Annotated in this window: 59 protein-coding genes, 1 pseudogene, 1 riboswitch and 1 other annotated feature (1 of these 62 running past the window's edge); of the genes and pseudogenes, 48 read left to right on the top strand and 12 right to left on the bottom strand. The window is 42.3% G+C overall.

What is annotated here, in order from left to right; all coding sequences use genetic code 11:
• Positions 1 to 828: the 5' end (the start) of an arsenical pump-driving ATPase gene (gene arsA, locus BLT18_RS12420; protein WP_091274540.1), read on the bottom strand. It extends 933 nt beyond the left edge of the window; 828 of the gene's 1,761 nt are visible here — the first part of the coding sequence; it begins with the start codon at positions 826 to 828; its stop codon lies off the left edge, out of view.
• 15 nt (positions 829 to 843) lie between these two features.
• Positions 844 to 1,200, bottom strand: coding sequence for an arsenite efflux transporter metallochaperone ArsD (gene arsD, locus BLT18_RS12415; protein ID WP_091274537.1), 357 nt, complete (start codon positions 1,198 to 1,200; stop codon positions 844 to 846).
• A gap of 122 nt (positions 1,201 to 1,322) precedes the next feature.
• Here arsD and BLT18_RS12410 point away from each other — a divergent pair, with 122 nt between their 5' ends.
• The 20 genes from BLT18_RS12410 (at position 1,323) to BLT18_RS12310 (ending at position 20,766) form a co-directional block, all read left to right on the top strand.
• Entirely contained in the window at positions 1,323 to 1,685 is a 363-nt protein-coding gene (locus BLT18_RS12410; protein WP_091274534.1) for an ArsR/SmtB family transcription factor, read from the top strand.
• A gap of 44 nt (positions 1,686 to 1,729) precedes the next feature.
• Complete coding sequence (locus tag BLT18_RS12405) at positions 1,730 to 3,061, top strand: arsenic transporter (protein WP_091274530.1); 1,332 nt, start codon at positions 1,730 to 1,732, stop codon at positions 3,059 to 3,061.
• Positions 3,062 to 3,077: 16 nt separating this feature from the next.
• Entirely contained in the window at positions 3,078 to 3,494 is a 417-nt protein-coding gene (gene arsC / locus BLT18_RS12400) for an arsenate reductase (thioredoxin) (protein WP_091274527.1), read from the top strand.
• A gap of 313 nt (positions 3,495 to 3,807) precedes the next feature.
• On the top strand, positions 3,808 to 4,599 hold the full coding sequence (locus BLT18_RS12395; protein ID WP_091274524.1) for a peptidoglycan DD-metalloendopeptidase family protein: 792 nt from the start codon (positions 3,808 to 3,810) through the stop codon (positions 4,597 to 4,599).
• Entirely contained in the window at positions 4,592 to 5,458 is an 867-nt protein-coding gene (locus tag BLT18_RS12390) for a M50 family metallopeptidase (protein ID WP_091274521.1), read from the top strand. Before BLT18_RS12395 ends, BLT18_RS12390 begins: the two co-directional genes overlap by 8 nt.
• A 52-nt stretch (positions 5,459 to 5,510) precedes the next feature.
• On the top strand, positions 5,511 to 7,007 hold the full coding sequence (locus BLT18_RS12385; RefSeq protein WP_091274519.1) for an Rne/Rng family ribonuclease: 1,497 nt from the start codon (positions 5,511 to 5,513) through the stop codon (positions 7,005 to 7,007).
• A 72-nt stretch (positions 7,008 to 7,079) separates the two neighbouring features.
• Positions 7,080 to 7,154: a sequence feature (ribosomal protein L21 leader region), on the top strand.
• 13 nt (positions 7,155 to 7,167) lie between these two features.
• A complete protein-coding gene (rplU, locus tag BLT18_RS12380) occupies positions 7,168 to 7,476 on the top strand; it encodes a 50S ribosomal protein L21 (protein WP_091274516.1) in 309 nt (102 codons plus the stop codon).
• Positions 7,477 to 7,491: 15 nt separating this feature from the next.
• The gene (locus BLT18_RS12375) at positions 7,492 to 7,824 is read left to right on the top strand and encodes a ribosomal-processing cysteine protease Prp (RefSeq protein WP_091274515.1); all 333 of its coding nucleotides are present in this window, start codon (positions 7,492 to 7,494) and stop codon (positions 7,822 to 7,824) included.
• 12 nt (positions 7,825 to 7,836) lie between these two features.
• Positions 7,837 to 8,121 (top strand): 50S ribosomal protein L27, encoded by a 285-nt coding sequence (gene rpmA / locus BLT18_RS12370; protein ID WP_091274513.1) that lies wholly within the window; start codon positions 7,837 to 7,839, stop codon positions 8,119 to 8,121.
• A gap of 483 nt (positions 8,122 to 8,604) precedes the next feature.
• Positions 8,605 to 10,581 carry an acetoacetate--CoA ligase gene (locus BLT18_RS12365; protein ID WP_245705264.1) on the top strand — a complete coding sequence of 659 codons (1,977 nt, stop codon included), beginning with the start codon at positions 8,605 to 8,607 and terminating at the stop codon, positions 10,579 to 10,581.
• A gap of 426 nt (positions 10,582 to 11,007) precedes the next feature.
• Positions 11,008 to 11,754 (top strand): MBL fold metallo-hydrolase, encoded by a 747-nt coding sequence (locus BLT18_RS12360; RefSeq protein WP_091274510.1) that lies wholly within the window; start codon positions 11,008 to 11,010, stop codon positions 11,752 to 11,754.
• Between the two features lie 777 nt (positions 11,755 to 12,531).
• Positions 12,532 to 13,521, top strand: coding sequence for a PstS family phosphate ABC transporter substrate-binding protein (locus tag BLT18_RS12350; protein WP_091274601.1), 990 nt, complete (start codon positions 12,532 to 12,534; stop codon positions 13,519 to 13,521).
• 152 nt (positions 13,522 to 13,673) lie between these two features.
• Positions 13,674 to 14,579 (top strand): phosphate ABC transporter permease subunit PstC, encoded by a 906-nt coding sequence (pstC, locus tag BLT18_RS12345; RefSeq protein ID WP_407639931.1) that lies wholly within the window; start codon positions 13,674 to 13,676, stop codon positions 14,577 to 14,579.
• On the top strand, positions 14,579 to 15,478 hold the full coding sequence (pstA, locus tag BLT18_RS12340) for a phosphate ABC transporter permease PstA (protein WP_091274502.1): 900 nt from the start codon (positions 14,579 to 14,581) through the stop codon (positions 15,476 to 15,478). The genes pstC and pstA overlap by 1 nt, the downstream gene beginning before the upstream one ends.
• A 17-nt stretch (positions 15,479 to 15,495) precedes the next feature.
• Entirely contained in the window at positions 15,496 to 16,320 is an 825-nt protein-coding gene (gene pstB / locus BLT18_RS12335) for a phosphate ABC transporter ATP-binding protein PstB (protein ID WP_091274499.1), read from the top strand.
• Between the two features lie 28 nt (positions 16,321 to 16,348).
• Entirely contained in the window at positions 16,349 to 16,999 is a 651-nt protein-coding gene (gene phoU / locus BLT18_RS12330; RefSeq protein ID WP_091274497.1) for a phosphate signaling complex protein PhoU, read from the top strand.
• A 366-nt stretch (positions 17,000 to 17,365) separates the two neighbouring features.
• Positions 17,366 to 19,390 carry a chemotaxis protein CheA gene (locus BLT18_RS12325; RefSeq protein WP_091274495.1) on the top strand — a complete coding sequence of 675 codons (2,025 nt, stop codon included), beginning with the start codon at positions 17,366 to 17,368 and terminating at the stop codon, positions 19,388 to 19,390.
• Positions 19,391 to 19,407: 17 nt separating this feature from the next.
• A complete protein-coding gene (locus tag BLT18_RS12320) occupies positions 19,408 to 19,881 on the top strand; it encodes a chemotaxis protein CheW (RefSeq protein WP_245705262.1) in 474 nt (157 codons plus the stop codon).
• Positions 19,882 to 19,908: 27 nt separating this feature from the next.
• Positions 19,909 to 20,268 (top strand): response regulator, encoded by a 360-nt coding sequence (locus BLT18_RS12315; RefSeq protein WP_091274493.1) that lies wholly within the window; start codon positions 19,909 to 19,911, stop codon positions 20,266 to 20,268.
• Positions 20,269 to 20,283: 15 nt separating this feature from the next.
• Positions 20,284 to 20,766 carry a chemotaxis protein CheX gene (locus tag BLT18_RS12310; RefSeq protein WP_245705261.1) on the top strand — a complete coding sequence of 161 codons (483 nt, stop codon included), beginning with the start codon at positions 20,284 to 20,286 and terminating at the stop codon, positions 20,764 to 20,766.
• 245 nt (positions 20,767 to 21,011) lie between these two features.
• On the opposite strand, the gene BLT18_RS12305 is transcribed toward BLT18_RS12310, so the two are convergent.
• From BLT18_RS12305 to BLT18_RS12290, 4 genes are all read right to left on the bottom strand, one after another.
• Entirely contained in the window at positions 21,012 to 22,220 is a 1,209-nt protein-coding gene (locus BLT18_RS12305; RefSeq protein ID WP_175487496.1) for a DUF418 domain-containing protein, read from the bottom strand.
• Between the two features lie 162 nt (positions 22,221 to 22,382).
• On the bottom strand, positions 22,383 to 22,577 hold the full coding sequence (locus BLT18_RS12300) for a YvrJ family protein (protein ID WP_091274489.1): 195 nt from the start codon (positions 22,575 to 22,577) through the stop codon (positions 22,383 to 22,385).
• A gap of 227 nt (positions 22,578 to 22,804) precedes the next feature.
• The gene (locus tag BLT18_RS12295; protein WP_091274485.1) at positions 22,805 to 23,023 is read right to left on the bottom strand and encodes a DUF2922 domain-containing protein; all 219 of its coding nucleotides are present in this window, start codon (positions 23,021 to 23,023) and stop codon (positions 22,805 to 22,807) included.
• An 18-nt stretch (positions 23,024 to 23,041) separates the two neighbouring features.
• Positions 23,042 to 23,272, bottom strand: coding sequence for a DUF1659 domain-containing protein (locus BLT18_RS12290; protein ID WP_091274482.1), 231 nt, complete (start codon positions 23,270 to 23,272; stop codon positions 23,042 to 23,044).
• A gap of 152 nt (positions 23,273 to 23,424) precedes the next feature.
• On the opposite strand from BLT18_RS12290, the gene BLT18_RS12285 reads away from it, so the two are divergent.
• From BLT18_RS12285 to BLT18_RS12265, 4 genes are all read left to right on the top strand, one after another.
• Complete coding sequence (locus BLT18_RS12285) at positions 23,425 to 24,066, top strand: SDR family oxidoreductase (protein ID WP_091274479.1); 642 nt, start codon at positions 23,425 to 23,427, stop codon at positions 24,064 to 24,066.
• Positions 24,067 to 24,781: 715 nt separating this feature from the next.
• Positions 24,782 to 25,315 carry a thiol-disulfide oxidoreductase ResA gene (gene resA, locus BLT18_RS12275; RefSeq protein ID WP_091274474.1) on the top strand — a complete coding sequence of 178 codons (534 nt, stop codon included), beginning with the start codon at positions 24,782 to 24,784 and terminating at the stop codon, positions 25,313 to 25,315.
• A gap of 165 nt (positions 25,316 to 25,480) precedes the next feature.
• Complete coding sequence (locus tag BLT18_RS12270) at positions 25,481 to 26,743, top strand: D-alanyl-D-alanine carboxypeptidase family protein (protein ID WP_091274471.1); 1,263 nt, start codon at positions 25,481 to 25,483, stop codon at positions 26,741 to 26,743.
• A gap of 23 nt (positions 26,744 to 26,766) precedes the next feature.
• Positions 26,767 to 27,399, top strand: a complete 633-nt coding sequence (locus BLT18_RS12265; RefSeq protein ID WP_245705265.1) for a CPBP family intramembrane glutamic endopeptidase — start codon at positions 26,767 to 26,769, stop codon at positions 27,397 to 27,399.
• 146 nt (positions 27,400 to 27,545) lie between these two features.
• Here the strand turns inward: BLT18_RS12265 and BLT18_RS12260 are convergent, their stop codons facing one another.
• Together BLT18_RS12260 and BLT18_RS12255 are read right to left on the bottom strand one after the other, a co-directional pair.
• The gene (locus BLT18_RS12260) at positions 27,546 to 28,475 is read right to left on the bottom strand and encodes an LCP family protein (RefSeq protein WP_091274466.1); all 930 of its coding nucleotides are present in this window, start codon (positions 28,473 to 28,475) and stop codon (positions 27,546 to 27,548) included.
• 27 nt (positions 28,476 to 28,502) lie between these two features.
• The gene (locus BLT18_RS12255) at positions 28,503 to 29,165 is read right to left on the bottom strand and encodes a DUF4328 domain-containing protein (RefSeq protein WP_091274464.1); all 663 of its coding nucleotides are present in this window, start codon (positions 29,163 to 29,165) and stop codon (positions 28,503 to 28,505) included.
• A 191-nt stretch (positions 29,166 to 29,356) separates the two neighbouring features.
• On the opposite strand from BLT18_RS12255, the gene BLT18_RS12250 reads away from it, so the two are divergent.
• Together BLT18_RS12250 and BLT18_RS12245 are read left to right on the top strand one after the other, a co-directional pair.
• The gene (locus BLT18_RS12250; protein WP_091274461.1) at positions 29,357 to 29,848 is read left to right on the top strand and encodes a cation:proton antiporter regulatory subunit; all 492 of its coding nucleotides are present in this window, start codon (positions 29,357 to 29,359) and stop codon (positions 29,846 to 29,848) included.
• Positions 29,849 to 29,851: 3 nt separating this feature from the next.
• Positions 29,852 to 31,021, top strand: a complete 1,170-nt coding sequence (locus tag BLT18_RS12245) for a cation:proton antiporter (RefSeq protein WP_245705260.1) — start codon at positions 29,852 to 29,854, stop codon at positions 31,019 to 31,021.
• A 122-nt stretch (positions 31,022 to 31,143) separates the two neighbouring features.
• Here BLT18_RS12245 and BLT18_RS12240 read toward each other — a convergent pair whose 3' ends face one another.
• Positions 31,144 to 31,902, bottom strand: a complete 759-nt coding sequence (locus tag BLT18_RS12240) for a DeoR/GlpR family DNA-binding transcription regulator (protein ID WP_091274458.1) — start codon at positions 31,900 to 31,902, stop codon at positions 31,144 to 31,146.
• Positions 31,903 to 32,414: 512 nt separating this feature from the next.
• Here BLT18_RS12240 and BLT18_RS12235 point away from each other — a divergent pair.
• The 9 genes and pseudogenes from BLT18_RS12235 to BLT18_RS12195 all read left to right on the top strand — a co-directional run.
• Positions 32,415 to 32,711, top strand: a pseudogene (locus BLT18_RS12235) (sodium:solute symporter family transporter); the annotation flags it as partial.
• A gap of 150 nt (positions 32,712 to 32,861) precedes the next feature.
• Positions 32,862 to 34,175, top strand: a complete 1,314-nt coding sequence (locus BLT18_RS12230) for an extracellular solute-binding protein (protein WP_091274456.1) — start codon at positions 32,862 to 32,864, stop codon at positions 34,173 to 34,175.
• A 53-nt stretch (positions 34,176 to 34,228) separates the two neighbouring features.
• Positions 34,229 to 35,176 (top strand): carbohydrate ABC transporter permease, encoded by a 948-nt coding sequence (locus BLT18_RS12225; protein ID WP_091274454.1) that lies wholly within the window; start codon positions 34,229 to 34,231, stop codon positions 35,174 to 35,176.
• A gap of 1 nt (position 35,177) precedes the next feature.
• Positions 35,178 to 36,053 (top strand): carbohydrate ABC transporter permease, encoded by an 876-nt coding sequence (locus BLT18_RS12220; protein WP_091274451.1) that lies wholly within the window; start codon positions 35,178 to 35,180, stop codon positions 36,051 to 36,053.
• Between the two features lie 22 nt (positions 36,054 to 36,075).
• A complete protein-coding gene (locus BLT18_RS12215) occupies positions 36,076 to 37,158 on the top strand; it encodes an ABC transporter ATP-binding protein (protein WP_091274449.1) in 1,083 nt (360 codons plus the stop codon).
• Positions 37,159 to 37,507: 349 nt separating this feature from the next.
• A complete protein-coding gene (locus BLT18_RS12210; RefSeq protein WP_091274447.1) occupies positions 37,508 to 38,539 on the top strand; it encodes a LacI family DNA-binding transcriptional regulator in 1,032 nt (343 codons plus the stop codon).
• 106 nt (positions 38,540 to 38,645) lie between these two features.
• Positions 38,646 to 39,671, top strand: coding sequence for an inositol 2-dehydrogenase (iolG, locus tag BLT18_RS12205; protein ID WP_091274444.1), 1,026 nt, complete (start codon positions 38,646 to 38,648; stop codon positions 39,669 to 39,671).
• A gap of 207 nt (positions 39,672 to 39,878) precedes the next feature.
• Positions 39,879 to 40,045: riboswitch (M-box (ykoK) riboswitch) on the top strand.
• Between the two features lie 420 nt (positions 40,046 to 40,465).
• Positions 40,466 to 41,830: a magnesium transporter gene (gene mgtE / locus BLT18_RS12200; protein WP_322787572.1), complete on the top strand. Its 1,365-nt coding sequence runs from the start codon at positions 40,466 to 40,468 to the stop codon at positions 41,828 to 41,830.
• Between the two features lie 159 nt (positions 41,831 to 41,989).
• Positions 41,990 to 42,523 carry a hypothetical protein gene (locus tag BLT18_RS12195; protein WP_091274440.1) on the top strand — a complete coding sequence of 178 codons (534 nt, stop codon included), beginning with the start codon at positions 41,990 to 41,992 and terminating at the stop codon, positions 42,521 to 42,523.
• A 309-nt stretch (positions 42,524 to 42,832) separates the two neighbouring features.
• Here the strand turns inward: BLT18_RS12195 and BLT18_RS12190 are convergent, their stop codons facing one another.
• Positions 42,833 to 43,276: an RrF2 family transcriptional regulator gene (locus tag BLT18_RS12190; protein WP_091274592.1), complete on the bottom strand. Its 444-nt coding sequence runs from the start codon at positions 43,274 to 43,276 to the stop codon at positions 42,833 to 42,835.
• A gap of 167 nt (positions 43,277 to 43,443) precedes the next feature.
• Between BLT18_RS12190 and hmpA the strand changes: the two genes are divergently transcribed.
• From hmpA to BLT18_RS12165, 6 genes are all read left to right on the top strand, one after another.
• Entirely contained in the window at positions 43,444 to 44,673 is a 1,230-nt protein-coding gene (gene hmpA, locus BLT18_RS12185; protein ID WP_091274437.1) for an NO-inducible flavohemoprotein, read from the top strand.
• A gap of 112 nt (positions 44,674 to 44,785) precedes the next feature.
• Positions 44,786 to 44,944, top strand: coding sequence for a hypothetical protein (locus BLT18_RS18255; RefSeq protein ID WP_175487495.1), 159 nt, complete (start codon positions 44,786 to 44,788; stop codon positions 44,942 to 44,944).
• A 363-nt stretch (positions 44,945 to 45,307) separates the two neighbouring features.
• Complete coding sequence (locus BLT18_RS12180) at positions 45,308 to 45,601, top strand: hypothetical protein (RefSeq protein ID WP_091274434.1); 294 nt, start codon at positions 45,308 to 45,310, stop codon at positions 45,599 to 45,601.
• Between the two features lie 507 nt (positions 45,602 to 46,108).
• On the top strand, positions 46,109 to 47,125 hold the full coding sequence (locus BLT18_RS12175; protein ID WP_091274431.1) for an ABC transporter substrate-binding protein: 1,017 nt from the start codon (positions 46,109 to 46,111) through the stop codon (positions 47,123 to 47,125).
• A 16-nt stretch (positions 47,126 to 47,141) separates the two neighbouring features.
• Positions 47,142 to 48,875 carry an ABC transporter permease gene (locus tag BLT18_RS12170; RefSeq protein WP_091274428.1) on the top strand — a complete coding sequence of 578 codons (1,734 nt, stop codon included), beginning with the start codon at positions 47,142 to 47,144 and terminating at the stop codon, positions 48,873 to 48,875.
• On the top strand, positions 48,872 to 49,972 hold the full coding sequence (locus tag BLT18_RS12165) for an ABC transporter ATP-binding protein (RefSeq protein ID WP_091274425.1): 1,101 nt from the start codon (positions 48,872 to 48,874) through the stop codon (positions 49,970 to 49,972). The genes BLT18_RS12170 and BLT18_RS12165 overlap by 4 nt, the downstream gene beginning before the upstream one ends.
• Before the next feature lie 96 nt (positions 49,973 to 50,068).
• Here BLT18_RS12165 and BLT18_RS12160 read toward each other — a convergent pair whose 3' ends face one another.
• Complete coding sequence (locus BLT18_RS12160; RefSeq protein ID WP_091274422.1) at positions 50,069 to 50,722, bottom strand: potassium channel family protein; 654 nt, start codon at positions 50,720 to 50,722, stop codon at positions 50,069 to 50,071.
• 104 nt (positions 50,723 to 50,826) lie between these two features.
• Positions 50,827 to 51,210, bottom strand: a complete 384-nt coding sequence (locus tag BLT18_RS12155; protein ID WP_091274419.1) for a hypothetical protein — start codon at positions 51,208 to 51,210, stop codon at positions 50,827 to 50,829.
• Positions 51,211 to 52,135: 925 nt separating this feature from the next.
• Between BLT18_RS12155 and BLT18_RS12150 the strand changes: the two genes are divergently transcribed.
• The 7 genes from BLT18_RS12150 (at position 52,136) to queF (ending at position 57,268) form a co-directional block, all read left to right on the top strand.
• Positions 52,136 to 52,435: an IDEAL domain-containing protein gene (locus BLT18_RS12150; RefSeq protein ID WP_175487494.1), complete on the top strand. Its 300-nt coding sequence runs from the start codon at positions 52,136 to 52,138 to the stop codon at positions 52,433 to 52,435.
• Between the two features lie 176 nt (positions 52,436 to 52,611).
• Positions 52,612 to 53,952 carry an oligosaccharide flippase family protein gene (locus BLT18_RS12145; RefSeq protein ID WP_091274413.1) on the top strand — a complete coding sequence of 447 codons (1,341 nt, stop codon included), beginning with the start codon at positions 52,612 to 52,614 and terminating at the stop codon, positions 53,950 to 53,952.
• Between the two features lie 108 nt (positions 53,953 to 54,060).
• Positions 54,061 to 54,612 carry a dCTP deaminase gene (gene dcd / locus BLT18_RS12140; RefSeq protein WP_091274410.1) on the top strand — a complete coding sequence of 184 codons (552 nt, stop codon included), beginning with the start codon at positions 54,061 to 54,063 and terminating at the stop codon, positions 54,610 to 54,612.
• A gap of 328 nt (positions 54,613 to 54,940) precedes the next feature.
• Positions 54,941 to 55,609 (top strand): 7-cyano-7-deazaguanine synthase QueC, encoded by a 669-nt coding sequence (gene queC, locus BLT18_RS12135; protein WP_091274407.1) that lies wholly within the window; start codon positions 54,941 to 54,943, stop codon positions 55,607 to 55,609.
• Positions 55,609 to 56,061 carry a 6-carboxytetrahydropterin synthase QueD gene (gene queD, locus BLT18_RS12130; RefSeq protein WP_091274404.1) on the top strand — a complete coding sequence of 151 codons (453 nt, stop codon included), beginning with the start codon at positions 55,609 to 55,611 and terminating at the stop codon, positions 56,059 to 56,061. The genes queC and queD overlap by 1 nt, the downstream gene beginning before the upstream one ends.
• Entirely contained in the window at positions 56,051 to 56,773 is a 723-nt protein-coding gene (gene queE / locus BLT18_RS12125) for a 7-carboxy-7-deazaguanine synthase QueE (RefSeq protein ID WP_091274590.1), read from the top strand. The genes queD and queE overlap by 11 nt, the downstream gene beginning before the upstream one ends.
• Positions 56,774 to 56,776: 3 nt before the next feature.
• Positions 56,777 to 57,268, top strand: a complete 492-nt coding sequence (queF, locus tag BLT18_RS12120; protein ID WP_091274402.1) for a preQ(1) synthase — start codon at positions 56,777 to 56,779, stop codon at positions 57,266 to 57,268.
• Positions 57,269 to 57,671 lie beyond the last annotated feature (403 nt).

The following is a 57,671-nucleotide window of genomic DNA, read 5'->3' as shown; positions in this document are numbered from 1 at the left end:
GCGATACTGCTGCAGACCTTTCAATTCTTCTGGCATGTGGCGAATGGCTTCTTGCTGCTGATGGATATAGATTTCTGTGATAGAGTCAGTACTCATGGAACCAGGATGAACACCGTTTAACAGTAAAAATTGATTAGAAATGCCGAGTTCTTTTAGTTCTGCGCTGGCCCGTCCAGCCTCAGCCAGTGATGATTCCTCTGGCCTGGCTATTAAAAACAGTGATGTTAGCTGGCTGTCGGAGAGCGTACGGACGGTTTGCTGATACATTTTTTCTTTCTCTTGCAGTCCGCTGACCGGGCCGAGGCAGCTTGCACCGTGTGTACTTTGGTCTAAAAAGTCACTCCACGCGGTTGGCAGTTGCAGCAGCCGCAATGTATGCCCTGTCGGAGCTGTATCAAAAATAATAAAATCAAACATATTTTCTACATCAGGAGCAGCTAAGAGGCGAGTGAATTCATCAAATGCGGCGATTTCGACTGTACAAGCACCAGATAATTGTTCTTCCATGCTTTTGATAGCGGCATCCGGCAGTTTCCCGCGATACGGACCAACAACATTTTCTCTGTAAACGCGGGCGGCTTCTTCAGGATCAATATTTAACGCATATAATCCATTAATACCGGGAACCGGCGTTTGTTCGTTAGAAAGAGAGACATGAAAAACGTCTTGTAAGTTGGAAGCAGGGTCTGTACTGACGATAAGAACGCGACACCCACTCTCTGCAAGAGAAATCGCAGAAGCAGCTGCTGCCGATGTTTTTCCGGCTCCGCCTTTTCCGGTAAAGAATAAATGTTTTGTATGAGGAAGATGTTCTCGTTGAAATCGCATGTATATAAAGCTCCTTTAGCGTATCGTAATGTCTGCTTTTGACGGCTTGCTTCCTTTTTCTAATATATTAGAGGAGATATCAAGCCAATGGCTCAGCTCTTCTCTTGAAGGATAATCCCCTGATTTTACAACCTCTTCGTCTAGCAGCGTGACAGGAAGCACGTCAGTCCCTTGTTCATTCATCAAGCGTTCTACCTGTTTGTGCTGAATAAAAGGATCTGGCTCTTGTGCAAGATTGTAGCGTTCGACGGCAAATCCATTACTTTTTAACACGTGGAGGTCAGAAGCAATCCGGGTCAATTCAGGATCTACATCTGGACCGCATACGCCTGTTGGACAACAAAGCGCCGGATCAAAAATTTTTAAGGTCATGTATTCCCACCCTTTCTATGTTTATATTTAAAGATTGACATATAATTATTTGCTTATATTATAATAAGACAAGCGTTCTATTTTTTCAAGACAAGAACACGTAAGAAAGGAGGAAAAAACAGGTGAAAACGACAGCGGATATTTCCATTGAAAAGGCGGCACCAATCTTGAAACTGCTTGGTGATAAAACGAGGCTGACAATGGTTGCACTGCTTCACGAAGGAGAGTGTTGTGTGTGCGAGTTTACAGAAATTTTTAATATGAGCCAGCCTTCCATCAGCCAGCATTTGCGCAAGCTGCGTGATGCAGGGGTTGTGCATGAAGAGCGAAGGGGACAATGGGTGTTTTATTCGTTAAATACATCAAATGAGCTGTATCCATTAGTAGAACAAGTGGTTAAGCAGCTTCCTTCTCAAAAAAGCAAATTAGATGATTTAGAAAAAAACGGAAGCAGAGTCGTCTGGTGTGAACCGAAAAGAAAATAGCTAGAAAATGAGTGGAGAGATAACTTGCGAAGGAGACGAGAAAGATGACGGACGTTGTGATTGCCGTACTGATATTTCTTATTACACTGGTATTTGTCATCTGGCAGCCGCGAGGGCTTTCCATTGGCTGGTCTGCTTCAGCCGGAGCTGTGGCAGCGCTTATAGCCGGTGTGGTAAGCTTTTCCGATGTTGGAGATGTAACCAATATCGTTTGGAATGCAACACTGACTTTTGTTGCGGTAATTATTATATCGTTAATATTAGATGAAATTGGATTTTTTGAGTGGGCCGCCTTGCATATGGCACGCTTTGCCAATGGCAGCGGTATCCGAATGTTTATTTATGTTGCTTTGCTCGGTGCGGTGGTAGCAGCTTTGTTTGCAAACGATGGTGCTGCTTTAATTTTGACACCAATTGTGCTTGCTATGGTGCGCGCCCTGCGGTTTAAAGAAGCAATGATACTGCCATTTGTGATGGCAAGCGGTTTTATCGCCGACACGACGAGCTTGCCGTTTATCGTCAGTAACCTCGTTAATATTGTGTCGGCAGACTTTTTTGGAATTGGGTTTGTCGAATATGCATCACGAATGATTGTTCCAAACTTATTTGCGCTTGCAGCAAGCATAGTCGTACTTTACTTATATTTTCGAAAGGACATTCCAAAAGCGTACAAAGTAGAAGATTTAAAGAAGCCGAAAGACGCTATTCAGGACATGAAAATGTTCCGCTTATCATGGTTTGTGCTGGTGTTGCTTCTTATCGGTTATTTTGTCAGTGAATTTATCCCGTTTCAAAATCCTGTTACAGGTGACATGGAAGCCTTCCCTGTATCAATCATTGCCGGCATCATAGCTGTCTTTTTTATTCTCATGGCACGACGCAGTCCGGCAGTTGAAACATCCACAGTGATGAAGGGAGCACCTTGGGATATTGTCGTGTTTTCGATCGGGATGTATGTGGTCGTGTACGGCCTGAGAAACGTTGGATTGACTGATGTGCTTGCTTCTGGCCTAGAAGCAGCAGCAGATCAGGGGCTGTTTTCAGCTACGATGGCAACTGGATTTCTGGCAGCTTTTTTATCGTCAGTGATGAATAACATGCCGACCGTTATGATTAATGCATTGGCTATCTCAAACACGGAAACAATGGGAGCTTTGAAAGAAGCAATGATTTATGCCAACGTTATTGGTTCGGATTTAGGCCCAAAAATTACGCCAATTGGTTCTTTGGCGACATTGCTTTGGCTTCATGTGTTAAAAACAAAAGGTGTCCATATAAGCTGGGGATACTATTTTAAAGTTGGTATTGTCATCACCGTTCCGACATTATTTATTACGTTAACTGGACTGTACGTATGGCTGTTAATTATTGGATAAAAGGGAGAGACTCATTATGAAAGATAAAACGATTTATTTTCTCTGCACGGGAAATTCATGCCGCAGCCAAATGGCAGAGGGATTTGGCAAAAAATATTTAGACGGTTGGAGCGTGTATTCCGCCGGTATTGAAGCGCATGGTGTTAATCCAAAGGCGGTACAGGCGATGCATGAAAAAGGAGTAGATATTTCCAGCCAAACATCAGACAAGATTGATATGGAGCTGTTGAATAAAGCTGATATGGTCGTAACGCTTTGTGGACATGCAAATGATGTGTGCCCAGCGGCACCCCCGCATGTTACACGCGAACATTGGGGGTTCGATGATCCTGCCCAGGCAGAAGGAACAGAAGCAGAAAAATGGGCCGTGTTTCAGCGCGTTCGCGATGAAATTGAAGAGAAGATACAAACATTTGCTGTACAAAATAAATGACGCTGTAAACAATGATGGAAGCAGCAAGCACGTACCCGGCAGCGCCATCCCAAACAACATCTGTACAAAATTGTCACAGGCAGCTGGCTGTAAAAAGCCAGCTGTTTTTTGTGCTGATAGGAAAGGACAGAAAGCAGATGCCTTTTGTCTATAGATCAAGCGTTCAGCCGTAATTTTCTAGTTTTAGAAGCTTGTGCTTTTCTTCATATTACCGCCCGGTTTTTGTCATAGTTGTTTCCCTACAAATCATATACTTTCGAAAGGGACGGATGAAACAAGCCTCTCGTGTCAGGAATAAAAGGGGGAAGTAGACGTGGACAAAAAGATAGATAAAATACGACGGCAAGTACAAAATAAACGAAAAAAACGTGAGTGGATAAGAGAAAGAGACCGTTCCGCTTCTTATGAGTTTTATCCTCATCATAGTGACGCCCCTTACCACGAACCAGAATTTTATAAGTGGAAAGACCAGGAAAAAACGATGGAGCAGCCGGACAAGCGTAGTGGTACGTGGGTGATGCAAAGTTTATTTGCCGCTATTTTGTTTTTGTTAATTGGTATATTGTTTCAAACTTCTCATCCGGCATTTGAAGGGGCACGGCAGTTTATCGTGACTTCGTTTGAAGAAGAATTTCCATTTGCAGCTGCAACGGCGTGGTATGAAGAGCGTTTTGGCAGTCCGCTTGCATTTTTGCCATTTGAAAGTGATCTCAATCAACCAGTATCACAGCAGCCAGATGGTACGGCCGGCCAGTATGCTGTACCAGTATCAGGAACGACCGTAGCAGAAAGCTTTTCGGAAAATGGAAAAGGTATTGTATTAGAAACCGGCGAAAATGAAACGATTGAAGCAGTAAAAGGCGGACTCGTCATTCATACCGGCCCGCATGAAGAATGGGATCTCGCTGTTGCGGTTCAACACTATGAGGGTGGAGAAGCTTGGTACGGGTTAATGGAGACGGTAGAGGTGAAATTGTATGATCATGTGTCGGCAGGGACCGTGCTTGGGACAGTCGATACACAAGAAGGAGGCGGACGTTTTTCACTTGCCATCAAAGAAAACAATCAATACATTGACCCGATGGACGTGATTGCTGTTGATTAACCAACTGAAACTGGTACGGTGCCATCCATTATTTTGGCTGATGACAGCAGCAGCCGTTTTTACCGGTTTTTTTTATGAATGGCTGTTGTTAGTATGTATTGTGTTTTTACATGAATTAAGTCATGCCCAAGCTGCACTTTTTTATAAGTGGAGAATCAAAAAGCTGGAACTGCTTCCATTCGGCGGTGTCATGGAAACTGCTGAACACGGCAACCGGCCAGTGCACGAAGAAGCAATTGTAGCAGCAGCCGGGCCGTTCGTTCATCTGCCGCTCATTATTTGTTCATATCTTCTGCTTGAAACACCGTTTTGGCATACCGCAGATCATTCACTTTTCCTGCAATACAACCTGACGATTCTTCTCTTTAACTTGCTGCCGGTGTGGCCGCTTGATGGCGGAAAGTTGTTATTTTGCTGGCTCTCTTTTCGATATCCCTACTACCAGGCGCAAAAGAGGGGATGGATGATTTCACTATGTATTTTACTCATTGGTGCAGCCATCTTTTTTTGGTTTTTTCCTTTGCATATACAAGCATGGATACTGCTCGTTTTTTTTATTGTGGTGCATTATACGGAATGGAAGCAGCGGCCGTATGGATTTTTCCGGTTTCTGTTAGAGCGTGCAAACACAAATACACATACATCGCAGGTCGCACAAGAAATATCGTGGCATCTTAGGCCGATTGATGCGGCCAAAATGATACGAAAAAATCAGGCATCTCGTTTTTACATTACAGAGAATGGACAAACACTGTCAGAATCTTATATCCTTGAAGCAATTACAAAAAACAAAACGGGATTTCGAAAACTGCGGGATTTGTTTATCGAAGAGGATAAGAACCCTTCTATAAAAGGATAGCAGTGTTCAGGACATTTTCGTTATAAGACTTGAGTTGAATGAGGTGCCAGTGATGTACGAACTAATCTTCAATACGGCTACAACAGAAAAACGCGGAGCGGTTAAAAGGAACGGCAAGATCATCGAAATGATCGTTGAGCGGCCAGAAGAAGAGCGGATTGTTGGAAATATTTATAAAGGCCGCGTGACTGACGTTCTCCCAGGGATGGAAGCAGCTTTTGTGGATATCGGACGTAAAAAGAATGGATATCTGCACAAAAAGGAAATTATCGGATACAAGACGCTGAGAGAAGCAGAGGAACATAAAGAAAAACGAAACATTTCTGAGTTTATTACAGAAGGACAAGAAATCGTTGTCCAAGTGGCAAAAGAAGAATTTGGGGACAAAGGTGCTCGCTTAACGGAGAATGTTTCCCTTCCAGGAAAGTACACGGTGTACATGCCGCAAGGACAGTATATTGGTATTTCTAAGCGTATGTCTTCAGAGGAGATACGAGAAGAGTGGAGGAAGGCAGCAGGCAGCGTGCTGACAAATAATGAAGGCATTATCGTTCGAACTAGCGGAGAAACGTGCTCAAAGGATACAGTAGAAGCAGATATACGCTATCTTAGAGAAGACTGGGAAAAGGCATTGGCCTTTTCGAAGTCACAACGCCCTCCGGCGCTTATTTATCAAGATGCTGGAATGATAGAAAGACTGCTGCGTGATTATACGATGGATTATGTGGAACGGATTGTTATTGATCATATTGATGATGTGCGTCTAATAAAACGTCTGCTTCGGTTTGAGCCAAAAGACATAAACAAAGTGCATCATTACACTGGAAGAGAAAATGTTTTTGTTAGAGAAGGCGTAGAAAAAGAGCTGCACAAGGCTTTACAGCCAAAAGTTTGGTTAAGAAATGGCGGCTTTTTAATGATTGAAAAAACGGAAGCTTTAACTGTCATTGATGTGAATACTGGTCGTTTTACAGGGAAACAAGAACTAGAAGACACGATTGTAAAAACAAACGTGGAGGCAGCTTCTGAAATAGCGAAACAATTACGACTTCGAGATATATCGGGAATTATTGTGATCGATTTTATTGACATGAAACAGGAGAAACACAAAGAAAAAGTGGTACGAGCATTAAAAGAGGCGCTCTCTCATGATCGTACCACAACGAACGTCGCTGGCATGAGTGCTTTTGGCCTGGTGGAGATGACACGAAAGAAAATCAGACGGAGCTTAGAAGACTCGCTCTTTTCCCGCTGTACGGTTTGTCATGGAAGCGGCCGTGTATTATCGGATGAAGCGAGCGCGTATGAGCTGGAGCGGATAATCCATGAGTACCGGGAAACAGAGGAAGAAGCGCTTGTTTTCGAACTGCCAAGACGTGTGATGGGCTATCTTCATCAGCAAGGGAAAGTTTTATTAGACGATTGGACAAAAAATTATCCATTTAAACTGTATTTTATTCCTCATGAGAATGTAAGTGGTATGTATTGCCGGTATATTGGCAGTGAGAAGGAGGCGAAAAGGCGTTGGGAAGACCGTACAGGAACATGATTTAACCGTAGTATTTATTGACACAGCACAGGCTGTGTGGTAAGATTTCTTCTGTTAGTTGTTTGGTTCGCACCCAAACTACAACCGCTCAAATGCAGGTACTTAAGTCCTTATTAGGCACCTGGATTGGCGAGTCTTAGTCATAGGAGGTGCATTAGTTATGTACGCAATCATTGAAACTGGTGGTAAACAAGTAAAAGTAGAAGAAGGCCAGGAAATCTATGTAGAGAAACTGGACGCTTCTCAAGGTGATTCTGTTACATTTGAAAATGTTGTATTCGTCGGTGGCGATGACGTAAAAGTTGGTTCTCCATATGTAGATGGTGCCAAAGTCACTGCCAAGGTGGATAAGCACGGACGCCAAAAGAAGATTACGGTATGGAAGTTCAAGAGAAGAAAGAACTATCGTCGTAAAATCGGCCACCGTCAACCATACACCAAAGTAGTTATCGATAAAATCGAAGCATAAGGTCTTCTCGTTGCCATGATTGAAGTCAACGTAGACCGTAACAGAAACGGAGACATTGTCGCTTTTTCGATGAGTGGACACGCTGAGGCCGGCCCATACGGTTATGACATCGTCTGTGCTGGTGCTTCTGCGGTATCATTTGGTGCTGTCAATGCCGTTTCTGCACTTTGTGATGTAGAGTTAGACGTGGATATGCAAAACGACGGAGGTTATCTTCGCTGTGCGCTTAATGATGCGATACAAGGCCGCCGCCGCGAAGATGTACAGCTGTTGTTAGAAGGCATGGTTGTCTCTCTTGAATCGATTGCCGAAGAATACGGTGAGCATATAAACATTCTAGATGCATAGGAGGTGAGTTCAATGTTGAAAATGAACCTTCAATTTTTCGCTCAGAAAAAAGGTGTAGGTAGTACAAAGAACGGCCGTGATTCCATTTCTAAACGCCTTGGTGCGAAGCGCGGAGATGGTCAGTTCGTAACAGGCGGATCCATTCTTGTACGCCAGCGCGGTACACGCATTTATCCTGGTGAAAACGTAGGAAAAGGCGGAGACGACACGTTGTTCTCTAAAGTAGACGGCGTGGTAAAATTTGAACGTCTCGGTAAAAAGCGTAAACAAGTGAGCGTTTACCCTCAAGAGGCGTAAACAAGTAATTGCTAAAGGAAATCACGTGTGACTCTCATGAGAGTCACACGTGATTTTTTATTACATTTTAGATATGGTTTCCTTTGTGAAAGGATAAGAAACATACCGGCTTTCGCTGTAAAGACTCAGCGGCAGGTCGAACTTGTTAGGCAGCATGCTGCTGTCACCCTTTGTCATTATATTAATTGTTTCGCTGTTCTATATTGACGCAAGCGATACAATTCCCTGTATCGTCACCTGGCTGTGATTTATAATCGTTTGCTTCTTTTTAAATAGTTAGAGCGGAACGGGCTTTATCCAAGCGGAAGCCACCCCTTTTGACTGATATGCGAAAGATCGTGGGCATATGTGGTTTTACATACCTGGAAAGAGACAGTAAAATAAAAGCAGCAGGGGTTTGGCCATATCAGCAGCAGGGATTTCTGCAAATATTTCTCATACATTATCATAAGGAACAATGAAGAAGAAAGGATGGAGCGTTTGATGCAAGAAGGGACATTTTTATGGCAGCCGTCTCAAACGTCAAGAGAAACATCCCAACTCACGCGTTACATGAAGTGGCTCGAAAAAGAGAAAGGAGTAACGCACGATAATTATGAAGAATTATGGAATTGGTCAGTAACAGATATTGAGCATTTTTGGGAATCGTTGTGGGAATTTTTTGACATTAAAAGCAGTACTTCGTATACAGAGGTGCTTGATAAACGGGAAATGCCGGGGAATACGTGGTTTGAAGGGGCTGCATTAAATTATGCCGAGCAGGTGTTTCGTGATGTTACTCCGTCGGACACAGCAATTGTGTCAAAGTCAGAATTGCGGCCGCTTGCGTCGATGTCCTGGCAGGAGTTATATGAACTGACATCCTCCATTGCCAGTGCCTTAAAAGCAGAAGGGGTGACCCGCGGCGACCGGGTAGTGGCATACATGCCAAATATTCCAGAAACAGTAGCAGCATTTTTGGCTTGTGCGAGCATTGGAGCGATTTGGTCGAGCTGCTCCCCGGATTTTGGAAGCCCGACTGTGATTGACCGTTTTCAGCAAATCGAGCCGAAAGTACTTTTAGCAGTGGATGGATATCGTTATGGAGGGAAAAATTACCATCGTATTGATGCTGTCAAAGAGATTCAAAAGGCAATACCATCTTTGAAACAAACAGTCATACTTTCTTATTTATCCACCAACGTTGAAGACGCTTCATTAAAGCATGCCGTAAGCTGGCAGAAATTTTTGAACAAACATAAAGGTGCAGCATTAAACTACGAAGCACTTCCATTTCAACACCCGCTTTGGGTATTGTATTCATCGGGAACGACTGGACTGCCAAAGGCAATTGTACACAGCCAAGGCGGCATTGTTTTGGAACATTTAAAGCAGGTTGCGCTGCAGATGGACATTCAAAAGGGAGACCGTTTCTTTTGGTTTACCACGACGGGATGGATGATGTGGAATCTGCTCGTCGGCGGATTATTAAATCAAGCTGCTATTCTGCTGTATGACGGAAGCCCCGCCTATCCCAATCTCGACGTGTTGTGGAAATTTGCTGAAGAAACCGAGATGAATGTGTTTGGAACCAGTGCAAGCTATTTGTTGAGTTGTAAGAAAAGAGATGTGTCTCCAAAAGATCGTTTTTCTTTAGAAAAGCTGCGCAGTATTGGATCAACCGGCTCTCCGCTGCCTCCTGAAGGATTTCAATGGGTTTATGAAAACGTGAAATCAGATGTGTGGCTGTTTTCAACCAGTGGAGGCACAGATATATGTTCTTCGTTTGTGACAGGCTCTCCGCTGCATCCGGTTCATGCAGGCATGATTCAATGCCGGTCACTTGGAGCTAAGGTAGAAGCATTTGATGAAAAAAGCCGTCCGCTGACAGGAGAGGTGGGAGAATTAATTGTAGGGGAGCCGCTTCCGTCTATGCCGATTTATTTTTGGAACGATCCCGGCAACAAACGCTATTTGGACAGCTATTTTTCCACCTATTCTGGTGTGTGGCGTCACGGAGATTGGATTAAAATAAATAGGGATGGAAGCTGTCAAATTTACGGGCGCTCCGATTCGACCATTAACCGTGGCGGGATACGCATGGGAACAAGTGAAATTTACAGTGCGGTAGAGGACGTAGAAGGCATTCGTGATAGTATCATTGTCGATATCAGCCATCCTGACGGTCAAGACTTTATGCCGCTGTTTGTCGTGTTAGAAGAAGGCAGGGTATTGGATACATCATTGAAGAAAAAAGTTAATGACCAGATTAAATCATTTTGTTCGCCGCGCCACGTCCCAAATGCCATCTATGAAATCAATGAAGTGCCGCGCACATTAAACGGGAAAAAGCTAGAAGTACCATTGAAAAAAATCTTAATGGGAACACCAGTAGAAAAAGCTGTGAATATAGATTCTGTGACAAATAAAAAAGCATTGGATTACTTTGCCGCATTGGCAGAAAATATTACCATGAAATAGCAATCAGCATTGGAGGCTGTCTTAAAAAGGGGGTCCCTTTAGACAGCCCTTGTTTGTGAAAGGAGAAAGTATTAAGATTCGTTGCTTTTGCTGTCCAATGCAAATGCCTGCCCGCTTACAGATTCTTCGGTCTATCGTTAAAATGCAAAGGTAAGCTTTTCATAGATGGACTTCCAGGACGTATTACGGGCTCTCAACATGCAAGTTCGTTCAGCGTTGCCACAGGCTGTACTTCCACACGAGACAGTAGCTTTCTGGGCACGGAATAAGACATACTGGGGAGTAATGACTTTTATGCTATTCTTTATCTGGATGCGTCTGGTTGAATACAGACAGGAATGAAGGAACCTTATGAGACATCCCAATTTTGCATTTGTTATAAAATCTGCTTTAATAAAGGGAGGACAACATTGAGGAGGATGGTTTATGAAAGTAACGGTCATCGGTTATTGGCATGCTTTTCCAAAAAAGGGAGAAGCTGCATCCGGGTATTTAGTTGAACATGATAATTACCGGGTTTTAGTGGACTGCGGCAGTGGAGTGGTGTCACAACTACAGCATTATTGTGAATTAGAAGATTTAGACGCAGTGGTTATTTCACATTACCATAACGATCATATTGGTGATATTGGTGCGTTGCATTATTTTCGGCTGCTCACTCCATACATATCGCAAAAAGCAGCAAAGCCATTTGCGGTGTATGGTCATCAAGAAGATGTCCAAGGATTTCAACGCCTCTCCTATAAAGATGTTGTGAACGCCATACCGTATAACGAAAATCAAACACTCGATATCGGTCCCTTTCAATTTTCCTTTTACAAAACGTCTCATCCAGTACCGTGTTATGCTATGAAAATACAAACTAGTGCCTCAACTCTCTTTTATACAGCGGATACGGGATATATGCCGGAGTTAGCTGAAGCAGCAAAAGGAGCAGATCTGCTGATTGCCGAGTGCAGCTTATATAAAGGACAAGATGGCACACCAGCAGGTCATATGAATAGTGAAGAGGCTGGAAAGCTAGCAAATGCTGCTGATGTTCCCGCTTTACTGCTCACACACCTTCCGCACTTTGGTGATCACGGCCAATTAAAAAAGGAAGCGCAAGCACAATGTCCTAGTACTATTATCGATACGGCTTCCGCTGGCTGGAGCAAAACATTATCAACATAAAACGAAACGAGGTAACTTCATTATACTGAAAGCTGTGATGTTTGGTATGTTTGACATGAAAAAGACAATGGGGTGACGATCTGAAGTGTATGTTTGGCTAATCATCTTTGCAAGGTGATCAGGTGAAATACCTGCGGCCGTGATGAAAGCGAACTTCTACTAAAACCGCGCACGTCTTGTGCCGGGCGTAAAAGCCGCTGTCCTTATGGAACGGCATGAACATCCCGCAGGCAGCGCGCGGTAAGCGGACCTGAAGAACCGTCAGAATGAATGATGTAACTCACCTGTAGACTGAAAAAAGAGCTGTCAAAAGGTCTTTTTATGACCTTTTGACAGCTCTTTTTTTTAGAAGGCAGGAAAGTATATGTTTTGATTGTTATTTTAAAGATTTTTCATCCTATACGCTATCTGTAGCAGATGCGTTCTAAAGCAGCAGCTTCTACGGTGGCAAGGACGGCAGTTAAGCGGAAGTTCTCAACCACCGTTTTTTTACGTTCTAAGGAAAGGATGCCGGTGTATACAAGGTTTTCATCATAAAGAGGAAACGAATGGATGAAATTATCAATATCCTTACATACGTTATAGAATTGATAAATTTTCCAAACGAAATTAATAAACTTCAATATATATTTACGCAATCTTTACACAGGCACTACTTAGTCTTAATAATAATCTCCTATACTAGCAATTGTGAGTAGGAGAAATCATCTTTCACAGAAAACTCTATGAACCTAAGACAAAGAGGAGGAAGTGCTAGTGAGCTTGAAAAAAGTTTGGATGCTAATAGCATTAGCAGCATTTATGGTCGTTGCCGCAGCCTGTGGAGGGGGAGAAGAAACAGAATCTGAAGCAGAAGAAACCCCTGAAGAAAACGAAACAGACAACACAGAAGGTTCTGATGAAGAAGCTTCTGATGGGGAAGGAAATCTTTCTGGTGAAATCGCAATTGACGGATCCTCTACAGTATTTCCGATTATGGAAGCTGTATCGGAAGAATATACACAAGAGCAGCCTGATGTACGAGCTCCAGTAGGGGTATCCGGCTCAGGCGGCGGATTTGAAAAGTTTATTGCTGGTGAAACAGATTTAAGCAATGCTTCTCGTCCAATTAAAGAAGAAGAAGCAGAAATGCTTGAAGAAAACGGCATTGACTACATTGAGCTTCCATTAGCGTATGATGGTCTCTCCGTTGTAGTAAGCGAGGAAAATGACTTTGTCGATTACTTAACAGTAGAAGAACTTCAACAGATTTGGGTTGATGGAGAGGCTGAAACATGGAGTGACATTCGCGATGAGTGGCCGGACGAGCCAATTGAGCGCTTTAGTCCTGGTGCTGATTCCGGCACATTCGACTATTGGAGTGAAGTCATTTTGGAAGATGCCGACATTTCTAAAGATGCACAGTTATCTGAAGACGACAACGTGCTTGTTAACGGCGTCATGGGAAGCCCGAACGCAATTGCATACTTTGGCTATGCATATTATGCGGAAAACCAAGACACGTTGAAGATTGTACCAATTGACAATGGCGATGGCGCAGTTGAACCGACAGAAGAAACAATTAACAACGGAACATATGAACCTCTTTCACGCCCAATTTTCACATATGTGAAAGAATCTTCTCTTGAAGAACCGCATGTTCGTGACTATGTAGACTTCATGAATGAAATTGCTGGTGAAATGGCCTTAGAAGTGGGTTACATCAATCTGCCAGAGGAACAGTATGAAGAGAATGCTGAAAAAATTGCTGAAGCAGCTGGAGAATAAAAATTACAACATGAGTGTGTAACGATGAATAACAGAGGGAAAGCCCCTGCTTTTCAGGGGCTTGCTTCTTTGAATTATTCTTTTTCTATGAAATTAAGCATCAAGGGGGATGCGTCATGAATGAACGTTCAAATAAAACCTCAATTAGTAAAATGATTGAATCTAAATCATCTCAGCAAGGGATGAAAAAGGCAGCTGAAGGGTTGATGCCAAAATTTTTTCTTATTTGTGCTGTCATTTCCATTTTAACAACAGTAGGTATTGTGTTAACGCTGATTTTTGAAACTTTTTCTTTTCTTGAAGTTGTTGGTATTAGTGAGTTTTTACTGAGTACGGAATGGTATCCGCTGCACGGTGATCCGTCATATGGTGTATGGCCCTTAATTATGGGGACATTAATGATTGCTGTTATTGCAATGATTATTGCTATTCCTATCGGTTTAGCATGTGCCATTTTTTTGAGTGAATATGCGTCAGATAAAACCCGTCGAACGATAAAACCAGTTTTAGAAGTGTTAGCAGGGATTCCAACGATTGTGTATGGTTTTTTTGCATTAACGTTTGTCACGCCGCTGCTGCAAAATATTATTCCGGATTTATCGATTTATAACGCGCTAAGTCCTGGAATTGTTGTAGGGGTTATGATTATCCCTATGGTGGCTTCATTATCAGAAGATGCAATGAGTGCTGTGCCGCAATCTATGCGCGAAGGTGCTTTTGCACTAGGTTCTACTCGTTTTGAAGTAGCCATGAAAGTAGTGCTGCCTGCCGCATTGTCGGGGATTATTGCGTCCTTTGTTTTAGCTGTATCACGAGCGATAGGCGAAACAATGATTGTAACCGTCGCAGGTGGAGCAAATCCGACCATGGATTTTGATGTAACATCAGCGGTTCAAACAATGACGGCGTATATTGTGCAAGTGAGTCTTGGAGATGCGGGATATGGCACGACAGAATACTACAGCATTTATGCTGTAGGAATGACACTGTTTGTATTTACGTTATTAATGAATATTCTTGCTCAATTCATCTCTAAACGTTTTAGGGAGGCATACTAATGAAAGTCGTTGGAGACACAACAACAAATGTTCAAACAAACAAGAAAACTGCTAATATTTCCGGGCGTCAATTAAAAAACAAGTTATTTAAAGGGCTTTTCGTTGCAGCAACCGGTTTGAGCCTGCTTGTCCTGATCGTCCTGCTCGTACGGATTTTCACTCAAGGAATTGGCCATTTAAGCTGGGATTATTTAACGTCTTTTCCATCACGCAGGCCCGAAGACGCAGGGATTTATTCTGCATTTATCGGAACAATTTGGATGATGGCTGTAACGGCACCGGTAGCTTTTGTACTAGGGGTGGGAACGGCTATTTATTTAGAAGAATACGCACCGAAAAACAAGTTTACCGATCTCATTCAAATGAACATTTCGAATTTGGCAGGGGTTCCTTCCGTTGTATTTGGGTTATTAGGGTTAACCATCTTTGTACGGGAGTTATCACTTGGACGAAGTGTGTTAGCAGGTGGTTTAACGATGGCGCTTTTAATTCTGCCAATTATCGTTGTTGCTTCACAGGAAGCAATACGCTCTGTTCCGGCTGAGTTAAAGGAGGCATCTTTTGCAATGGGAGCAACGAAGTGGCAGACGACGTACCGCATCGTTCTTCCAGCAGCTATTCCGGGAATATTAACTGGAAATATCCTTGCTCTTTCCCGCGCCATTGGTGAAACGGCACCGCTTATTATGATCGGTGCACTGACATATGTTGCTTTTCTGCCGGAAAATATTATGTCACAGTTTACCGTGATGCCTATTCAAATTTTTAACTGGACGAGCCGGCCGCAGACTGAATTTCATGATGTAGCTGCAGCTGGAATTATTATTTTACTCGTTATGTTATTAGTGATGAACTCTATTGCCGTGTGGATACGAAATAAATTTCAAAAACAGCTTTAAGAAGAGGAGTGTAGGAAATGTTAGCAAACACAAAAAATGCACCTGCTGTCGAGAACAGTCCCGCACAAAATAAAGAAGCAGTGAACAAAAAGAATGTGTATAAAGTGGAACAGTTAAACCTTTGGTATGGAAAAGACCAAGCGCTGATTAATGTCAATATGGATATACCAGAAAATGAAGTTACAGCCATTATCGGACCATCTGGCTGCGGAAAGTCAACATTTATTAAAACGCTAAACCGCATGACTGAAATGATACCAATTGTTAAAACAAACGGATCGATTTATTACCGCAATGAAAATATTTTTAATAAGAAATATCAAGTAGAATATTTGCGGACAAAAGTTGGAATGGTGTTTCAAAAACCTAATCCATTTCCAAAATCAATCTATGAAAATGTTGTGTACGGCCCAAAAATTCATGGAATTAAAGATAAAAAGGTTTTGGATGAAGTGGTGGAAAAAAGTTTGAAAGGTGCGGCTCTGTGGGATGAAGTGAAAGACCGTTTAAAAGAAAATGCGATGGGCCTTTCCGGCGGGCAGCAGCAGCGTCTTTGTATCGCGAGATGTCTTGCTATTGAACCAGACGTGATTTTGATGGATGAACCAACGTCTGCGCTTGACCCTATTTCAACGTTGAAAATCGAAGAGCTCGTTCAAGATTTAAAAAAGGATTACAGCATTGTGATTGTAACCCATAATATGCAGCAAGCTGGACGTATTTCAGATAAAACGGCATTTTTCTTAAACGGAGAAGTTATTGAATATGACGACACAGCGACGATCTTTTCTTCGCCACAAGACAAGCGGACAGAAGATTATATTTCTGGACGCTTCGGATAAGCCGAGCAATTGTGAAGGAGTTGTTAAGATGGGAGTCCGTGGAATGTATGACCAGGAACTCTCCCGGTTAAAAGATGATATCTTTTCTATGGGTGAAGCAGTGGTAGAGGCTTTTCAAGAAGCGCTGCATTTGTTGAAACACCGAGATAAAGAGAAAATGAATGAAATGGTTTCTAGAGACGCGACAATTAATAAAAGAGAGTTAGAAATCCATGATCGTGCGACCTTAATGATAGCAAGACAACAACCGGTGGCAACTGATTTGCGGACAACCATCGTTGCCTTGAAAATTTCCAGTGATTTGGAACGAGTGGGTGATTTAGCTGTTGACATGGTGAAAGCAACGATGCGTTTGAATGAAGAAGACTATCAAATAGAAATTCATGAATTAGAATCCATGGCTGATGTTGCTGTTAAAATGCTTAATGAGGCGTTGACCGCTTATCAAAAACAGGACTTAATGCGTGCCCAGCATATTGCCCTGCTTGATGATAAAGTGGATAAAAAATATGCGCAGTATATAAAAGAACTATTTACTTCGTCTGACAAAAACAACATCGGCCAGGCTACACAGCTGGCCTTCATTGGCCGTTATATTGAGCGTATTGCCGATTATGCAACGAATCTCGCGGAATGGATTGTTTATGAAAGAAACGGAAAACATTTTGATCTAAATTAGTCTGATACAAGCTGTTAACGTTTGCTGCAAAATATGCAGCAAACGTTAACAGCTTTTTTGTAGTTTGATAAATATTATCGGCATTTATCAGTATTTTCACTGTTTCGGTACATAAAGGAAAACCGTCTACATATGGCGTGTCATTACCCGTATAAAAAGTTTGATACGGGCATATATGTCCGTTTTTTGTAGGTCTTTGAGTCTATTTGACCTATCTTCCAATGAATATATTACAGATGGAAGAAGGTTTTATAGTAAAATAGACTTATATGTGAATATATTGGCAAAATTGCCGATATAAAAGAAAACGGCTTCGTGCGCAAGCTGAAATGGCCGCACGTTGTAACGTTCGGGAGGGGACGGTAGTTGAGTCAATCAGAATATTTAGGTGTGTTTATTGATGAAAGTGAGGAACATCTGCAAGCTATCAATGACAACCTTCTTCAACTTGAAAAGCAGCCTGACGACATGACAATTGTCGGAGAAATTTTTCGTTCAGCCCATACGTTAAAAGGAATGGGCGCTACGATGGGGTTTGAAGATTTGGCACATTTAACCCACAATATGGAAAATGTGCTCGATCTCATCCGGCAAGAGCAGTTAGATGTCACAACGGATGTGATGGATATTGTTTTTGAAGCTGTTGATTATTTAGAAGAAATCATCGTCGATATTGCTAATGGCGGTGATGGGAAGCAAGACGTGCAGGCAGTAACACAACATCTTGAGGCTCTTCAAGGCAAGAATCTTCTTCCTTCCAAAGAAGGGGCAGCAGCAGCGGAGGCATCGTCAACTTCTGAAGAAAAAACACCAGCAGAAGGGATATTTGATGAGTACGAATGGACGGTGCTAGTTCAATCAAAGGAACAAGGATATCATGCCTTTCGCATTGTAGTTGAGCTGGATGAAAAAACAATGTTAAAAGCAGCTCGGGTATTTATGGTATTTGAAGTGTTAGAACAAGCCGGAGACGTGATGAAATCTACTCCACCAGCAGACGAATTAGAAGATGAAAAGTTTGAGACGAGCTTTGAAGTTGTTCTTGTTACTACCGTGGAAGCAGATGACATTAAACAGCAAATACGAAATGTTTCCGAAGTTGATTCTGTAACCGTTGATGCTATTGAAACAGGACAGCCGGATAAACCAGCTTCACCAGCACAAAATCAAACAAGAGGAACAGAAACACTTGCTAAACCGAATCAAAAAGAAAAGGCACCATCTCCGCAAAAGAAGTCCGAACTCAATAAAACGATACGTGTTAATATTGACCGTTTGGACGTGCTAATGAATTTATTTGAAGAATTGGTGATTGACCGCGGCAGACTAGAACAAATCGCTAGTGAGTTAAACAATAATGCGTTAAACGAAACGGTTGAACGTATGTCACGTGTTTCCGGCGACTTGCAAGAAATTATTTTAAACATGCGAATGATGCCGGTTGAACAAGTATTTAATCGTTTTCCGCGTATGGTGCGCAGCCTTTCAAAAGAATTAGGGAAAAAAGTAACCCTTGAGATTTCAGGAGCAGAAACGGAATTGGACCGTACGATTATTGATGAGATTGGCGATCCACTTGTCCATTTAATTCGAAATTCAATGGATCATGGCATTGAATCTCCAGCACAGCGTCAATCTGCCGGGAAACCAGAACAAGGAACAGTAGAGCTGCGAGCCTATCACAGTGGAAATCATGTTTTTATTGAAATTGAGGATGATGGTGCGGGGATTGATAAAGACAAGGTAATACATAAGGCACTCACCAATCATGTTGTGACAGAAGAAGAAATTCAACAAATGACAGACCAGCAAATCTATGGGTTATTGTTTTCCTCTGGATTTAGCACTGCAGAAGAAATTACCGATGTCTCCGGGAGAGGGGTTGGTTTAGACGTTGTGTTAAGCACGTTTGAATCACTTGGCGGCGTCGTGACAGTTGATTCGGAACTCGGCAAAGGGACGTTATTTTCCATTCAGCTTCCACTGACGTTATCAATTATTGATGTTATGTTAGTCCATGTCGGAGAGGAAACATATGCTGTGCCGCTAACTGCTATCATTGAAACAGCAATTGTGCATAAAGGTGACGTATACAGTGCGCATAACCAGAAGGTCATTGACTTTCGCGGGAAAGTAGTACCAATCATTTTTCTTCACGATATTTTTGGCGTCGATTTTCAAGACCAAGATACAGATTATTATTCTCTCGTAATTATTAATAAAGGGGAAAAAGTGGCTGGTTTAGTCGTTGATTCGTTAATAGGCCAGTATGATATTGTGTTGAAATCACTTGGAAACTATTTGACAAATGTTTTTGCGATATCAGGAGCAACCATATTAGGGGATGGACAAGTTGCGTTAATTGTAGATACCAATGCCCTAATTAGATAAGAGAGGAGGCAGCATAATTGGAAGAAGCAGTGGCAGAAGATACACATGTGAAAGTCATTGTGTTTCAACTTGGAGACGAAGAATATGCGCTTGACGTTGAGATGGTTCAATCCATTGAAAAGCTGCAGGCCATCACACGGATTCCAGGAGTGGAGGCTTATATAAAAGGAGTGATGAATCTTAGAGGAATCATTACGCCTGTCATTGATTTGCGCAGCCGTTTTGGGATGGAGAGTAAATCATACGATGGAGCCACCCGGATTTTGGTTATTCATAAGAATGGTGACGATATCGGTTTTATTGTTGATGAAGCAAATGACGTGTTAGATATTCCAATATCAAGTATTGAACCAACACCTGAAGTTGTAGGCGGTGTAGCGGATGAATACTTGCGCGGAGTTGTCAAAGTGAATGATCGGCTGTTCACGCTGCTCCATGTAGATAAGGTGTTAGAAAGACAAGCGAACAAAACAAATCAAAAACGAAAATAAAGAGAATAACAAAAATGGGGTGAGGATATGGCATCGGTATTAATTGTGGATGATGCGGCGTTTATGCGGATGATGCTGAAAGATATTTTAGAAAAGAATGATTTTACTGTGGCTGGTGAAGCTGCTAACGGGCAAGAGGCAGTAGACATGTATAACGAACTACAGCCAGATTTAGTGACTATGGATATTACGATGCCGGAAAAAGACGGGATTGAAGCCTTAAAAGAAATTAAAGAGAACCATTCAGAGGCTAGTATTATTATGTGTTCTGCGATGGGCCAACAGGCTATGGTAATTGATGCGATTCAAGCAGGCGCCAAAGATTTTATCGTGAAACCGTTCCAAGCTGACCGAGTCATGGATGCAATTCAGAAAGTTTTAGGGTAACGAGAGGAGACGATTATGCCGTCATCTACTGCAATAGAAAAAACGTGTGTGGCAGCAATAACAAATGCAGCAGCAGCTGTAGTGAATGATCATTTAGGGATGGATGCTTCGTTTGCGGTACCATATCAATCGGGATCACAATTTCAATCCTTTGATGTTTCTGTTGTCATGGGGATTAATGGAACGTTAGAAGGACAAATGATTTGCTCGATGGAAAATAAAACAGCTCTCTCGGTTGTGAGCACCATGATGGGCGGCATGGAAATGACAGCATTGGGCGATATGGGCTGGAGTGCTATTCAAGAATTTGGAAATTGGATTGCTGGTAAAACCGCGGCGGAACTAGCAGAATCAGTGGAATCTATCGATATTTCCCCTCCAATGGTGAATGAAGGAGTATCAGTATTTCGCATGGAGGGAACATTTATTACACTGCCGCTTCGCAGTGCAGCGGGACAGTTTTCCATCCATATTTCTATTAAAGAGAACATATCATAGTGGAGTAAGAAAGGTTTCCATTCAATAGACGATTTTTCCCATGCATTCGACAAAAACAGATGCGTCAGCACATATCGTGTTGTGCGCATCTGTTTTGTCGTTTTCAAAACGCTGCTTATGCTCTTCTTGTGTTACGTTCATAGATGGGGCAGGCAGCTGCCTGATGAGACTGAAAGACTAGCAGAAACAAATAAAGCTTGTGCTGTGTTAATGCGAGGCACTACGACTTATTCTTTCTGTCTTTACTATTGTACCGGATATGTCCAGCGTCTCCACCACTTTTCGAATGGGCCTTGCTGCTGGTATTTGAGCCATATCCAACTATATCCGATTTGTAAAAGAAACATCCCAGCACCGATCAGTACCCCAGAAAACACGCTGACTGAAGCAAAAAGCCCAAGCCCGTATCCGTAAAAAACAAATGTTGCAATAATGGATTGCAGCAAATAGTTCGTTAAGGACATGCGGCCTGCTGCAGCGAAGGGCTGCAACATCCGTATCACAAAGGTGTTGTGGCTGATGAGAACAATGAAGGCGACATAAAAAAGCATCCAAAGCGGACCAGCACTAATGTTCAGCCCGGAAGCCAATCCATAAGAGAGCCAGGAAGGCATGGTGAGAATGCCGCTTTGCAGCGAAGCGTAGAACAGCGACAGCGTACCTCCGCTCAAACCACTCATAATCAGTATTCTTTTCCAAACATGCTTGTAATGTGTGGTGTGGTGAAAAAGGCCTTTTTTGGCCATATATACGCCAAGCAAAAACAAGCCAAGGATGTTTGGAATGTTAATGAACAGGTTAGAAAGAACCGCAGGCACTTCGTTTTCCAGTCGAAACGATAAAATATCTATGTATGTTCCGCTGCTGTAGATGGAAACAGCAGTATGAACAGATTGTTCCGCTGTTTCCATCATGTCGCCTGCTGTGAGCGTACTAATCAGCAGACTGCTCCATGTAACGAGAGCTCCAAGCACGACCATGGAAATAATAATAAGAGAAATACTCCAAGCAAGAATGGTGCTCGTTTTTTTATTAATAAAAAATAACAGCAAAAAGCCGGTTATGGCATAGGTATGCAGAATATCACCGGACCAAATAAAGAACAGGTGCAGCCCTCCAATGATAAGTAAAAATGTCAGCCGTCTTTTGTATAGGCGGCGTGCATCCCGTCCTTTGGCACGAGAGCGTTCATAAAACAAATAAAAACCGATGCCAAACAATAATGAAAACAATGGATAAAAGTTGCCAACAACGAAAAACTCTAAGCCAAATGCTGCCCATTGGTTCAGCGGACCGTCTGGCAAGGATGTCCATTCGCTTGGAAGGCTTTGCTGCTGAAACAGGGGAGTTTTAAAAGAAGCCATATTGGCAAGCAGAATACCAAATAAAGCAATACCGCGTAATACATCAAGCACTAGGATGCGTTGGTTTGTTGGCGTACCGAATGAATTCATAAAAAGCGGGGTGACCTCCTTTTTTAAAAGAACGTGAAGGAAAAACGCACATATTGTTACGTTCATCATAGCAAAAGGAAAGGGGATTTGTCCTGTGGACAGAGCGGTTCTTCACAGAAAGAAACAAGGGGATGAAATCAGTGTGATTTCATCCCCTTGTTTTTATTGATTGAGTTTTGTTTTGTTTGGAACATGTACATGGTGGGAAGCCTGCTGTTTAAAGGGAAAGGGCGTGTTGTTTTGCTGCTGAACGGCATCAATTAATGTATCGAGCTTTTTTTCCATACGGTGCAGCAAATAAAAAGCAATGACAGCGCTAATTCCATACTCGCCAGCGGCTTGAATCCACATATCCATCGTTTTCTTCTCCTTTTCATGTTACATAGAAAGAGTCTGTCCTAAAAGATTTTTCACAGCTGAAATACACTTCACTGTCCGCGGGCAGCGCTTCCTCGTGAGGAAAAACTGCTCCCTCTATCTTTTCGGCTGCTGCTTTGTTCGCACAAGCTTACGTGCATTTCAGCTGAGGTTTGTTAAAAATAAAGCCAGCCTGACTTAAAGGACGGGTTCTCTCTATGCAAGGTTTATCCTTCGTACACGGTATTTACCGTTCGTTCGACGATTCTGGCATCTCGTTTTTCTGTGATATCGCCTCCAGATGAGAGAAACATATTGGATAAAATAACGGCCTCCATCGCAGAATCAATCGCTGTTTCGTCAACTGGCTCGACTGGTTCGTCTAAGCTGATTGTGACATTTTTTCCATCTTCGTTCATAAAGCGCAGCTCTAAACGTTTGCTCATTTTGTCTCCTCCTTATTTTTAGGATTCTTGTGCTGCAAGCGTAGAAAGGTCATACTCATTCACTCGTTTCATAGACACTACAGGAAATGCTTGCAAAGCACCAAGAGCAACAGCAACGTCATGCAAATCTTCGTCTAAAGCGGTAGTTTTCACATTGTTAAAATGTTTATACTTAAGCATCACATTCCCGTTCTCATCGTTTCCTTCGTTTAATTCAAGCGTGAGACGGCTGTTTAAAATATCTGCCATTCGTCTCTCACCTCCCTTCACCCTTTATATGGAAGTGTCATGAAAGAAAGGGGGAAGTTTGTCTCACATTTTCTTTCGTGCGTGCAAATGTTTAAGATAAAACAGACAAGGGAACAAATAGGCAGATGTGTAACAGGAAAGGAGACTTGGTTGTGAACGTCTTAATAGTCGGTGCGAATGGAAAAGTAGCCAGACATCTTGTAAAGTATTTGAGTGAAGAGTCGCCGCACGATGTGACAGCAATGATTCGTTCAGAAGAACAAGGAGAAGAGTTAAAGCAGCTAGGAGCAGCAAATATCGTTGTTGCAGACCTCGAAGCAGATATTTCTCATGCGTTTGATGGGGTGGATGCTGTTGTGTTTGCAGCAGGATCTGGTCCGCACACAGGGGCAGATAAAACAGTACTTATTGATTTGTGGGGAGCGCGAAAAGTAATGGATGAAGCGAAAAACCATAACATTGACCGTTTTGTGATGTTAGGTTCGATGCGTTCGGAGGACCCAGAAGCAGGTCCTGCAAAGATGCGTCATTATTTGGTTGCGAAAAAACTGGCGGACGAATACTTGCAAAACAGCGGGTTGGCTTATACGATTGTTCGTCCCGGGCCTCTCACCAATGATGAAGCGGCAGGAACGGTGTCTATCGCAGAAAGATTGGAACGAGGCGAGAATATTTCACGTGCAGATGTTGCCTATGTGATTGCGGAGACGATAGACAAAGAGAATACGTATCATAAGACATTTGATTTGCTTGGCGGCACAACGCCAATTAATCAAGCAGTGAAAAATATATAAAATAAAGAAAGATTGGACAAGAGTATAGATATCACATAATAATCCGAACGTTTTCATGAAAACATGATAAGTTCGGATTATTTGTCTATCATCGATTTTTTTTAGTTTCTATAATATTTTTGGGGGAATTATCATCTCTTTCTTTTTTGATGGAATGCTCTTTAGGCTCACTTGCAGCGGACAGCACTTCAGGCAGACAATAGACAAAAAGCACATCATCATATTGACCTCAGCATTTGTATGAGAACCAATTTCTATCACTGCTCTGTCCACATACTTCGCACTCCGTGGGCATAGCGTCTGCTAACTTCATAAGAAAAGCGCGACTGCCTTGAAATCATAAGCGGATGGGTGCTTGTGCCAAGCATGAACAACGCCGGCTTTTATACTGTCTTATTTTTTTAAGAAGAGCGTGTTACTAAGTGGATCGTCGATTCATACTGTTCTTGCGGGAAAATCCGTCTATGGATGGCGCTGAAAATATCGTTTTGTGCCTTGTTGTTCGTCTGTTCAGCAGCTTTCTTTAGCTGTGCTCCACTCTCTTTCATGAACGTTGGCTGAATTCTTTTTTTCAAGATGCTTATGCTTTTCATTAAATCGTTATAAGTTTCTTGTTTACATACCCCTGCAAGCATTTATACTATACGTAAAGAGAACGTTGTATGATATATTGGAGTATAGGTATAGGCGATACTGCGTGCAGGAGGATGAAACAATGAACAAAAAACGTAAACGTTTTATTATGCGTTCTTCCATATTAAGTGTCATTGCCGTTGTGCTTGGTTATGTGTTTTATACTAATTTCATTACTGGAGAAGAGGCAGCTGTCAGTGAGGGAGACATTGCTCCAAATTTTGTGCTGCAAACGATGGATGGAAACGAAATAGAATTAAAAGATTTGCGCGGCCAAGGGGTATTTTTAAACTTTTGGGGTACATATTGTCCGCCGTGTGTAGACGAAATGCCTGACATGGATAATCAGTACCAAGAGTTTAAAGATCGCGGTGTCGAAATACTTGCTGTGAATGTCGGAGAATCTGACCTGGCGATTGAACGATTTGTTGATCGTTTAGGTTTAACGTATCCAATTTTAAAAGATCCCAATAAAAATGTGATGGACCGTTATGGCATTGGGCCGCTGCCTGCTACATATTTACTTGACGAAAATGGTGAAGTAAAGCAAGTGATTACCGGAAGAATGAGTGAGGAAGATATTAAAGCATATATGGAAGAGATTGAGCCATCATAATCATGGGTGCCCGCCGGTTGTGTGCTGCAAACGGCAGGCATTCTTTTTGTACGTGAGACATTGTTCAGCTTTGCTGAAGGAGTGAAGGAGAGGAAAAACGATGGTTTTCCAGGCTGTGTTTTTCTAGTAATATAAGCTCCTTCGTGTGAGGATGTTTGCATTTTTATGTTCACCGGAAGAAGAGGGGAGGAAGGAACGATTGGTACATGGAGCAGGAAAATAGGGATAACGCTGTGTGCGGTTGCGTGGCTGTTTTTGCTGCAAACAGAAGGAGAGAAAACGGTCATGGCTGAAGGTGAAGAAGATCTTTCCCTTTACAGCGGTGCCGCTGTATTAATGGATGCAGAGACTGGGCAGATTCTTTATGAAAAAGCAGGAAGTCAAAAGATGTATCCCGCCTCTATTACGAAAATTGCTACGGGTATTGCAGCCATTGAATATGGTGATTTAAACGATGAGGTGCTCATTTCTGAAGAAGCAGCAAACGTAACAGGAACGTCGGTGTATTTGCTTGAAAATGAAACGATTCCATTAGAACAATTGATTCAAGGAATGTTGATAAACTCTGGTAATGATGCAAGCTACGCGATTGCAGAACACATAGCAGGCTCAGAATACGATTTTTCTAGAGGGATGACGGATTATTTAACGAAAAAGACAGGTATTGAAAACACCTCGTTTACAAACCCGCATGGTTTGCATCATGACGATCACTATACGACAGCTGAAGATATGGCAGAGATTACGCGATATGCTATGCAAAATGAGACATTTCGCGATATCGTTGCTACAAAAGAACTGGATTGGCAAGGAGAAGGCTGGGAGACAACGCTTCGCAATCATCACCAATTGTTGTGGGATTATGAAGGGACCAATGGAGTAAAAAATGGTTATGTAGAAGAAGCTGGATTTACTCTCGTGACATCTGCCAAACGAGACGGAAGGGAACTCATTGCCGTGGTTTTGAAAGCAGGCAGCTCGCAACAAGCATATCAAGATACGATAACCTTGCTTAATCTAGGATTTCATGATTTTGAAGAACAGTATTTAGCAGCTGGGCAGCAAGTAAAAGCACAAAATGGTTCGGTATACACGATACCTGATAGACGGTCGTTTTCTGTACCAAAAGGGGCAGCCTTTGAAATAAAAGGAATGGATAACGGTCAGGTTGTTGTGGAGAGCCAAGACAGCGAGCAGATTTTTACGACATATGTCCCAATAGAGACAGGCACAAAAGAAAACAAATCATACGCAGACACTACTTCTAAAAAGGGCGGTAACAACCGCCGTGAAGATAATAATGATTCTGATATGGAAAACTTTTTAGAGGGAGCTTCCACAACACATTGGATGAGGGAGATGATTACGTATCAATTAAAATATGCCACGAATTTCAGCAAGGTACATGTTGATGACTCTTCTTCATAAACAAGGAATATCGTGTGACGAAAATGAAAAAAGTTCAGCGCCTGGGAGTGGATGGTGTGGAAGAAAACAAACAACAGCTTGATGATATCTCACTTGCAAGTGTGTGGCAAAGTTTTGGAATTTTTATCATCGCAGGTTATGTTCTTCTTTTATTATTTTTTGGAGAAGGGCGTTTTTCCTATTTACAAACAATGTGGGAAGCCGAAAATGTTTTGTTGGATATTGGATTTGGTGTATTGATTGGTGTTTTATTTACAGGCACCATTGCCCTACTGTATTATTTTACGTCTCTATCGATGCCTGACAACCAATACACCAAATTAATAAAAAAGATGCTGTATAAAAAGTATGGCGTCTTCACCATTGCGTTTGGAGCAGGTATTTCAGAAGAGATATTATTTCGGGGAGCTCTTTTAGGGATAGGAATGAAGTACATGGAAACGTTTTGGGCGCTGCTCGTCGTATCTCTCATTTTTATGGCTCTTCATATTCCACAGTACAAGGGAAACATCTGGGTGCACGTGATTGTGTTTGGAATGGGGATGGTGCTTGGCTGGTTATTTATTGAAACCGGGGCATTGTGGGCACCAATTGCTGCGCATACTGCTTACAACGGCTGTATTAGCCTGCTTATGAAAAGGCAAGGCCGGGAATAAAGAAAACATGGCTGGCGCTAAGCCTTCAGATGCAGGTGGTGGCTTCGTGGGACGTATGTGATTTTCCACATAGTGGCGGCAGCAATGGTTTACTCATGAAAACAAGCTGTCGTGCCCCTGCGTACAAAAAAAAACCGCCAAAAAGATTATTCATCCTTTTGGTGGTTTCTAAGCCGCAGGGCTGCTTTATGCCATTCTTTATCAGATATAAGATAATAGCTGGTTCCGTTTTGAGTGTCAGGTGTGCCTTGCATTTCAAATGTTTTTACATCACCAACAGTATGACGGTACTCTGAAAATAGAATGTTGACATCTTCCATGGCTGCATTTGTTTTGATATGGTTTTCTGCCAATGGAAGAAATTGCTGCACGTTCACCAATGTTTGCATTGAAGCTGTCTTTTGCATGAGTGCAGTGAGAATTTGTCGTTGTCTTTCATTACGGCCAAGATCGCCGCGAGGATCTTTTTTCCTCATCCGTACGTAATCTAAAGCACGTTCCCCATCTAAATGAATAATCCCTTTATCAAAAAAGTGCGTTTTTGTATGCGTGACGTTTCGTTCGGAAAAAGCAAACGCATTGTCTACTTCTATTCCTCCCAAGATATCCACCAGCTCTATAAACCCTTGCATATCCAGCTCGACTGTCAAATCAAACGAATGTTCCAGCTTTTGTTCAACGATTTGCTGAACAAGTGCCGTGCCCCCGTCATGGTAGGCATGGTTGATTTTTTCAGGCTGCTGTCTATCCGGTATCGCCACTTGTGTATCTCGAGGTATGTTAAACAAAAGCGTTGATTCTTTTTCGGGATGAATGGAAAGAACCATTATCACATCACTGAGTCCAGTGTTATCTGTACGGCTGTCAATCCCTGTGATAAATATTGATATAGGCCCGTGACCGCGTAATTGCTGCGGAGAGGAAGAATTTTCGCCAGCGGATGCCTGATCATCATTTACATTTATTTGTTTCATAGTATGACCAGCTTCTTGAAACAGATGAAATATATATCCAGCGCCAAACAATAAAAGTGTCAGTAAAACCGTCATAAAAATCGTCAGCGGAATTTTCCACATTTTTTTGCCAGCTCCTCTATATCTTTGTCAGGAAGCAGCTCGTTCCTGTACGGCAGTGACATTTTTTATGACAAAAATTAAAAAGATGCCGGCAGCAAAATAAAGAATTTCAGAGAAAATCAAGGAAGGAATTTCACCTTGAATGTCTGACAGTACAGCGTCTGTTTCACTAATACCGTTTGGGATGGAGAGAAGATAGGAACTCCAATAAAGAACCCACCACGTATAAATCATCCATACTTTTGATTGGATTTGTTCTTTTTGAACACTGTTTGCCCGTTTTACACCGCCTTTATGAAGGTGAAGCAAAGACAGTAATGGAAGCACGATGTTGACAATGGGAATAAGATAAAAAGCAGCCGACCACCCTGGAGTATAAATGGTGCCATCAAGCTGCAGCGCACGGCCATTGGCATGGGCACGGTATATCCATACTAAAAATACGATAAGCGATACAATAAAGAAAAATGTTTTCGGTAAATGAATGCCTACAGTGATGGCACTAATGGTCGTGAGATCACTTGGCGTTAAATCTTCCATTTGGTCGTTTCCGCTATATTGACTGTATGTACTCCATTCCACGAGACTGCCAATCACAGCAGCAACAGAAAATAGTAAACAAAGAACAATCAGCGTAATGGACCATTTGGAAATGGTTTTCAAAGGCTTGTACGTATAGTTTGTTTCCATGTTGTGTTCCTCCTTGCGAAGCGTTCCTGACACTACAATCACTTTAGGAGAAAACCTGTCATTTGGCAAGCGAAAGACGATGGCATTGTTGTGAAGAAAATAAAAAATAGTTAAAGCGGGACTTTCTGTTCATAGCAGCGTCATTGCTATACAATAAAAGAATATCTCTTTTCATAAAGGAGTGGAAAGAAGTGGAAGTGAAATTTGCAGATTTGCCGGGCATTGGGAAAAAAATGTCCTTTTTAACAGCCGAAGGGAGTATGGTTGTGCTTGTGACACACCACACGGGAAAACGTGAGTTATATTTTTTTCAAGACCCCGAAGAAGATGAGGCAGATTTTTCAATGGAATTAACCTCAGATGAGACAAGAGAGCTGGGTGCTCAACTGTTAGGGGCAGTATTTCAGCCTGTAGACAGTGACAAAATGAAATTATTTCGAAGCAAGATCGTGGTGGAGTGGATTAGTTTAAAACAGGGAACGATGCTTGCGGGAAAAACGATTGGGGAAGCAGAAGTAAGGAAAAAAACAGGTGTTTCTATTGTAGGTATTTTCCGTGATGAAGCAGTAATTGCCAGCCCAGGTGTGCAAGAAAGACTGGAAGTGGGTGACACTGTCATGGTTGTTGGAAAAAGCAGTCAAATTTCAGATTTTGAGGAGCTGGCAGAGGGGGAGGCGATCTAACGGGTGGAATGGCATGTCCCAGAATTATTAGCAGCGGGCCTGATTCTGTTAATTATGTTTGTGATTGGATGGGTCGGCCTTCGGTCGAAGCTTCCGGATGTGATTCTTTTTATTTTTGCCGGCATTGCTGTGGCCAGTCTGCTGCATGATTCAGAGATTCTATACTTCGCAGGTGAGATTGGAATTGTATTGTTATTTTTTATGCTTGGCATGGAATTTCCTATTAAACAACTCGCTACTATCGCTAAGCGCGTGACCCCGGCTGGTTCCCTTGATTTATTTTTAAATTTTGTGCTGTCTGTCATGATTTGTTTATTGTTTGGCCTGGATGCGATGGCAGCTTTGTTTATTGGCGGCATTTTATATGCAACAAGTTCATCTATTACGATGAAAATGATTGAAAATACGAAGCGCACCGCCAATCCAGAGTCGGAGTTTTTGCTTGGTGTGTTGATATTTGAAGACCTTGCTGCACCTGTCATGGTGGCGGTGCTGGCCGGATTGGCAAGCGGCCAGGCGATGACAGGCATAGATTTTTTCTGGCTTTTCTTAAAAGTGATACTTCTTATTATCAGTGCAGTGCTGATTGGACGTTTTCTCTTTGCGAAACTTTCTCGTTTTATCGAAAGAAATGCCGGCTCAGATATTTTTCATTTACTTCTTATCGGTATTGCTTTTACTTACAGCGGGGCGGCTGTATTTTTCGGCTTATCTGAAGTGCTCGGAGCGTTTCTGGCAGGTATTATGCTGGCGGAAACGAAACAAAGCCACGTTTTAGAGCCGCTCGTTCTTCCTATACGAGAACTGACACTTCCGTTGTTTTTTCTTTGGTTTGGGACACAGATTGATGTACAAAACGATGTCCCATGGCCCTGGTTGTTAGCGGTATTGTTAATATGGTCTATTGCTGCTAAGATAATAGTCGGTATGGTTGGAGGAAAAATGTATGGGCTGACGAACCGCGTGTCCTTTCGGGCTGGACTTTCATTTACACAGCGCGGGGAGTTTTCCATTATTATAGCCAGTTTAGCTGCAGCAAAAATCATGGCATTCAGCAGTATTTTTATACTGCTTTCGGCGATAATTGGAATTGTTTTGTTTCTATATGCTCCAAAATTAACAAGAAAAATATATGGAAACAAACAAAAGAAAGTAAGTGTCCGAGGAATATAAGCATGGTTGTAAACACGAAAAAATCTTTTTGGAATTAGTGCCAAAAAGATTTTTTCGTGTAAAGAGCCAACCGAAGGGCTGCTGGCTGAACATGTGATGTAAACCAAAGGGAAAATGAAGGATCAATCGTTTGCAATGAATAACTGAACGTTTTTTTGTTTCAAATGGTCTGTCCACTTCTCCGACGGCTGGCTGTCAGTAATAATCTGGTCAATAGCATCCAGCGGGCTGTACGTTAAGAGAGCGTGTTTATCAAATTTGGTTTGGTCAGCTAACAAGTGGACATGAACGCCTTTTTTTACCGCTTCTTTTTTAATCTTATTTTCAAGTGGAGAAGCATGGGTGGCACCATTTTCAATAGAGAGACCTGTTGTCGCCATGAAAGCTTTATTGATGTTATAAGTGGCCAGCACGTTTGTATTGTCAATCGCTATAAATGAGTTTGTCGCAGTATCAAGCATGCCGCCGGTGGAAATTACTGTGATGCTTGGCTCCTTTTTGGATTGAACAATAAAGTCCAGGTTATTGGTGAGCACCGTTACCTGTTTGCCTTGTAAATACTCAGCCATGTAAACGGTTGTTGTACCAGAGTCAATAAAAATAATATCTTTTTCCTCGACCATATCCGCACAAGCTTTTGCGATTTTTCGTTTTGCTGTTTCATTGACGACTTGCCGGTTCTCATATTGTGCAGGTTCAGAATGATGGAAAGAGACTCCACCGTGGACTTTTTTTAATTGTCCTTCGTTTACTAGCTTCTGCACATCACGGCGAATGGTATTGACAGATACTTGAAATGTTGCAGCCAAGTCATCAAATGAGGCGACTTGATGTTGTTTGACATACTTTCGGATTTCTTCAATGCGTTGTGTTTTAATCATGACACTCATCCTTGCTAGAAGTTTCCATTCTTTTTTGTCATCATATCATTCATTTATCAATAAATCACCATAAATGCTTAATATAATGTATACAAACGTATAAACATCATAAACAAAATGTACAAATAAAACTTAAATAATGACAAATTAAAATCAAATCACTTGAGGAAATACAAAATATATCATTGATTTCTGCAAAAGATAACAATAAAAAGGAAGATATATACCAGATCATATGCAATTTTTCAGAAATTTATATAAATTAATATTGATGTCTGAATATTGATGAAATATACTTGAGTTAAGCGCTTACTTTAAACAGGTCAAAAGGTGAGGTGGTGTCAATAGTAGTTGTACAATACAAGGAATTGTTTATTCTTCATAATAATCTTGGCAACATGCATCCATTTTTATTATTTAGTTAAGCGCTTACCTTTTATGTTTCGGTTTTCTCGAAATCTATAAGATAAGGAAACAAACTGCGTAGGAATCTTGTTCATGGAGGAATACCTATGATTTGGATTATTTTTGCGTCATTTATGATTTATACCGTCTTTGTGATGTGGTTTTCCTGGTACAAGACACGGGGGACTGATTTGAACAGTTCGGATGGCTACTTTCTTGGGGGAAGAAGTTTAACGGGAATTGTCATAGCAAGCTCGATGATTTTAACAAATGTATCGACAGAACAAGTGGTTGGGTTAAATGGACAAGCTTATGGAGAGTCCATGGTTGTCATGGCCTGGGAAGTTACTGCGCCATTGGCATTAATCTTTCTGGCATTTGTGCTGCTGCCGAGGAGGCTGAAGCCAAGCCCGCGGAAAGCGTCCGGCTGAAGCGAAAATCGAATGATAACGAGAGGGTTTCATATAGTGTTCGTTTATAATGTGATAGATCTGAATTATGAAATTGATTTTAATATATAATTTTTTTAATTTTCTATTAAAAAGGAGGGGCTCATGTTGAGACATGTACTGAAAAAAGCAAGCGTGGTATCTGCGATTATAGGAGGTGTATTGATATCTGGGTGCAGCGGGGGTGATGGAGCAGAAGAAACCACCAGCGAGGAAGCTTCCCAATCGATTTCGGTTGCTATGCCGGCGGGGGCTGAATCGTCTGCACTAAAGCCATTAATTTCAGAATTTGAAGAAGAGACAGGGACAACAGTGGAGTGGAATGAATTTGATTACAATACGTTATATGAACGTATACTCAATGATTTACAAAGCCAAGCCGGAACATACGATGTAATATTTGCAGATGATCCATGGATGCCAATGTTTGCAGGAGGAGGATATCTCACACCACTTGATCAACTTGGATATGAAGCCGACAATGACTTTATCGATAATATGAAAACGATTACACACTGGCCGGCTCCAGAAGGGCCGCGAATGCCAGGTTTTGAAGAAGAAGAGCCGCGCCAGTATGGTATTCCACAGGTAGGGAACGTGCAGCTGCTTTTCTGGCGAAAAGATATTATGGGAGATGCTCCGCCAGAAACATGGGACGAAGCCCTGGCAGCGATTGATGAATACAGCGGGGAAACAAAGTATGGCTTTGTTCCGCGCGGGGCGCGAGGCAATCCAGTGACAACGAATTTTAATGCTTTCTTATGGTCACATGGCGGTGATTATTTTGATAACGATTGGAACGTTATTGTTAACAATGACAACGCACAAGAAGCAATGGATACGTACGTAAAACTTGCGGAGTCTGCACCATCTGGTGTGGCAAACTATGGAGCGGACGAAGTAGGGCGTGCGATGGCAGCAGGGGATGCGCTGATGGCAGTGATATGGCCGGTTTGGGCAGAAACGATGGAAAATGAAGAAGAATCAGAAGTTGCTGGAAACATTGGCTACGGATTGGTTCCAAAAAGTAAGCAAGGTGACTATGCTCCCCAAATCGGGAATTGGATTTTTGCCATCCCGCAAGCCAGCCAGAACAAACAAACGGCAATGACGTTTATTGAATGGGCTTCTTCTGAAGACATTCAAACGGAAATGACGAAGAATGGAGGCCTGCCGACAAGAGAAAGCGTGTTAACCAATGAGCAGTTAATAGAAGATATGCCCTATCTCGAGGCAGTGCATGAAGGGCTTGAAAATGCGCAGTTCCGTCCCCGCACCCCTTCTTATACGCAAATAGAAGAATTGACAGGAACCTATTTAAATGAAGTTTTGTCTGGCAGCCGCAGTGGTGAAGAAGCGTTAAATGAAGCGGCAAATGAAATAGAAGCATTGATGAAATCTGAAGGTTACTATGATTAAACTATACAAGAGAGAGAAGACGCTTCTTCTCTCTCTGAAAAGGGGGGAGCTATATGTCAAAAGAAAGCTTGGCGGATACAAGCACATCATCATCTGTGCAGCTGAGAAACAATAAAAACAAGCGATTTTTTAAGAAAAATCTTCTGCCGTACTGGCTGCTTCTTCCTACCATCAGTATCTTAGCTGTTTTAACAATTTTTCCTTTAGCGTACTCGATTTATGTGTCCTTTCAACGTTTTAATACGTTTGGAGAAGCAGTTGGATTTCACGGTGTCAATAACTATGCAGACGTCATATCGAGTATAACATTTTGGAATTCACTTGGAATTACGCTTCTTTATACAGCAGGGGTTGTTGCTGTTGAGATGGTGCTTGGTCTTGCACTGGCATTAATGGTGTCTAAAGAAAACAAAGTGATGAGTTACTTGCGGTGGATATTAATTATTCCGATGATGCTGTCTCCACTTGTTGTCGGGATTGTATTTCGTTTAATGTTAAATGCTGATTTTGGTATTGTTAATTATATGTTAACGTCAATCGGTCTGCCGGCTGTAGACTTTCTTGGAAACTCGCTGACTGCTTTTCTTTCGATTATGCTGGTAGATGTCTGGCAATGGACGCCAATGTGCTTTTTAATTGCGCTGGCTGGTCTTCAGTCATTACCACAGGACCCTTATGAAGCGGCAAGGTTAGATGGTGCTTCTAAATGGCAGATATTACGAGACATCACGATTCCTTTATTAAAGCCTGTTCTTATTGTTGCTTTAGTGATTCGTACAATGGATGCGCTGAGAATGTTTGATCAAGTATTTGTATTAACACAAGGCGGACCTGGACGCGCAACAGAAGTAATCAGCTTTTTAATGTATCGGGCAGCAATGCGTTTTTCCGACTTTGGCTTTGCCACAGCAGGGTTGTTTATGGTTCTTGTAGTCACGATTCTTCTTTCCCTTATAATGATAAAGCTGTTAAATCGAACAGAAAAAACGGGGGGATATTAGGATGCCGCAGGCGAAAACTGGAATGAAAGCAAGAAGAATTCGAGAAGACGCGTTAAGATATGGCATGCTGTTTTTTATTTGCCTTGTTGTGCTGTTTCCCTTGTACTGGATGGTTATAACGAGCTTTAAGACACAGCGCGAATTATTTTCAGGCACTCAAACGTTTTTCCCAAGCAATTTTACGCTTACTTATTACCTCGATCCATTAGAAGGTGTGTTAAGCACGAACAGTCCATTTCTAGGATTTTTCTTCAACAGCATGATTGTATCTTTTTTCTCAACGATGTTTTGTTTAATTATTGGGTCCCTGGCTGCTTACAGTTTGGCACGCTTTGAAATAAAATTAAACAAAAATGACCGGTTGTCTTTTTTTATACTAACGGCAAGAATGCTGCCCCCGATTGTTATTATTGTTCCTATGTACTTGATAATGCAGCAATTAGGACTTTTAAACACACACTGGGCGATGTTAATTGTCTATACCGGATTTAATCTTCCGTTTGTTGTATGGATGATGAAAGCATTTTTTCAAGAGATTCCTACAGAGTTAGAAGAGTCAGCGATGGTCGATGGCGATTCAAGAATGAAAGCTTTTTATAAGATTATTCTTCCGCTTGTTGGACCCGGACTGGTTGCTACATCGATTTTTACGATTATTTTGACGTGGAATGAATTTTTGTTTGCGATGTTTTTGTTGAATTCTGCCGACATGATGACACTGCCTCCCGGGATTGCTAACTTTATCACTCAATATGAAACAAACTGGGGGTCTCTAACAGCAGCTGCGACTCTGGCTGTGATACCTGTTGTAATTTTCTCCTTCTTTGTACAGAAGCATCTCGTAAAGGGAATGACGCTTGGAGCGGTAAAAGGATAAAACATAAAGGAGGACGCTGGCAATGCAAGTGCGTTATGAAAACATTAATAAGAAGTTTGGAAATGTGCATGTGCTGAAAAATTTACATTTAACAGTGAATGATGGAGAGTTTCTCGTCTTGCTTGGTCCGTCTGGCTGCGGGAAGTCAACAGCTTTACGCATGCTGGCAGGACTGGAAAATCCAACGTCTGGTGAAATTTATATTGGCGGGCAGCCTGTTACTGATATGGACCCAAAAGACAGAGACATTTCCATGGTTTTTCAAAGTTACGCTTTGTATCCTCATATGAGTGTATTTGAAAATATTACGTACCCTTTAAAAATACGAAAAGTCCCCAAAGCGGAGCGTAAAAAGAAAGCGGATGACATTGCGGAAATTTTAGAAATCGGCGATTTGTTAAAACGAAAACCCAAAGAATTATCCGGCGGACAGCGTCAGCGTGTTGCTTTGGGACGGTCGTTAATTCGGCAGCCGAATGTGTTTTTAATGGATGAACCGTTGTCTAATTTGGATGCAAAGCTGCGCGTTCATATGAGAGGAGAGATTAAACGGCTTCATAGTGAACTTGGCATTACAAGTGTGTATGTGACACATGATCAGACAGAAGCCATGACGATGGCTGATCGTATTGCAATTATGGAAGGTGGGCATCTGCAGCAATTGGCCAGCCCTGATGAAATCTATCACCAGCCTGCTAATCGTTATGTCGGAGGGTTTATCGGCAGCCCCGCTATGAATTCGGTAAAGGGGCGGTTAAATGTAAAAACAGCGAGCCTTGATTTTGGTACTTTTACGATCCCTATTGACCAAGAATGGCAGGAGATACTGGAAAAGAGGCTCTCAGGGCAGGACATTTATTTAGGCATTCGGCCAGAAAACGTTCGTGTAGCGACAAAGCCAGCAGAAAACAGTATCAAAGGAGAAGTATACGTCGTGGAGCCGCTTGGAAAAGAGGTGATTACTATTATTCGGGCAGGCGGTCATACGATTGTAGCCATCGTTGAACCAGATCTTCCGTTGAAAATGAATCAAAAGGTATGGCTGACATTTGATGAGCAGAAGCTTCATATGTTTGATGGCAAAACCGAAGAAAAAGTAGTATGAGTGTACACGCGAAAAGCGGGCAGGGGGCGGGAAGAGTACTTTTCTGTCCGTTTTTCAGCTTGGCATGAATGTACAGCAAGTGCTGATAAGAACGGAACAATAAGTTCTTATACACCACCGCTGTACTATGAACAATATGCTTGCAAAAATAACAATTGCAGTTTTTTTGATTGTTGTTTACAATAAAAAGGAGTTAAGCGCTTTCCTTTATTGTAAGGAATGAGGCGGATAAGGATTTTCGTTTCTCTGCTACCGTATGCACTGGCATGTACAGTTTTTTTTTCATTGTGTTAAAGTAAATGCAAAGTACTGTACTAATTCAAAGAGAGGTAGAAATGAGGCAAAGGGCATGAAAGTGACCATTTATGATGTAGCGAAGCAGGCTGGGGTTTCTATTGCTACTGTTTCAAAAGTGATAAATAACACAGGGCGAATGAGGGAATCAACGAGGAAGCGGGTCCTTGAAACCATGGAGGAGCTGAATTATCGCCCGAATGTGATGGCGTCTGCGCTCATGGGAAAACGAACGGAAACCATTGGTTTGCTTGTTCAAGATATATCAAACCCTCTGTTTTCAGAAGTAGCCCGTACGATTGAAGACCGGGCACATGAAAGAGGAATGAATGTCATTATATGCAGTACCGACGCAAACCGTGAAAAAGAAAAAAAATACGTGGAGCTGCTCATGCGAAAACAAGTCGATGGGCTGATTATGGGGTCGAGCTTTCATGATAAAAAGCTGTTACAAGAGCTGATTTCTGATGGTTTTCCACTTGCTATGCTTACTCATGATGATTCCTCTTTACCTGTATCCACCGTCTCGGTTGATGACTTTAAAGGTGGATATGAAGCGGCGTCACACCATTTGTTTAACGGTCACCGCAGAATTGCTATTATTGCTGAACACGCATACAGCAGCAACTTTCGCATAAGCGGCTATCAGGCAGCTCACAAGGCATATGGTGTGGAATGCAGAGAAGAGTATTTTTATCGTACACATGGAACGATTGAGAACGGGAAAAAGTATTTTGAAAAACTGTTTCATAGAAAGGACATCGCGCCGCCAACCGCGATATTTGCTTGTAACGACCAGCTGGCGATAGGAGTTATTCAAGGGGCAAAAGCACAAGGATTGGGCATCCCTGAAGATTTGTCTGTCATTGGCTTTGACAATACGATTTTAGCGACAACAACAGTACCAGGACTTACAACTGTTGCCCAGCCTATTGTAACCATGGGAAAGAAAATTGTAGATGTATTGGTTGATGAAATTCAAGCAGGGAGATCGTTGAGAGAAAGAGTACTTTACAATCCAGAGCTGATTGTAAGGGGGACAACATATGCAGCGAAGGAATCTGCAGCAAACATGAAACCGTTATAAAAGTAACCTGAATAGTTTTCTGCATGAAGACACAACAGGGGACGTATTTTTTATTTTTAGTTAAGCGCTTAATCTATTTTCGTTATTATATTGGGAGGCGGGTAAAATGAAGGAAACAATACGTTGTGCTGTGCTTGGATTAGGAAGACTAGGGTATTGGCATGCAGAAAACCTGGCACATAAAGTGAAGGGAGCAGAGTTGGCTGCGGTAGCTGATCCGATGGACGGCAAAGCCGAACAAGTAGCGCGAGAATTGGGGGTGGAAAAGTTTTCTCAGAACCCAGATGAAATATTTGAAGATCCAGAAATTGATGCAGTGGCGATTATCACACCAACAAACACACATGCAGACATGATAAAAAAGGCAGCAGCACATAAAAAACATATCTTTACAGAAAAGCCAATTACTGAAACGGTGCAGCAAGCAGAAGAAGTTGTAGAAGCGGTTCAGAAAAACAATGTATTTTGCCAAGTAGGATTTATGAGACGTTTTGATCCTGCTTATGTGGAAGCCAAAAAACGAATGGATGCAGGAGAGATTGGAAAGCCTCTTTACTTTAAAGGGGTAACAAGAGATGGAGCCACTCCGCCTCCAGAGTTTATTAAAAATAGTGGCGGACTATACCTGGACTTTTCGATTCATGATTACGACGCAGCACGTTTTCTTTTGGATGCGGACGTGAACACAGTAACTGCGCATGGCAGTGTACTTCAGCATACGTATGTCAAAGAGTTTGGTGACGTGGATCAAGCGCTGACATATTTGACGTTTGATACGGGAGCGGCGGCAGATATTGAAGCAAGCCGAAATGTTCAGTATGGATATGATATACGAGCCGAAGTTGTTGGAACACACGGGGCGATTCAAGTTGGATCGTTAAAAAATAACAACGTACAAGTGTTAACGTCCAAAGGCAGCACGCATGATATCGTGCCTGATTTTCCTGCGCTGTACAGTGAAGCATATCTGCAAGAAATGGTTTCTTTCATTAATTGTTTAAGAAAAGGAGAAAAGCCGTTAGTGGATGAGATGGATGGAAAAGCAGCCTTGGAAATTGCCGCTGCCGCGACGAAGTCGTATCAAGAGAACAAAACTATACGTTTGTGTGAAGAGTCTTCTGTGAATGCGTAAGGTGCATCTTCAGGAGAGAGGAAACAAGCACAGGGGTAGAGAAAGGATCAAACAAGATGAAAACAGATATATCATTTCAATGAATGCACGAAAAATGAAGAGAAATACGCCCTGTCGGAGCCAAAATAGAATCTTAATAAAAATTAACCGCTCGAGGAATTGACATAAGCGGGCAAAGGGCGTTATATTCTACTTTGTACTATAAAAAAGCTACCTCGTTAGGTGAGGCTCCTGTACGGAGATACGCTGCTGCCCAAAAATGTCCAAAGACGCCAATGGGTCAACAGAAACCATCGATTTAAGGTGGTTTTTAATGCAGCTGGGTCATCCACCCTATGCCGTGCAGTGCTAAAGCTCTACGAATGGGGCCGTGTTTTGCCATGCATTGTTAAATGAGCACGCCTTCCATTCTATATGAAGGCGTGTTTTTGTTTTTAAAGGGAATATAAGAGGCGGGCGTTTTTCACGTCTAGCACAAGCGTCCAACCGCTCAGGCGTACACGGCACGGGTCAGTGCAGCGTTGCAGCAGGATGCGGCCGTTTTAGTTGAACGTCCTCTTTCTTCCCTTTCGAGGCACTTACGCTTTGTTATCCTTTGACACAAAACGCTCAGCTGCAACATCTTATACTATATCAAAGTGAGGTGAGGGGATTTGGATAGTTGTCCATACAGTAGGATGGACGGTTTTAAAGCAAGGTTACACAGCATGTTGATACAGGTGCAGGAGAGGTCCATTTCCCCTGCGTTCACTTGGTTGACGTAGCAGAAGGGATCTCTCCGGATGGAGGGATGAATGATGGTTGAATTAAATGACAACACAAGAGAAGAGTATATCCATCAAATTGTGAAAGCTGCGATTGAAGCGGATATTGATACGTTTCGTACAATGTTTTTGGAGCTGCACCCAAAAGACCAAACCGATGTATTTCTTCACTTGGAAGAGAGCGAAAGAAAGCGTGTATATGAAAGCTTAAGTCCGGATGAATTTGCCGAAGTGTTTGAAGGGCTTGAGGTGGAAGAGCAAAAAGAAATTGCATTGGAGTTAAATGACCAGTACGCTGCTGATGTTTTTAACAATATGTATGCCGATGATGTTGCTAATTTCTTGGCCGAGTTAAAACAAGATAATGTGACGGATATTTTAAAGGCGATGGATAAAGAGGATGCAGCGGACGTAAGAGAGCTTCTTGCTTATGATGAGGAGACAGCAGGCTCAATCATGACAAAGGAGTTTATCGCTATCCGTGCAGAAGATACTGTTTCGGATGTCATTGAGTTGTTACGCCGTGAAGGGCCGGATGCAGAAACGATTTATTATTTGTATGTGGTAGATGCTAATGACCGATTAGCAGGTGTAACGTCGATTCGTGATTTAATTACGTCGGTATCGACAGCAAAAATTGAAGACATTATGAGTACACGGGTCGTTTCCGTCAATGAAAAAACCGACCAAGAAGAAGTAGCACAGCTTATTCAAAAGTATGATTTTCTTGCAGCCCCGGTTGTCAGTGACGAAAACGTCCTGTTAGGAATTGTTACTGTGGACGATGTGCTTGATGTGCTTGAAGAAGAGGCTACGGAAGACTTGGGAGAAATTACAGCGTCGAGAGGTTCTACCGATGTGTCGTTAACGTCTTTTCAAGCGGCGAAGAAAAGAGCGCCGTGGATTATTATGTTAATGTTTTTTGGTTTAATTACAGCCGAAGTCATCGGCACATTTGAAGAAACATTAGAAACAGTCGTCTTATTGGCTGCATTTATCCCAATGATTATGGGATCTGCCGGTAATACGGGCACCCAATCATTAGCAGTGTCAGTGCGCGCGCTTGCAACGGGTACTATTGAGAAAAGAGGATTATCCAAAACGATTTTGCGTGAGTTTGCGACGGGGTTAATGATTGGAGTAATGTCTGGGGCCGTCATTGCTCTGTTACTGGCGGTCTTTTATCAAGATTTGCTGCTTGGCGGTGTCGTAGGTATTTCGATTATTTTATCACTCGGGGTGGCCAGTGTGATTGGTACAACGATTCCGCTTATCATTAATAAACTGCATTTAGATCCGGCCATCGCATCTGGACCGTTTATTACGACGTTAAATGATTTGATTAGTTTAATGATTTATTTCTCTGTAGCGACATCACTCATACAATATCTATAATACGCAAATCTGAATTTCTGGCTTTTTCTCGGTTTATAACACACAATCAGCCAAATCAGCAAATAAAATGCTGTGAGGCTGATTTTTTCATTTACAATGCTTCATGTTAGAGCGTACAATGATGGTAGAACAAGAACATAAAGGAAAGGAGGAAGGGGCATGGAAGAAGAAAAGTATAAACAAGATAAACCCTTCTATCCGATACAGGGATTTCACATGGACAGCTGGAAACGCGCCGTTCAACACGTCATTAATGATGTTGTGACGGATGTGCTTGCATATGACGAAGAGGAACGCACACCACGTTACCTGTTAGATGTTTTTAAAGAAAAATGGCAAGCGCTTTCACCGTTTTGGTTTAATCATCAGACGTCATATTATTTGTGGCTGGTTCATATCTCTGGTACATTGCTGCCTTTCCTTGAAAAGGAACGTGGAAGCATCTTTGGCTGGGTACAATACAGAGAGTACCCAAAAGTTTGGAGTTCACAGCATTTCACCGTTCCATTAATAAAAGAAAATGATTGTTTGACGATATATGTGTTTGAAAAAAACGATGAGGTGCTTTTTCATGCAGCGGAAGCGATGGCGATAAACGCTCAGTACAGCAGGGAGAAAGTGCCAAAATATTTGCAGCTGCACTCGGTGGAAAGCGGCCGTACGGTCTTTTACCATCTAAAACATGCGGGATAATACATGAAAGAGGCTGGACAAAACCCAGTAAATGAAGAGGCCCTCACTTATTGTGAGGGTTTTTTGCGTCAAAGGGTGGATGGTACAAAAATACATTCGCTTGCCGCGGGCAGCGCTTTGGCTGATCGGAGAAAACTGCCCCGATAAATCTTCAGCTGCTGCTTTTCTTCCTCTTTCATTCTTTCACAACCTTAACTTTTCCTAAAGGAAAAAACCACCTGTTTCCTCCTCAACATCTGCGGGAGAACCTGCTTTTTTAGAAGGCAGGGACGGCAGTTGAGCGGGTTTCTCAACCACCGTTTTTCTTAGCTAATCCGAGGCATTTTGTAAAATACGCTGCAACATTGAACGATTGGTTGCTAAATCTTCAAGTGTATACTGGTCGAGCACTGCTAAATACGCTTGAAGCGCTTCTTGCAGCACACCTTTTAACCGGCAGCTTCCCGTTAATACACACGTGCTGCTGTCTGGATCAAAACACTCCACTAAGTTGAGGTTATCTTCCGTTCGACGAACTACCCAGCCCACATTAATGTCCTCTGGTTTTTTAGCGAGGCGAATCCCGCCATTTCTTCCCTTTATCGAATCAATTAAGCCGAGTTTGACTAATTCATGCCCGACTTTGGTGAGGTGATGGTATGAAATATGATAAGCATTAGCTATTTCTCGAATACTAGTAAGACTTGGCTGGTCAAGTGCAGCCAAGTATATTAACATGCGCAAGCTGTAATCAGTGTACGAAGTGAGTTGCATAATAACAAGCTCCATTAATCATAGTTTTATATATTACATCCTACCACATTTTCACGGAATCGACATAAGTTCTTGTTTTAATATGCATTTTTAATACTTATTTTATGATAAAGTAAAAGTGTGAAAGATGTATTTTTGATACATGTTTTTTAAAAGGAGGATGGCATATGCCGGAATTAAGTCAGCAAACCATCGATACAGTCAAGGCTACTGCACCCATTTTAGAAGAGCGGGGCGAGGAGATTACCTCTCACTTTTATAAACGCTTATTTGAAAACCACCCTGAATTGCGTAACGTGTTTAATCAAACAAACCAGAGAAGAGGCAGACAGCCGCAAGCACTTGCCAATGTGGTATTAGCAGCTGCTAAAAACATTGATCAGTTAGAAAACGTATTGCCAGTCGTGCATCAAGTTGCGCATAAACATCGGAGCTTGCAAATTAAGCCAGAACAATACCCAATCGTAGGGGAGAACCTGCTAGGCGCAATGAAAGATGTATTGCAAGATGCTGCAACAGACGATGTGCTTGCTGCATGGGAGGAAGCATATGGTGTGATTAGTGATGTGTTTATCTCCGTGGAAAAAGAAAAATATGAGAAGGCAGCAGAACAAACAGGCGGATGGGACGGCTATCGTTCCTTTATCGTAGATAAAAAAGTGCCTGAAAGCAGTGTTATTACATCCTTTTATTTACGCCCGGAAGATGGAGAAAGCCTGCCTGCATTTCAACCTGGCCAGTATATCACGCTCAAAGCAGAAATACCTGGAGAAAAGTATGTGCATCTTCGTCAATATTCCCTTTCAGCTGCACCGGGAAATGATTATTTCCGGATTAGCGTAAAACGTGAAGAAGGCCAAGGAACATATCCAGATGGGGTTGTTTCCAGCTATTTGCATCAGTCTGTCAACACAGGGGACGTATTGGAGCTTACTGCGCCAGCGGGTGACTTTTACCTGCAGGAAAGTGACCGTCCTGTGGTATTGATAAGCGGAGGGGTAGGTTTGACACCGCTGATGAGTATGTTCCATACACTTGCTGAGGAAAACAAGCGGCCAGTTACCTTTATTCAAGCGGCACAAAACCGCGAACAGCACGCTATGTTTGAAGAAACAGCGCAAAAAGCAGAAGAACACGATCATATCCATTATCACGTATGCTACGACCACGTTCGTGATGAAGATAAGTCAAACCCATATATTCAAAAAGAAGGCCGTATTGATGCAGAGTGGCTGAGATCGATTCTCCCAGAGGAAGAAGCTGATTACTATTTCTGTGGGCCGCCCTTGTTTTTAAAAGCAATGAATCAAATATTAACGAAGTCGTTCCGGATTTCACAGGACCGAATTCACTTTGAATTTTTTGGCCCAGCCCTTGATTTAGAAGCAGTGGAATAAGCAAACTTTGACTGCATTTATGTTTTTATCGAGAGGGGCTGTTACCTGCAGTCCCTTTTTACGTAATATCCTGATGGGGTAGTACATGTTTGGCGAAAGGAGGAAATGATATATGGAAATCCAAGAAAACGAGAAGGCACAGCGTCTGCAACAGATGCTGGAGAAAGCACTGCAGCCAATTACAGAAAAATTAGAAACACTAGAACGGGAAGTGGAATCCCTTCGAAAAGGACAAGAAGAACTGAACCGAAAATTAGAAGAGAAGAAGTAAAGAAATCAATACATATTTTTTACAAACGAGCGCCAAAGGATGGTGCTCTTTTTTTTATAAGGTGAGAAAGGATAAAAGTTTGGCGTTTTCATAGTCCAGCGCAAGCACCTGCCCGCTTGAGGTTCCTTCGGTCCGTCCATGAAAAGTAATGGTCAGCTTTCCATAGATGAGCTTCCAGGACATGCCCGCGGGCTTGGAGGAAATGACAGATCAGCTAAAAATCCATTCTGTTTACCTTTCTTAGAATTAATGGACGGGTAAGGTATTCACCCATGTTTCAACAATGAATATCTTATTTAATGAATCCATTTTTAACTGCGAAGAAATTTGCAGGCACGCTCAACATATGAGGAGGTACGAACAATGAATTACCAAGCACCTGGTACAAAACAACTGTATAGGGCAGATCCAAATATGGTTCATCAACTGACATCACTTCGTAATCACTTGCAAAATATATGCAGACAACATATTAATCAAAAAGTGAGAGTCCAAACAATTGATGGTCACGTTTATGAAGGTACTATTGTTAACTGTGAAGGGGGAATTTTATACCTTCGTGTTGAAGATTCGGATCGAGTTTATGGGCCGGATCCTTTAATATTAACACTCGTTCTATATGAATTGCTGATTATTACGTTACTGATACTCTATTAATATTGATACGACAGTAAATAAAATACAAAACGTAAAGTCAGTTTCATTTAGAAACGGCAGTGAATATCCCAAATTTTTTCTAGATATTTAAGTATTTATTCATGAAATGAGCGAAAGAATGGAACAATGACAGACTGTTTCTCGCTGTTCATTATTTATCTGCTGCTAGATGCGGCAGTGAAAAAAGAAAATAGACCTAAGCACGCTCAGTGGCAGGCTGGGCTTTTTTGCATGGATAAAAGCGGAGAAGCATGAACCAGGATAACCATTTCGTTTTAAGGAAAATACTGAGCCTTTAGTAAATGTCCAGTGATGACTGGCATGATTTCCGCTGTTTACTCCATCAGCAGCATGTGAAGAGTATCTTCATGGCATACATTCTGGTCTTTTCATTTATTAATAGAACGTTTACAAGAATTAAGTATTTTATTCACATCTAATTAAAACTGGTCCCTTAGAATGGTGAACATACATGTAACATCGTTTTACATAATAGGAGGGACGAAGATGAAAAAACTATCGTATTGGACGGTTCTGCTTCTTACGACAGCTGGTGTACTGGCAGGCTGTGGAGAAGAAGAGGAAGCGGCAGGGGAAGAAACAGGAGTATCAGGAGATTTACATTTTTACACATCTCAACCAGATGAGGATGCAGACCGGCTTGTGTCTGCCTTTAATGAGAAATATCCAGAAGTAAATGTGAATACGTTTCGGTCGGGAACAGAAGAAGTAATCAGTAAAGTACAAGCAGAGAACCAAGCCGGTGATATTCAAGCTGATGTGATGCTGGTAGCCGACTCAGTAACATTTGAACGCCTGAAGCAGCAAGACTTGTTAATGTCTTATGAATCTGAAGAAAAAACTGGGATACCAGAAGAGTTTATTGATGCTGACCACACTTATTATGGAACAAAAATCATGGCTACCATTTTAGCGGTTAACACCAATCAAGTGGATGAAATGCCATCATCATGGGACGTGCTGACATCAGAGAAAGCAAAAGAAGAAGCTGTTATGCCAAGTCCGCTGTATTCTGGTGCTGCAGCATACAACGTTGGAGTGATGAGCCGGCAGGAAGCATTTGGCTGGGACTATTTCGAGCAATTACACGAAAATGACATTACGATTGTACAAGGCAATGGCGGTGTGCTGCAAGAAGTAGCTGCAGGGGAGAAGTCATATGGAATGGTCGTTGATTTCATTGTTGCTCGTGCGAAGCAGGAAGGGTCTCCTGTAGAGCTTGTCTACCCAGAGGAAGGGGTTCCAGTGATTACAGAGCCGATTGGTATTATGAACGAGACAGAGAACGAGGAAGCGGCCAAAGCATTTGTTGACTTTGTGTTGTCTGAAAAAGGCCAAAACGTGTCGGCTGAAGTGGGATATACACCAATTAAAGAAGGTGTCGATGCACCAGAAGGGTTGAAAACGAGCGGAGCATTCCAGATTCTTTCTCACAATGAAGCGGAGCTCTTAGAAACGAGAGAAGAGGATAAACAGCGGTTTTCTGATATGGCAGCACAGTAAGTGAAGGAGACTTCTTATGAATGAACCAATCATTCCAAAGCAGCATGAAAAGCGCAGGAACCAACCTCCTTTTCTTGCTGTCTATCAAAAAATGTTTGTTGTGATTGCAGCAGCTTTGCTGGTTTTATTTTTTATTTTTCCTATTTTGCGGCTTGTTATCTTAAGTGTGAGCGGAGAATCTGAGGTTGATTTACGCCATTATCAAGACATTCTTGCCGAGCCGCAAACGTGGACAGTGCTGCAAAACACAGTTGTTATGGTGGCTGGGTCTACTTTTCTGGCTGTGGCATTAGGTGTTTTTATGGCGTGGCTCATTACGTACAGTGATGTGCGGGCCAAACGCTTTCTGCATGTATTGGTGTTATTGCCGTTTGTCATTCCATCGTATATTGTGAGTTTGTCGTGGACACAGCTGATGAGTTCAAATGGATGGTTCGCCAGTGTATTAACGCTTTTGTCTGAAAACCTTGAACCATGGAACTTATACAGTTTAGGCGGCATGATTTTTATACTCGGCCTGTCTCATTATCCATTGGTCTATTTATTTACGGTAGGCGTGTTAAAACGAATCCCAAGAGAGTTGGAATGGGCAGCCAGGTCTTCTGGGGCTGGGAGAATTGCTGTTTTCTGGAAAGTGACGATGCCTATTGCTCTGCCTGGAATTGCTGGAGGGGGGCTGCTTGCTTTTTTAGCGAATCTCGATAATTTCGGCATCCCAGCTTTTTTAGGCATTCCTGCCAACATTTCAGTGTTAAGCACAGCTATTTATCAAGAAGTGGTCAGTGTGCATGCTGACGCGTTTTCACGAGCGGCTGTGTTGTCGGTAGTGCTGGGAGGGGTGGCGGTCTTGGGTACCGTGGTGCAATGGCTGTTAGTTCGGAAATCAAAACAGCTGGAAACAGCCCGGGAAGATCGTTCACCTCGTTTTTCATTAGGAAAGTTTCGAATTTGGGCAGAAAGCGGTTTATGGACGTTTTTGTTATTTATTGGAATCGTGCCGCTTTCTGCTATGACAACAACATCATTTCTGCGCACCTATGGCTTGGAATGGACGTGGGACAACCTGACATGGGACCATTACTGGTATGTTCTCTATGAAAACACAAATGTTCAATCAGCGCTGGAGAACAGTTTGCTGCTGGCATGTGTTACGACCGTTGTGGTTCTTATCATTGGTACCATTGTTGCATATATTCGGATTAACAAACCTTCTCCATTAAACCGTGCTGCGGAAACAATTATTACGGTTCCTTATGCTCTTCCTGGTGTCGTATTGGCATTAGCGATGATTTTTGCCTGGATGGAGCCGATACCAGGGTGGAACCCGGGTATTTATGGAAGCATATGGATTTTATTTATTGCCTACAGTACGCGCTTTATGATTTTACAAGTTCGGGGAAGTGCTGCGGCGTTCATGCAAGTGGGTGCTTCCATGGAAGAAGCAGCGCATGTGTTTGGGGCAAGAGGGTCTGTCAAATGGATAAAAATTATGGTACCGCTCATTCTTCCTGGTATGCTGACAGGAGCTTTTTTCGTTTTTTTGACTTCTTTAACCGAGTTAACCGTTTCTTCACTGCTATGGTCAGCAGGGCATGAAACGATTGGTGTGATGATTTTTAACTTTGAACAAGCCGGTTACACAACGCATTCTGCAGCACTGTCTTCGATTGTTGTCATGATATTTCTTGCCGGTTTCGTATTCATGATGTGCGGACAAACCATTTGGAAAAAGAGGGGGAGAAAAGGGTGAACATACAATTAAGCGGAGTTACAAAAGAATTTGGGAAGACAGCAGCTTTATCGTCTGTGGATGCCAATGTGAAGGATGGAGAGTTTATTGCGATACTTGGGCCATCCGGATGTGGAAAAACGACATTGCTGCGCCTCTTAGCTGGATTTGAATCACCGACAGAAGGCTATATTGAAATGGATGACAAGCAGGTAGCAGCACCGTATGGCGTGATTCCACCTGAAAAGCGGAATATCGGCATGGTGTTTCAATCATTTGCTTTGTGGCCGCATTTAACAGTACAAGAACAAATACGCTTTCCGCTTCTCCACCATAAATTTGTGCCATCGTCCATAAAAAAGAGAAAAGAAGCGCGGACACAGGAAGTGTTAGAATTAGTTAATTTAACAAACATGGCTGAACGGATGCCGCATGAGCTTTCAGGGGGACAAAAACAGCGTGTTGCGTTAGCTCGGGCAGTAGCTGCACAACCCTCTTTGTTATTAATGGATGAGCCGCTCAGCAGCCTTGATGCCGAGCTGCGTATGGAGATGCGCCATGAAATCCAGCGCATTCACCGGCATACGCAAACGACAGTCATCTATGTGACACACGACCAAAGTGAAGCGTTGGCAATGGCAGACCGTATTATTGTGATGAAAGACGGAGCTGTAGAACAAATCGGATCACCAGAGACAATATATCGGTTTCCACAAACAGAGTTCGTTGCTTCATTTGTCGGTAAAGCAAATCTAGTACCTGGTTTTTGGAAAAAAGGAGTATTTCATCCGAACGGAAATGATATGGTAGCCTGGGAAAAAAGGGAAGTTGCTCCATACTTTATGAAGCGGGGAGTCATGCCGGTCCGTCCGGAAGAATTCTGCTTAAAAAAGGCAGGGAACGGGCTGACAGGACGAGTAGAAAATGTTCAGTTTCAAGGAAGAGACGTTCAATACACGATACTTGTTGGAAAAGACTGCTGGACGGTTTATCACCCAGCTCCTGGCGAATTTCGTATTGGAGAACAAGTGGTTGTGGAGCTGGCCAAAGAGCAGTCAGCGCTGCGCACACATACTGAAGGACACGATAACATCATCTCTTCAACGTCATCGATATAATACTGGCTTGTGACAGGAGAGAAGGGGACAAAGAGAGAAAGTATCATCAGTGTAAGAAAACAGGGAAAACGATTCTTTATCCCTGTTTCCTCAAGATTAATGGCTGTCTTCAAAGCGTTTTAAGTCATTTTTGTGGCCGATGACGATTAATATATCATCTTTATGTATTTGGTCATCAGCCATCGGAGATATATTAATATCTTTTCCTCTTTTTATTCCTAAAATGGTAATACCAAATCTTGCTCGGATATTAAGGTCAAGCAATGTTTTGCTGTCCATGTGTGGAGGCGCTGCAATTTCCACAATGGAGAAGTCATCAGAAAGCTCGATATAGTCAATGACTTTTTCAGAAACGAGGTGCTGTGCGATCCTGTTTCCCATGTCATGTTCGGGGTGAATGATTTTGTCTGCGCCAAGTTTATCGAGGACTTTATGGTGATAGTAGCTTTGCGCTTTGACCCATACTGACTCAATTCCCATGTCTTTTAACAGCAGCGTGCACAGCATGCTTGCTTGAATGTCATCACCAATTGCTACAATGACATGATCAAAGTTGGTAATACCCAGATTACGCAGTGTTCGTTCATCTGTACCATCACCAACAGCACTGTGTGTAGAGTCATTTATAATTTCGTTTACTTTTGCTTCGTTGATATCAATAGCAAGTACATCGTGGCCGAGCTTGTAAAGTTCGGTGCTGACACTAATGCCAAAGCGGCCAAGCCCAATCACAGCAAACTGCTTTTTCATCCCCTGTACATCTCCCTTCTAGGCTAACGCTTCACCCTGTTTCTTATTGTAATGTACCGCCGTGGAAAATGTTTGTCAATCATTGTTAAAGTGCAGGTTTGATCTTAGTAATGGAGGATGGAATCGGATTGCAGAGGAGAAGTGTTATGAAAATAAGCATTCATACAATTCCGTGTTTGCCGCTTTAAATTAGCATTTAAGTAGCTGCTCGAACCTTCATACCCTCCGCATGTATAATGGTAGCGGGAAAACATGCCGTCATTTTCCTTAAATGTAACAGTGATGCGGCGCTGGTACATGTATCGTTTAATGCGGCGCATATCGTGGTGAATCATACGGAGAGCGTCCTGTATCATGCCTACATATGGGTCTTTTACTTTGAATGCCCCGTGTTCAAATAATTGGACATCTCTTTCTAGTACCTTTTTCACCAACGGGAGTAAAATAAAATAATGAATTATCATATGTTCTTCTTCACTGATTTGCATAATACCCCTCACCTCGACACCGAACATTTGTTTGTATTTATTGTAACGAAAATAGAACACATCATACAAGGATATTCTTCTATGCAGAAGGCAGGGCTCGGAGAAATGGGATAGTTATTCATTTTTCTTATGGCCGCTTTATGCGTATACAGGAGCTGTTTTTTGTGTGCAGGAAAGGGAGAAGGATTGCTATAAAAAATAGGACAAGAAAAATTCGAGATTGGTTATTTAAATATACAAGCAACATAGGTTATAATATAAGAAAGCGCATACAAAATAATGTAAGCGGATTCATAAAAAGAGAGAGCGCTTTTTGCGGCGTGGGAAACACGTTCTGTGCTCGGGAATAAAAAATCGTTCGAGGAGGACATTCAACACGAAGCGTCTTTTGAGAAGAGGTGTATCGAACGGGTTATACATGTGCAGCACGAAACGGTGTGATGTATGGACGCAGGGTTTGTGTGATAGGTTCCATAGGCATCTTCATTTATTGTAGAAATATTCTAACATCTAGCGATATCCGCCCGCATTTCTTTTGATACTGCGACATATACATGCAATAACACACGGTAAAACGTGTGAAGCCAATCACTGAGATAGCAAACGCAACTTGCAGGTATTTTTTACGTTTTTGCTGTCCTTGTTTTAACCCATAACTCTGACACACCTTCCACATCGTGGTCATACAAATCGGGAAGCAAACGGTTCATATTCTTCTGGAAGCCAGCAGACATCTGAAGTGTGATTCGGCAAAAAGATGTAAGCAGAAAGCGTTTAAAGGAAGCGCCATGCGGGTATGTAGTCAGTAAACAAAAAAACATGCTTGAGCCCGGGCCAGTACTTCATGCGCGCGTCGCCCGCCAAGGACAGGACAGAAAGCCAAATACCGGTGGTATCCGGTGAAAGGATAGGGGGTTCGACGGAAATGTTACATCCTACTCATGAACAGCATTTTATGAAAAAAATAAAGTCGGCAAAGCATGGCAGAAGACCATCCAGACAGGTGCTTCAATCGCTATATGCTCAGATGACGATGGAATACGCTGTTTTTCATTTTAACAAAGAGCGGCTGCAGCGCATGATAGACCAGGCATTAGACCAGAAGGACCCGGAACGATTTCAGGCACTGACAAATCAGTATAATGCACTTATTGGAGAATACAAGTTTGGCAAAGTCATCCAAGAACAGGGGTATGAAGTTGAGCTGGACTTTAAAGTAAAATAAGAAGGTGTCCCGTCAGTCAATTCGCTATTGACTGGCGGTATTTTTTTGTACGTTAGAAATACATTCACTCTCGCCAAATGAGGAAAAGATTTTGGGTATCGCAGTCTTCTCTTGTAAATACTTTCGCAACTTGTCTCATATAAATGAAAAGAGTTGGAGAGAGAAGGGGAGGCCGTATGAAGAAAACGTTTATTGCCGGGACGTTTCTGCTTATCATTGCTGCTTTTTTAGGAGAATGTTTAGAGTTTCTTATTAATATGGTACTAGCCCGCGAGCTTGGAGAAAAAGGCTTAGGGTTATACATGTCAATCTTGCCAACTATCGTGTTTTTGGTTGTGATTGCGAGTATGGAACTTCCCATCTCATTGTCCAAAGCGGTAGCGGAAAGAGATAAAGTCTATCATCGAAGCCTGCTTGAACATACCATCCGTTTCACCGCGGCATTTATGGTAGCCTTTTTAGCCATCAGCATTATCATTCTTCCCCTGATTCCTATATTTGATAAATATCATGCGTCTCTTCCATATTTGCTGCTTATCCTTATTCCTGTCATTTCATTTTCATCAATCGCGCGCGGGTATTTCATGGGGACACAGGACATGGGGAAAATTGCGATGGCTAATTTTTTGCGGCGGGCAGTCCAGCTTGTGCTGTTAATCACTGTGTTTCAATTGTTTCATTTTGAGGCAGACATTGCGATTTTATTAAGTCTATGTACATTAATTGGCACCGAATGTGTGGTCTTTTGTTACTTGTTCTATTTATTTGTACGAGACATGAGACGGTTAAAAGACAAACCAAGACAGTCGTTAGGAAAGAAGTCTGTGCTGGAGCTGCTGCTTGCGGTATCGCTGCCGACCACGGGTCTTCGAATTTTTCATGCTGCTTCGTTTGCGGTGAAACCATTTTTAATTACCGCGGCACTGATGAATGCAGGCGTAGTGGAAGAACAAGCGACCATTCAATATGGGAAGTTAGCTGGTGTAGCATTTACAATTGGATTTTTTCCTGCATTTATCGCCCATTCCTTGCTAATTATTCTCATTCCAACCGTGTCAGAGGCATATGCAAAAAAACAAGTGATGCAGTTAACGCGTTTGCTTCGAAAAATTATGGCAGCAACATTGTTGTATGCTGTTCCTGCTGTTGGGGTGTTCTACTTTTTCTCTAATGAATTAACGAGCCTGTTTTTTGAACAGTCACCGGCAGCGGTGTATTTACAATTGCTGGCCCCATACTTTTTCTTTCATTTCTTCGTTATTCCGATGCAAGCCTTTTTGATTGGACTGGGCCTCGTACGGGACGCCTTTTTGCATTCGATTTGGTCGACAACGATATCGTTTGTATTGATGTATTTTTTTGGATCGATGCCATCGCTTCAAATGGATGGAATTATTATCGGCATGAATACGGGAATTGTGATCTTAACATGGATGCATTATGCGACGATTCGAAAACGCTTGGATCAGCCGGTGGGCCTGCGGCTTGGAGAAATACAGGCGGGGAAGACATTTTGACCGGCAGCGGCTTGATAGACATATAAACCTTCCCTAGCGTATTAGCAGTTCATTCTATATACTAAGTAGGAGAAGAAGAAATATACGTGTGAGCAGGAGGCAATACAGTTGATTTTATCCGATGAAACAATCCAAACGATGATAGAAAAGAACGAGCTGCAAATCGATCCAATAGAACCACGTCAAATCCAGCCCGCGTCTGTCGACATTCGCTTGGGCACACATTTTTTAAAAATTGATGAAAATGCAATTGAATCGATTGCATTAGATGAACCGGCAAAATATGTAGAGTTTGAAAGTGAAGAAGTCATTATCCCCCCGCATTCTTTTTTACTGGCAACAACGAAAGAGTACATTGCACTCCCCGATCAAGTGACAGCATTTGTGGAAGGACGAAGTTCCATCGGGCGGATGGGTTTATTTATTCAAAACGCTGGCTGGGTGGACCCCGGTTTTGAAGGAGAAATCACGTTAGAACTCTATAATGCCAATCGTCTGCCAATTCGTTTGAAAGCAGGACGCCGCATTGCACAGTTAGTGTTTGCCTTTATGGATAAAAAAGCGAAAACTCCGTATCAGGGAAAGTATCAGGGACAGCGGAATGCCGTTGGCAGCCAGGTATATCTTGATCAAGAAACCAACCAGCATTCATCGTCCTAGATAGAAATGCTTGTTTGCCGTTTTTGATGTTAGGTGTTTTCAGCACAAAAAGTGAACGTACCGCAACAGTTGCATTCAATCAAGCAGGAGGGTTATGATTACTCAAGAACAATAGTCTGTTATATGCTTGAAAAGGTTCGGTTCTTTATTTATAAGAATCGAACCTTGTTGGTGGTAGGACGGATAGATTCGTGCTTTCTAGAAGCGAATGTGAATAGAAAATGTTATAATAGGAATGTTGTCAACATCACATAATCAAAGATGAGCCGTCTTTTACAGCAGAACGCAGCATGTGGAAAAGACGTACAAATAGAAAGAGGGATGAACCTTGCGTTTTCATAATGAAAAGGCAGTAGTCGTATTTAGCGGGGGACAGGATAGTACGACATGTCTGTTTTGGGCGCTCGAGCGGTTTGAAGAGGTTCATGCTGTAACATTTGATTACGGCCAGCGCCATAACAAAGAATTGGATGTAGCTCGAGCGATCGCCGAGGAGCTCGGTGTCGTGCATAAAGTCATGAATATGGATTTATTAAACCAGCTTGCTCCCAACGCATTAACGCGGGACGATATCGACGTCGAAGAAGGGAAAGACGGTGAACCCCCTAATACATTTGTAGAGGGAAGAAACTTGTTGTTTTTCTCATTTGCGACGATTTATGCGTCACAAATTGGCGCAAAACATGTCGTGACGGGAGTATGCGAAACAGATTACAGCGGATATCCTGACTGCCGTGACATGTTTGTGAAGTCGTTAAACGTGTCGTTAAATCTGGCAATCGATAAAGAGTTTGTACTGCACACCCCGCTTATGTGGCTGGATAAAAAAGAGACGTGGGAGCTGGCAGACAAGCTTGGAAAATTGTCTTATATTAAAAATCATACGCTGACGTGTTACAACGGTATCGTTGGAGATGGCTGCGGAGAGTGTCCGGCCTGTAAACTCCGGCAAGCCGGTTATGAACAATATCTTAACGAAAAGGAACGGGAAGAGTAATGCTTCATCAATTTTACCCGCAAGTGCTGCATGATTACCGATATGAATTGAATAAAGATATGCATTTGGCAGCGGCTCATTTTATTCCTGCAAGTGCTGCTGGGAAGTGTACTAATATTCATGGGCACACGTATGTGATTAATATCACCATTGCGGGCGATAAATTAGACCGTACTGGGTTTTTAATTGATTTTAAACTGTTAAAAGATATTGTTCATAAACGTTTTGATCATTCTCTTTTAAATGATCACCGTGAATTTGGCGATACAGATACAAGCGACCCGGAATCGTTTCCAACAACGGAAGTGGTAGCGAAAACGATTTGGGAGATGATTCAGCGTGAATTAGATAAGCTGCACAACAAGCCGCGCTGCTTGCAAGTGCTTGTCAGGGAAACCCCTACCAGCTATGTTGTCTATCGGCCGAAAGAGGAGGATTTCTCTGATGAATAAAGTCCCTGTATTAGAAATATTTGGTCCAACCATTCAAGGAGAAGGCATGGTTGTTGGACAAAAAACGATGTTTATCCGAACGGCTGGTTGTGACTATCGTTGTTCTTGGTGTGATTCAGCCTTTACGTGGGACGGATCGCAAAAACCTACACTGATGGATGCTGATGATATTGTACAGCAGCTCGAAGCCATTGGAGGCCGCCGGTTTAATCATGTGACGATTTCTGGCGGGAATCCAGCCTTGCAGCGAGGTCTGGCTTCCGTGGTACAAGCTTTGATGGAAAAGGGAATAAAAACGGCGGTGGAGACACAAGGGACGATGTGGCAGGAATGGATGCGTGACGTTGATGATGTGACGGTTTCTCCAAAACCGCCAAGTTCCGGCATGAAAACCAACTGGGATCAGCTTGATTACTATATTCAACAATTACGAGGACGCTCGCACAAACAAGTGAGTTTGAAAATAGTTATTTTTAACGAAGAAGATCTGCGATATGCTGAAAACGTGCATGCGCGCTACAGCGATATACCGATGTTTTTACAAACTGGAAATGATGATATTGAAACAGATGATAACAACTGGCTGTTATCCCATTTATTGAAGCGTTATGAATGGCTGGTTGAAAATGTGATTGATTCTGAGACATTAAATGAAGTGAAAGTGCTGCCGCAGCTGCATACGCTGTTGTGGGGCAATAAACAAGGAGTGTAGGCAATGAATGAAAGAAACGGGGTCGAGGATTTATCTCATTTAGGAAGTGAAAAAACGAGCTATACGTTTCAATATGATCCATCTCTGTTGGAAACATTTGAAAACAATCATCCTAATCGTGATTACTTTGTGAAGTTTAATTGTCCCGAATTTACGACGCTTTGTCCAAAAACCGGGCAGCCTGACTTTGCTACGCTCTATATCAGTTATATCCCTGATAAAAAAATGGTAGAGAGCAAATCGTTAAAGCTGTATTTGTTTAGTTTTCGCGATCACGGCGGCTTTCATGAAGATGCAATCAATGTTATCGTGAATGATTTAGTGGAATTGATGGATCCGCGCTATTTAGAAGTGTGGGGGAAATTTACTCCGCGCGGCGGTATTTCTATTGATCCGTATGCTAATTATGGACGCCCCGGCACCAAATATGAAGAGATGGCTTCCACTCGTCTTCTCTATCATGATATGTATCCTGAAACCATTACAAACCGGTAAGGGGTATGGATTATACAAAAAAAGGCTGGACAAAAGGATAGGAGCGATAGAATAATGGGGCTGTATCAAAAGCCTCTAAACTGAAAAGCCGTGGCCACCATCCAGAGAGGTGGTGGCCACGGCTTTTTTTGTAAGGTAAGAACGTATAAAAGTTTGGCGTTTTCATGATCTAGCGCAAGCGCCCACTCGCTCGAGGTTCCTTCGGTCCGACCATGGAAAGCTGATTTTTGGCTTTCCATGTGCCGGCCCTCCAGGACTTGTCACGGGCTCTGTGGATGGGAGTCCGTTCGGCGTTGTCACAGGAGGTACTTCCACAGGATGCGGTGACTTCAACGCCCGCCACAGGACGTGCTTCCACAGGATGCGGTGACTTCAACGCCCGCCACAGGACGTGCTTCCACAG

The sequence above is a fragment of the Alteribacillus persepolensis genome (genome assembly GCF_900099605.1).
Taxonomy (GTDB): Bacteria; Bacillota; Bacilli; order Bacillales; family Marinococcaceae; genus Alteribacillus; species Alteribacillus persepolensis.
This window is presented reverse-complemented; position numbering and strand designations above follow the sequence as displayed.

Excerpts from the sequence above, each read along its gene's own strand:
- BLT18_RS12240 (WP_091274458.1), bottom strand. The coding sequence starts at position 31,902 with ATGATTAAAACACAACGCATTGAAGAAATCCGAAAGTATGTCAAACAA.
- BLT18_RS12160 (WP_091274422.1), bottom strand. The coding sequence starts at position 50,722 with ATGAAAAAGCAGTTTGCTGTGATTGGGCTTGGCCGCTTTGGCATTAGT.
- BLT18_RS12295 (WP_091274485.1), bottom strand. The coding sequence starts at position 23,023 with ATGAGCAAACGTTTAGAGCTGCGCTTTATGAACGAAGATGGAAAAAAT.
- BLT18_RS12310 (WP_245705261.1), top strand. The coding sequence starts at position 20,284 with ATGCCGTCATCTACTGCAATAGAAAAAACGTGTGTGGCAGCAATAACA.
- BLT18_RS12375 (WP_091274515.1), top strand. The coding sequence starts at position 7,492 with ATGATTGAAGTCAACGTAGACCGTAACAGAAACGGAGACATTGTCGCT.
- BLT18_RS12305 (WP_175487496.1), bottom strand. The coding sequence starts at position 22,220 with ATGAATTCATTCGGTACGCCAACAAACCAACGCATCCTAGTGCTTGAT.
- BLT18_RS12365 (WP_245705264.1), top strand. The coding sequence starts at position 8,605 with ATGCAAGAAGGGACATTTTTATGGCAGCCGTCTCAAACGTCAAGAGAA.
- hmpA (WP_091274437.1), top strand. The coding sequence starts at position 43,444 with ATGCCGGAATTAAGTCAGCAAACCATCGATACAGTCAAGGCTACTGCA.
- BLT18_RS12315 (WP_091274493.1), top strand. The coding sequence starts at position 19,909 with ATGGCATCGGTATTAATTGTGGATGATGCGGCGTTTATGCGGATGATG.
- BLT18_RS12300 (WP_091274489.1), bottom strand. The coding sequence starts at position 22,577 with ATGGATATGTGGATTCAAGCCGCTGGCGAGTATGGAATTAGCGCTGTC.
- pstC (WP_407639931.1), top strand. The coding sequence starts at position 13,674 with ATGATTGAATCTAAATCATCTCAGCAAGGGATGAAAAAGGCAGCTGAA.
- BLT18_RS12255 (WP_091274464.1), bottom strand. The coding sequence starts at position 29,165 with ATGGAAACAAACTATACGTACAAGCCTTTGAAAACCATTTCCAAATGG.
- rpmA (WP_091274513.1), top strand. The coding sequence starts at position 7,837 with ATGTTGAAAATGAACCTTCAATTTTTCGCTCAGAAAAAAGGTGTAGGT.
- BLT18_RS12220 (WP_091274451.1), top strand. The coding sequence starts at position 35,178 with ATGCCGCAGGCGAAAACTGGAATGAAAGCAAGAAGAATTCGAGAAGAC.
- pstA (WP_091274502.1), top strand. The coding sequence starts at position 14,579 with ATGAAAGTCGTTGGAGACACAACAACAAATGTTCAAACAAACAAGAAA.
- BLT18_RS12230 (WP_091274456.1), top strand. The coding sequence starts at position 32,862 with ATGTTGAGACATGTACTGAAAAAAGCAAGCGTGGTATCTGCGATTATA.
- BLT18_RS12405 (WP_091274530.1), top strand. The coding sequence starts at position 1,730 with ATGACGGACGTTGTGATTGCCGTACTGATATTTCTTATTACACTGGTA.
- BLT18_RS12175 (WP_091274431.1), top strand. The coding sequence starts at position 46,109 with ATGAAAAAACTATCGTATTGGACGGTTCTGCTTCTTACGACAGCTGGT.
- BLT18_RS12190 (WP_091274592.1), bottom strand. The coding sequence starts at position 43,276 with ATGCAACTCACTTCGTACACTGATTACAGCTTGCGCATGTTAATATAC.
- BLT18_RS12145 (WP_091274413.1), top strand. The coding sequence starts at position 52,612 with ATGAAGAAAACGTTTATTGCCGGGACGTTTCTGCTTATCATTGCTGCT.
- BLT18_RS12385 (WP_091274519.1), top strand. The coding sequence starts at position 5,511 with ATGTACGAACTAATCTTCAATACGGCTACAACAGAAAAACGCGGAGCG.
- BLT18_RS18255 (WP_175487495.1), top strand. The coding sequence starts at position 44,786 with ATGGAAATCCAAGAAAACGAGAAGGCACAGCGTCTGCAACAGATGCTG.
- queD (WP_091274404.1), top strand. The coding sequence starts at position 55,609 with ATGCTTCATCAATTTTACCCGCAAGTGCTGCATGATTACCGATATGAA.
- BLT18_RS12270 (WP_091274471.1), top strand. The coding sequence starts at position 25,481 with ATGTTCACCGGAAGAAGAGGGGAGGAAGGAACGATTGGTACATGGAGC.
- arsD (WP_091274537.1), bottom strand. The coding sequence starts at position 1,200 with ATGACCTTAAAAATTTTTGATCCGGCGCTTTGTTGTCCAACAGGCGTA.
- BLT18_RS12350 (WP_091274601.1), top strand. The coding sequence starts at position 12,532 with ATGCTAATAGCATTAGCAGCATTTATGGTCGTTGCCGCAGCCTGTGGA.
- BLT18_RS12265 (WP_245705265.1), top strand. The coding sequence starts at position 26,767 with ATGAAAAAAGTTCAGCGCCTGGGAGTGGATGGTGTGGAAGAAAACAAA.
- BLT18_RS12290 (WP_091274482.1), bottom strand. The coding sequence starts at position 23,272 with ATGGCAGATATTTTAAACAGCCGTCTCACGCTTGAATTAAACGAAGGA.
- BLT18_RS12180 (WP_091274434.1), top strand. The coding sequence starts at position 45,308 with ATGAATTACCAAGCACCTGGTACAAAACAACTGTATAGGGCAGATCCA.
- BLT18_RS12150 (WP_175487494.1), top strand. The coding sequence starts at position 52,136 with ATGTTACATCCTACTCATGAACAGCATTTTATGAAAAAAATAAAGTCG.
- BLT18_RS12215 (WP_091274449.1), top strand. The coding sequence starts at position 36,076 with ATGCAAGTGCGTTATGAAAACATTAATAAGAAGTTTGGAAATGTGCAT.
- rplU (WP_091274516.1), top strand. The coding sequence starts at position 7,168 with ATGTACGCAATCATTGAAACTGGTGGTAAACAAGTAAAAGTAGAAGAA.
- arsC (WP_091274527.1), top strand. The coding sequence starts at position 3,078 with ATGAAAGATAAAACGATTTATTTTCTCTGCACGGGAAATTCATGCCGC.
- queF (WP_091274402.1), top strand. The coding sequence starts at position 56,777 with ATGAATGAAAGAAACGGGGTCGAGGATTTATCTCATTTAGGAAGTGAA.
- BLT18_RS12360 (WP_091274510.1), top strand. The coding sequence starts at position 11,008 with ATGAAAGTAACGGTCATCGGTTATTGGCATGCTTTTCCAAAAAAGGGA.
- BLT18_RS12225 (WP_091274454.1), top strand. The coding sequence starts at position 34,229 with ATGTCAAAAGAAAGCTTGGCGGATACAAGCACATCATCATCTGTGCAG.
- BLT18_RS12170 (WP_091274428.1), top strand. The coding sequence starts at position 47,142 with ATGAATGAACCAATCATTCCAAAGCAGCATGAAAAGCGCAGGAACCAA.
- pstB (WP_091274499.1), top strand. The coding sequence starts at position 15,496 with ATGTTAGCAAACACAAAAAATGCACCTGCTGTCGAGAACAGTCCCGCA.
- BLT18_RS12260 (WP_091274466.1), bottom strand. The coding sequence starts at position 28,475 with ATGTGGAAAATTCCGCTGACGATTTTTATGACGGTTTTACTGACACTT.
- iolG (WP_091274444.1), top strand. The coding sequence starts at position 38,646 with ATGAAGGAAACAATACGTTGTGCTGTGCTTGGATTAGGAAGACTAGGG.
- BLT18_RS12195 (WP_091274440.1), top strand. The coding sequence starts at position 41,990 with ATGGAAGAAGAAAAGTATAAACAAGATAAACCCTTCTATCCGATACAG.
- resA (WP_091274474.1), top strand. The coding sequence starts at position 24,782 with ATGAACAAAAAACGTAAACGTTTTATTATGCGTTCTTCCATATTAAGT.
- BLT18_RS12210 (WP_091274447.1), top strand. The coding sequence starts at position 37,508 with ATGAAAGTGACCATTTATGATGTAGCGAAGCAGGCTGGGGTTTCTATT.
- phoU (WP_091274497.1), top strand. The coding sequence starts at position 16,349 with ATGGGAGTCCGTGGAATGTATGACCAGGAACTCTCCCGGTTAAAAGAT.
- BLT18_RS12155 (WP_091274419.1), bottom strand. The coding sequence starts at position 51,210 with ATGCAAATCAGTGAAGAAGAACATATGATAATTCATTATTTTATTTTA.
- mgtE (WP_322787572.1), top strand. The coding sequence starts at position 40,466 with ATGATGGTTGAATTAAATGACAACACAAGAGAAGAGTATATCCATCAA.